The 57,671-nt window shown below is 46.6% G+C and carries 54 protein-coding genes and 1 pseudogene (1 of these 55 only partly in view); 24 read left to right on the top strand and 31 right to left on the bottom strand.

Annotated elements, in window-relative coordinates; translation table 11 throughout:
• Positions 1-14 precede the first annotated feature (14 nt).
• The 6 genes from QFZ78_RS25560 to QFZ78_RS25535 form a co-directional block, all read right to left on the bottom strand.
• Positions 15-1,193, bottom strand: coding sequence for an ABC transporter permease (locus tag QFZ78_RS25560; protein WP_307551725.1), 1,179 nt, complete (start codon positions 1,191-1,193; stop codon positions 15-17).
• On the bottom strand, positions 1,190-1,915 hold the full coding sequence (locus QFZ78_RS25555; protein ID WP_307555891.1) for an ABC transporter ATP-binding protein: 726 nt from the start codon (positions 1,913-1,915) through the stop codon (positions 1,190-1,192). The genes QFZ78_RS25560 and QFZ78_RS25555 overlap by 4 nt, the downstream gene beginning before the upstream one ends.
• A 34-nt stretch (positions 1,916-1,949) precedes the next feature.
• On the bottom strand, positions 1,950-3,635 hold the full coding sequence (locus QFZ78_RS25550; RefSeq protein ID WP_307551724.1) for a permuted SH3 domain-containing protein: 1,686 nt from the start codon (positions 3,633-3,635) through the stop codon (positions 1,950-1,952).
• A gap of 312 nt (positions 3,636-3,947) precedes the next feature.
• On the bottom strand, positions 3,948-5,027 hold the full coding sequence (locus QFZ78_RS25545) for a hypothetical protein (protein WP_307551722.1): 1,080 nt from the start codon (positions 5,025-5,027) through the stop codon (positions 3,948-3,950).
• 715 nt (positions 5,028-5,742) lie between these two features.
• Positions 5,743-7,245, bottom strand: coding sequence for a sensor histidine kinase (locus tag QFZ78_RS25540; protein ID WP_307551720.1), 1,503 nt, complete (start codon positions 7,243-7,245; stop codon positions 5,743-5,745).
• Entirely contained in the window at positions 7,242-7,925 is a 684-nt protein-coding gene (locus QFZ78_RS25535; protein ID WP_307551719.1) for a response regulator transcription factor, read from the bottom strand. The genes QFZ78_RS25540 and QFZ78_RS25535 overlap by 4 nt, the downstream gene beginning before the upstream one ends.
• A gap of 345 nt (positions 7,926-8,270) precedes the next feature.
• Between QFZ78_RS25535 and QFZ78_RS25530 the strand changes: the two genes are divergently transcribed.
• Positions 8,271-9,167, top strand: coding sequence for an FAD:protein FMN transferase (locus QFZ78_RS25530; RefSeq protein WP_307551718.1), 897 nt, complete (start codon positions 8,271-8,273; stop codon positions 9,165-9,167).
• Between the two features lie 277 nt (positions 9,168-9,444).
• On the opposite strand, the gene mnmH is transcribed toward QFZ78_RS25530, so the two are convergent.
• A complete protein-coding gene (gene mnmH, locus QFZ78_RS25525) occupies positions 9,445-10,494 on the bottom strand; it encodes a tRNA 2-selenouridine(34) synthase MnmH (protein WP_307551716.1) in 1,050 nt (349 codons plus the stop codon).
• A gap of 127 nt (positions 10,495-10,621) precedes the next feature.
• Between mnmH and QFZ78_RS25520 the strand changes: the two genes are divergently transcribed.
• Positions 10,622-11,698: a permease gene (locus QFZ78_RS25520; RefSeq protein WP_307551714.1), complete on the top strand. Its 1,077-nt coding sequence runs from the start codon at positions 10,622-10,624 to the stop codon at positions 11,696-11,698.
• 55 nt (positions 11,699-11,753) lie between these two features.
• Positions 11,754-13,013, top strand: coding sequence for a BaiN/RdsA family NAD(P)/FAD-dependent oxidoreductase (locus QFZ78_RS25515; RefSeq protein WP_307551713.1), 1,260 nt, complete (start codon positions 11,754-11,756; stop codon positions 13,011-13,013).
• Between the two features lie 322 nt (positions 13,014-13,335).
• On the opposite strand, the gene QFZ78_RS25510 is transcribed toward QFZ78_RS25515, so the two are convergent.
• From QFZ78_RS25510 to QFZ78_RS25495, 4 genes are all read right to left on the bottom strand, one after another.
• Entirely contained in the window at positions 13,336-14,691 is a 1,356-nt protein-coding gene (locus QFZ78_RS25510) for a dicarboxylate/amino acid:cation symporter (protein ID WP_307551711.1), read from the bottom strand.
• A gap of 173 nt (positions 14,692-14,864) precedes the next feature.
• Positions 14,865-15,641: a hypothetical protein gene (locus QFZ78_RS25505; protein ID WP_307551710.1), complete on the bottom strand. Its 777-nt coding sequence runs from the start codon at positions 15,639-15,641 to the stop codon at positions 14,865-14,867.
• A 513-nt stretch (positions 15,642-16,154) separates the two neighbouring features.
• On the bottom strand, positions 16,155-16,571 hold the full coding sequence (locus tag QFZ78_RS25500) for a hypothetical protein (RefSeq protein ID WP_307551709.1): 417 nt from the start codon (positions 16,569-16,571) through the stop codon (positions 16,155-16,157).
• 65 nt (positions 16,572-16,636) lie between these two features.
• Positions 16,637-17,509: an inositol monophosphatase family protein gene (locus QFZ78_RS25495; protein WP_307551707.1), complete on the bottom strand. Its 873-nt coding sequence runs from the start codon at positions 17,507-17,509 to the stop codon at positions 16,637-16,639.
• Between the two features lie 175 nt (positions 17,510-17,684).
• On the opposite strand from QFZ78_RS25495, the gene QFZ78_RS25490 reads away from it, so the two are divergent.
• Positions 17,685-18,650: an aldolase catalytic domain-containing protein gene (locus tag QFZ78_RS25490; RefSeq protein ID WP_307551705.1), complete on the top strand. Its 966-nt coding sequence runs from the start codon at positions 17,685-17,687 to the stop codon at positions 18,648-18,650.
• Positions 18,651-18,747: 97 nt separating this feature from the next.
• Here the strand turns inward: QFZ78_RS25490 and QFZ78_RS25485 are convergent, their stop codons facing one another.
• The gene (locus tag QFZ78_RS25485) at positions 18,748-19,071 is read right to left on the bottom strand and encodes a hypothetical protein (protein WP_307551703.1); all 324 of its coding nucleotides are present in this window, start codon (positions 19,069-19,071) and stop codon (positions 18,748-18,750) included.
• 203 nt (positions 19,072-19,274) lie between these two features.
• On the opposite strand from QFZ78_RS25485, the gene QFZ78_RS25480 reads away from it, so the two are divergent.
• The 3 genes from QFZ78_RS25480 (at position 19,275) to QFZ78_RS25470 (ending at position 22,162) form a co-directional block, all read left to right on the top strand.
• Positions 19,275-20,039, top strand: coding sequence for a response regulator transcription factor (locus QFZ78_RS25480; protein WP_307551702.1), 765 nt, complete (start codon positions 19,275-19,277; stop codon positions 20,037-20,039).
• Positions 20,036-21,403, top strand: a complete 1,368-nt coding sequence (locus QFZ78_RS25475; RefSeq protein WP_307551701.1) for a sensor histidine kinase — start codon at positions 20,036-20,038, stop codon at positions 21,401-21,403. Before QFZ78_RS25480 ends, QFZ78_RS25475 begins: the two co-directional genes overlap by 4 nt.
• A 240-nt stretch (positions 21,404-21,643) precedes the next feature.
• A complete protein-coding gene (locus tag QFZ78_RS25470; RefSeq protein ID WP_373460213.1) occupies positions 21,644-22,162 on the top strand; it encodes a C40 family peptidase in 519 nt (172 codons plus the stop codon).
• A 93-nt stretch (positions 22,163-22,255) separates the two neighbouring features.
• Here the strand turns inward: QFZ78_RS25470 and QFZ78_RS25465 are convergent, their stop codons facing one another.
• Positions 22,256-22,714: an Hsp20/alpha crystallin family protein gene (locus QFZ78_RS25465; RefSeq protein ID WP_307551700.1), complete on the bottom strand. Its 459-nt coding sequence runs from the start codon at positions 22,712-22,714 to the stop codon at positions 22,256-22,258.
• A 129-nt stretch (positions 22,715-22,843) separates the two neighbouring features.
• Here QFZ78_RS25465 and QFZ78_RS25460 point away from each other — a divergent pair, with 129 nt between their 5' ends.
• The 5 genes from QFZ78_RS25460 (at position 22,844) to QFZ78_RS25440 (ending at position 24,766) form a co-directional block, all read left to right on the top strand.
• The gene (locus QFZ78_RS25460) at positions 22,844-23,068 is read left to right on the top strand and encodes a spore germination protein (RefSeq protein WP_307551699.1); all 225 of its coding nucleotides are present in this window, start codon (positions 22,844-22,846) and stop codon (positions 23,066-23,068) included.
• Positions 23,069-23,107: 39 nt separating this feature from the next.
• A complete protein-coding gene (locus QFZ78_RS25455; protein ID WP_307551697.1) occupies positions 23,108-23,317 on the top strand; it encodes a spore germination protein GerPB in 210 nt (69 codons plus the stop codon).
• Between the two features lie 68 nt (positions 23,318-23,385).
• Positions 23,386-24,162 carry a spore germination protein GerPC gene (gene gerPC, locus QFZ78_RS25450; RefSeq protein ID WP_307551695.1) on the top strand — a complete coding sequence of 259 codons (777 nt, stop codon included), beginning with the start codon at positions 23,386-23,388 and terminating at the stop codon, positions 24,160-24,162.
• A 4-nt stretch (positions 24,163-24,166) separates the two neighbouring features.
• Positions 24,167-24,346, top strand: a complete 180-nt coding sequence (locus tag QFZ78_RS25445; protein ID WP_307551693.1) for a spore gernimation protein GerPD — start codon at positions 24,167-24,169, stop codon at positions 24,344-24,346.
• A gap of 3 nt (positions 24,347-24,349) precedes the next feature.
• On the top strand, positions 24,350-24,766 hold the full coding sequence (locus QFZ78_RS25440) for a spore germination protein GerPE (protein ID WP_307551691.1): 417 nt from the start codon (positions 24,350-24,352) through the stop codon (positions 24,764-24,766).
• 513 nt (positions 24,767-25,279) lie between these two features.
• Here QFZ78_RS25440 and QFZ78_RS25435 read toward each other — a convergent pair.
• Together QFZ78_RS25435 and QFZ78_RS25430 are read right to left on the bottom strand one after the other, a co-directional pair.
• On the bottom strand, positions 25,280-26,923 hold the full coding sequence (locus QFZ78_RS25435; RefSeq protein WP_307551690.1) for an S-layer homology domain-containing protein: 1,644 nt from the start codon (positions 26,921-26,923) through the stop codon (positions 25,280-25,282).
• Between the two features lie 128 nt (positions 26,924-27,051).
• Positions 27,052-27,966, bottom strand: coding sequence for a sensor domain-containing diguanylate cyclase (locus tag QFZ78_RS25430; protein WP_307551687.1), 915 nt, complete (start codon positions 27,964-27,966; stop codon positions 27,052-27,054).
• A 320-nt stretch (positions 27,967-28,286) separates the two neighbouring features.
• On the opposite strand from QFZ78_RS25430, the gene QFZ78_RS25425 reads away from it, so the two are divergent.
• On the top strand, positions 28,287-28,988 hold the full coding sequence (locus tag QFZ78_RS25425) for a response regulator transcription factor (protein WP_056833708.1): 702 nt from the start codon (positions 28,287-28,289) through the stop codon (positions 28,986-28,988).
• On the opposite strand, the gene QFZ78_RS25420 is transcribed toward QFZ78_RS25425, so the two are convergent.
• A complete protein-coding gene (locus tag QFZ78_RS25420) occupies positions 28,985-29,722 on the bottom strand; it encodes a DUF554 domain-containing protein (protein WP_307551685.1) in 738 nt (245 codons plus the stop codon). The two genes, QFZ78_RS25425 and QFZ78_RS25420, sit on opposite strands and share 4 nt — an antisense overlap.
• A gap of 123 nt (positions 29,723-29,845) precedes the next feature.
• On the opposite strand from QFZ78_RS25420, the gene QFZ78_RS25415 reads away from it, so the two are divergent.
• The 5 genes from QFZ78_RS25415 to QFZ78_RS25395 all read left to right on the top strand — a co-directional run bounded on the left by QFZ78_RS25415 (position 29,846) and on the right by QFZ78_RS25395 (position 32,950).
• On the top strand, positions 29,846-30,079 hold the full coding sequence (locus tag QFZ78_RS25415) for a hypothetical protein (RefSeq protein WP_307551683.1): 234 nt from the start codon (positions 29,846-29,848) through the stop codon (positions 30,077-30,079).
• Between the two features lie 91 nt (positions 30,080-30,170).
• Positions 30,171-30,812, top strand: a complete 642-nt coding sequence (locus QFZ78_RS25410; RefSeq protein ID WP_307551681.1) for a thiamine diphosphokinase — start codon at positions 30,171-30,173, stop codon at positions 30,810-30,812.
• Between the two features lie 107 nt (positions 30,813-30,919).
• Positions 30,920-31,192 carry a response regulator transcription factor gene (locus QFZ78_RS25405; RefSeq protein WP_307551679.1) on the top strand — a complete coding sequence of 91 codons (273 nt, stop codon included), beginning with the start codon at positions 30,920-30,922 and terminating at the stop codon, positions 31,190-31,192.
• A gap of 159 nt (positions 31,193-31,351) precedes the next feature.
• Positions 31,352-32,407: a polysaccharide deacetylase family protein gene (locus QFZ78_RS25400; protein WP_307551677.1), complete on the top strand. Its 1,056-nt coding sequence runs from the start codon at positions 31,352-31,354 to the stop codon at positions 32,405-32,407.
• Positions 32,408-32,500: 93 nt separating this feature from the next.
• Positions 32,501-32,950, top strand: coding sequence for a PilZ domain-containing protein (locus QFZ78_RS25395; RefSeq protein ID WP_307551675.1), 450 nt, complete (start codon positions 32,501-32,503; stop codon positions 32,948-32,950).
• On the opposite strand, the gene QFZ78_RS25390 is transcribed toward QFZ78_RS25395, so the two are convergent.
• The 4 genes and pseudogenes from QFZ78_RS25390 to QFZ78_RS25375 all read right to left on the bottom strand — a co-directional run bounded on the left by QFZ78_RS25390 (position 32,943) and on the right by QFZ78_RS25375 (position 35,620).
• Positions 32,943-33,434: a GAF domain-containing protein gene (locus tag QFZ78_RS25390; RefSeq protein WP_307551673.1), complete on the bottom strand. Its 492-nt coding sequence runs from the start codon at positions 33,432-33,434 to the stop codon at positions 32,943-32,945. The two genes, QFZ78_RS25395 and QFZ78_RS25390, sit on opposite strands and share 8 nt — an antisense overlap.
• Positions 33,435-33,566: 132 nt before the next feature.
• Positions 33,567-33,677: pseudogene (araD, locus tag QFZ78_RS25385) on the bottom strand (L-ribulose-5-phosphate 4-epimerase); the annotation flags it as partial.
• A gap of 41 nt (positions 33,678-33,718) precedes the next feature.
• Positions 33,719-34,984, bottom strand: a complete 1,266-nt coding sequence (locus QFZ78_RS25380; RefSeq protein WP_307551671.1) for an S-layer homology domain-containing protein — start codon at positions 34,982-34,984, stop codon at positions 33,719-33,721.
• A 186-nt stretch (positions 34,985-35,170) separates the two neighbouring features.
• The gene (locus QFZ78_RS25375) at positions 35,171-35,620 is read right to left on the bottom strand and encodes a hypothetical protein (protein ID WP_307551669.1); all 450 of its coding nucleotides are present in this window, start codon (positions 35,618-35,620) and stop codon (positions 35,171-35,173) included.
• 305 nt (positions 35,621-35,925) lie between these two features.
• On the opposite strand from QFZ78_RS25375, the gene QFZ78_RS25370 reads away from it, so the two are divergent.
• Positions 35,926-37,080 carry a hypothetical protein gene (locus QFZ78_RS25370; protein WP_307551667.1) on the top strand — a complete coding sequence of 385 codons (1,155 nt, stop codon included), beginning with the start codon at positions 35,926-35,928 and terminating at the stop codon, positions 37,078-37,080.
• Here the strand turns inward: QFZ78_RS25370 and QFZ78_RS25365 are convergent.
• A complete protein-coding gene (locus QFZ78_RS25365; RefSeq protein WP_307551665.1) occupies positions 37,048-38,667 on the bottom strand; it encodes a methyl-accepting chemotaxis protein in 1,620 nt (539 codons plus the stop codon). The two genes, QFZ78_RS25370 and QFZ78_RS25365, sit on opposite strands and share 33 nt — an antisense overlap.
• 331 nt (positions 38,668-38,998) lie before the next feature.
• On the opposite strand from QFZ78_RS25365, the gene QFZ78_RS25360 reads away from it, so the two are divergent.
• Together QFZ78_RS25360 and QFZ78_RS25355 are read left to right on the top strand one after the other, a co-directional pair.
• On the top strand, positions 38,999-39,565 hold the full coding sequence (locus QFZ78_RS25360; RefSeq protein WP_029196193.1) for an RNA polymerase sigma factor: 567 nt from the start codon (positions 38,999-39,001) through the stop codon (positions 39,563-39,565).
• The gene (locus QFZ78_RS25355; RefSeq protein ID WP_307551663.1) at positions 39,552-40,868 is read left to right on the top strand and encodes a hypothetical protein; all 1,317 of its coding nucleotides are present in this window, start codon (positions 39,552-39,554) and stop codon (positions 40,866-40,868) included. The genes QFZ78_RS25360 and QFZ78_RS25355 overlap by 14 nt, the downstream gene beginning before the upstream one ends.
• Positions 40,869-40,896: 28 nt before the next feature.
• Here the strand turns inward: QFZ78_RS25355 and QFZ78_RS25350 are convergent, their stop codons facing one another.
• The 10 genes from QFZ78_RS25350 to QFZ78_RS25305 all read right to left on the bottom strand — a co-directional run bounded on the left by QFZ78_RS25350 (position 40,897) and on the right by QFZ78_RS25305 (position 54,436).
• A complete protein-coding gene (locus QFZ78_RS25350) occupies positions 40,897-41,424 on the bottom strand; it encodes a YfiT family bacillithiol transferase (protein WP_307551661.1) in 528 nt (175 codons plus the stop codon).
• A 107-nt stretch (positions 41,425-41,531) separates the two neighbouring features.
• The gene (nasC, locus tag QFZ78_RS25345; RefSeq protein WP_307551659.1) at positions 41,532-43,667 is read right to left on the bottom strand and encodes an assimilatory nitrate reductase catalytic subunit NasC; all 2,136 of its coding nucleotides are present in this window, start codon (positions 43,665-43,667) and stop codon (positions 41,532-41,534) included.
• Positions 43,668-43,676: 9 nt separating this feature from the next.
• Positions 43,677-46,061, bottom strand: a complete 2,385-nt coding sequence (gene nirB, locus QFZ78_RS25340) for a nitrite reductase large subunit NirB (protein ID WP_307551657.1) — start codon at positions 46,059-46,061, stop codon at positions 43,677-43,679.
• A gap of 59 nt (positions 46,062-46,120) precedes the next feature.
• Positions 46,121-47,299, bottom strand: coding sequence for an MFS transporter (locus tag QFZ78_RS25335; RefSeq protein ID WP_307551655.1), 1,179 nt, complete (start codon positions 47,297-47,299; stop codon positions 46,121-46,123).
• 20 nt (positions 47,300-47,319) lie between these two features.
• Complete coding sequence (gene nirD, locus QFZ78_RS25330) at positions 47,320-47,652, bottom strand: nitrite reductase small subunit NirD (protein ID WP_307551654.1); 333 nt, start codon at positions 47,650-47,652, stop codon at positions 47,320-47,322.
• Positions 47,653-47,666: 14 nt separating this feature from the next.
• A complete protein-coding gene (gene nirB / locus QFZ78_RS25325) occupies positions 47,667-50,099 on the bottom strand; it encodes a nitrite reductase large subunit NirB (RefSeq protein WP_307551652.1) in 2,433 nt (810 codons plus the stop codon).
• A 688-nt stretch (positions 50,100-50,787) separates the two neighbouring features.
• A complete protein-coding gene (locus QFZ78_RS25320; RefSeq protein WP_307551651.1) occupies positions 50,788-51,384 on the bottom strand; it encodes an HD-GYP domain-containing protein in 597 nt (198 codons plus the stop codon).
• A gap of 112 nt (positions 51,385-51,496) precedes the next feature.
• The gene (locus tag QFZ78_RS25315; protein ID WP_307551649.1) at positions 51,497-52,264 is read right to left on the bottom strand and encodes a hypothetical protein; all 768 of its coding nucleotides are present in this window, start codon (positions 52,262-52,264) and stop codon (positions 51,497-51,499) included.
• Positions 52,265-52,434: 170 nt separating this feature from the next.
• Positions 52,435-53,880: a flotillin family protein gene (locus QFZ78_RS25310; RefSeq protein ID WP_307551648.1), complete on the bottom strand. Its 1,446-nt coding sequence runs from the start codon at positions 53,878-53,880 to the stop codon at positions 52,435-52,437.
• Positions 53,881-53,917: 37 nt separating this feature from the next.
• On the bottom strand, positions 53,918-54,436 hold the full coding sequence (locus QFZ78_RS25305; protein WP_307551646.1) for an NfeD family protein: 519 nt from the start codon (positions 54,434-54,436) through the stop codon (positions 53,918-53,920).
• A gap of 198 nt (positions 54,437-54,634) precedes the next feature.
• Between QFZ78_RS25305 and QFZ78_RS25300 the strand changes: the two genes are divergently transcribed.
• The 3 genes from QFZ78_RS25300 to QFZ78_RS25290 form a co-directional block, all read left to right on the top strand.
• Positions 54,635-56,188: a copper amine oxidase N-terminal domain-containing protein gene (locus tag QFZ78_RS25300; protein WP_307551644.1), complete on the top strand. Its 1,554-nt coding sequence runs from the start codon at positions 54,635-54,637 to the stop codon at positions 56,186-56,188.
• Positions 56,189-56,310: 122 nt separating this feature from the next.
• On the top strand, positions 56,311-56,649 hold the full coding sequence (locus tag QFZ78_RS25295; protein WP_307551642.1) for a hypothetical protein: 339 nt from the start codon (positions 56,311-56,313) through the stop codon (positions 56,647-56,649).
• Between the two features lie 176 nt (positions 56,650-56,825).
• Positions 56,826-57,671, top strand: partial view of a copper amine oxidase N-terminal domain-containing protein gene (locus QFZ78_RS25290; protein ID WP_307551640.1) — the 5' portion only. The gene runs 756 nt beyond the window's last position; only the first 846 of its 1,602 coding nucleotides appear in the window; it begins with the start codon at positions 56,826-56,828; its stop codon lies beyond the right edge, outside the window.

Below are 57,671 nucleotides of genomic sequence, written 5' to 3'. Positions count from 1 at the left end.
TACCTCCTGTTGACCTAATCAAAACGCAGTGCGTCGATAGGTTTTAATTTCGATGCTTTATTCGCTGGATATAATCCGAAAATAACACCAACCAAGGCCGAGAATAAGAATGCGTATAGTCCTATATTTATGGATAAACTCGTTTGTTGACTAGGGTTGATATAAGGCCACGCTAGCGATAAGCCGATCCCCAAGATCAATCCGATCAACCCGCCCATACCGCTAATCAGCGTAGCTTCAACCAGGAACTGCAGCAAAATATTTCTCCGCTTCGCGCCAATCGATTTACGAATCCCAATTTCCCGGGTGCGCTCACTCACGGTTACGAGCATGATGTTCATGATCCCAATCCCGCCTACCAGGAGGGATATCGCCGCTACCGCGACTAATTGATTGGTCAATGTGCTGGAAGCCGTCTGTCTGGCGCTAATTAATTCGGATGAATTCAAAATGGTATATCCCGTTGTACTTTTAAATTTATTAAATAAATACATCTCTAACGTTGTTTGTACTCGGGTCACCTGATCGCCAGAAGCTGCTTCAACATAAGCCGTCCGAATGTTACCCAATTTGAAATCCCTGCTCATGGTAGGGAGAGGTACGAAAACCGAGCTATCGAGCGACGTTCCGTTCGTATTGGAGCCTTTTGTTTGGAGCACACCGATAATCGTGTACATATATCCGTTCACATTAATTTCTTCGTCAATCGGGTCATCCGTACCGAAAAACTGCTTGGCCACATCACTGCCTATGACCGCAACGTGATTGCGGAAGTCCAGATCGGCTTGAGCCAAGAAGCGGCCGCTGGCGACCGTCCCCTTTTGCAAACTGAGATATCGGTCATTAGTTCCAATGACATTGAAAGTCTCTGTTGTCCGGTCGTATTTGATACTGGTACTATTTCTAGTCATCGTTGGCGCAATTGCACTGATTCCCGATGTATTCTCAAGCTGCATAACCTCATCATAATTCAGCTGTGTGGCGCGTCCGTTGCCCCCCAGATTAACTGTCAACAGGTTCGTTCCCAGCCCTTCATACTGCTTTTCAATCGCCTTGGACGTACCTTGACCTATCGAAACTAGCGTAATAACTGAGCTAACGCCAATGATAACGCCAAGCATGGTCAACACCGTACGAAGCGGATTCGAACGCACTGTGGCCAGCGCCATTTGGAAAAGCTCCCAGATTCTCATGAAAGCGCCCCCTCTAACTTACGTTCAGTTGTTGGCAGCATTTCGTTTCTCTGATCGCTAATGATTTCTCCGTCACGCAGCGTCACGACGCGTTTGGCATTGTCTGCAATGTGATGATCATGGGTGATCAAAACAATGGTGTTGCCTTGCCGATTCAGCTCCTTAATCAATTCCAGCACCTCAATGCCCGTCTTCGAATCCAGCGCGCCAGTCGGCTCATCTGCTAGAATTAATGACGGTGATATGGCCAAAGCTCTGGCGATGGCTACCCGCTGCTGCTGCCCGCCAGACAGTTCACTTGGCTTGTGATGTCCTCGCTCACCCATCCCAAGCTTCTCCAGCATCCGCTGCGCCTGTTCTCTTCGCTGTTTGGTAGAAATGCCTGCATATATCATCGGCAGCTCTACATTTTCCGTCGCAGTAAGTCTGGGCAGCAGGTTGAACTGTTGAAAAATAAAGCCGATTTTCCGATTGCGCAACTCAGCAAGTCCATTGTCTGACATCTTCTCTGTTGCTACACCGTCTAACGTATAGGAGCCAGATGTAGGACTATCCAGAAGCCCGATTGTATTCATTAACGTTGACTTTCCCGATCCACTGGGACCAATGATGGCAACAAAATCTCCTTCCGCAATATGCAGGGTAATGCCGCGCAAAATTTGCAATTCTTCTGCACCTCGAGCATAACTCTTCGTTACCTCATTCAGTTCAATGATATTCATCGAATCGCTCCTCTCCGTAGGGGCTGGCTCACGGCTAGCGGGCCCCGCCTCCACCATTTTGCGTGCCGCCTGTGCCGCCTGCGCCGCCAGCTCCACCAGGGAAGTTGCCTCCTGCGCCACCCGGAAAACCACCTGCACCCCCAGGGAAACCTTGCTGCTGTTGATTCGTCGTTGTCGCTCTGCGTACCGGCATTACGACCTCGTCGCCTTCGTTCAAACCGCTTAACACCTCAACCTGCGTCTTGCTGCGAATACCCACTTTGATTTCGTGCTGCTCTACGACGGTTCCGTCCGCTTTCTTTAGCGAAACGGTTGACTTCCCTCTGGTTGTGGTCACCACTTGGATCGGAAGCACGAGAATATCTTTCTTATCTTGTATAAAAATTTCAGCAGTCGCCGTCATCGCATATTTCAAATCATTCTGATCGGTATTCGGAATCGCTACCACTGCATCATACGTTGTGACCCCATTTGTCGTTGTTCCAACATTGGATACGGAAGTCACTTCACCTTGGAACGTCTTGCCGGAGATAGCATCAACCTTCACGGTCACCTTCTGCCCCACCTTGATGCTTGTTAAATCGAGCTCATCTACGGCAATAGCCAGCTGCATCGTGCTTAGACTCGCTACGGCTCCTAGCGTTGTATTCGCATTAATTTGCGCGCCTACAGGATAATTTCGAAGCACATTGCTTTTACTATTGGCAAAATCAGCCGAGAACACGCCATCGAACGGCGCTTTGATCGTCAATTGATTAACCTTCTGTTCCGCATCGTTCACACGGATTTTCTGACTTTCGATGGCTGATTGCTTGCTAATGATATTGTTTGGAAGATCGTCATTGAACAAGGTGGCGATCAATTCGCCCTGTTTCACCGCTTCGCCCTCTTTAAATTTCATGCTTTTTATCGTTCCGCTTGCCTCGGCGAAAATAGGAGATGTGCGCACATACTCAAGCGCCACCTGCTCGGAGGAGTCGATTTTACCATCACTGCTGCCGATGCTGCCCTTTACCTTAAGACCTGCCGAAAGCGTTCCATCATTGCTAACCAGAACCTCCACCGTAACTACTTTATTCCCGTTAGCATCCGCTTTAATTTCACGGCCTATCGTATCCACGGCTCCGACTTTGGAAAGTAAATAACCGTCGACACTAAGCTCTACAGGGTCGCCTTTTTTCAGCTGCACAGCTTCTTGCAAAGAGAATGGCAGCTTCACTTTAAACTGCGATGTATCTGAAATCGTGCCGATCTTCGTTGCTTTATTGACTTGACTGCCTACATCCAGATTGGCAGCTAAGGTAATCTTGCCAGACATTAAAGCTGTAACACTCATATGATTTTGTTGGTCCTGCAGCTCTGCAAGCTCCTTCTCGAGCTGCTGCAAGCTGACTTGAGCTTCCTTGAGAGTTGTTTCCGTTGAAGGCACCGACAGCTCGACTAGCACATCGCCTTTCTTGACCGCCTGATTTTGCGTCAAATTCATTGTTTTGATGATACCTTCAATCGGAATCACAATATTTTGCTTGTCCTTGGCATCCAGCTGAGAAGTTCCTGATACCGTCGAGGATATCGCTCCTTTAGTCGCTTTCATCGTTGTTTGCTGTGTTGCTGCAGACGCTGGCTTCGCCTTGTTATGTACATAATAGTAAGTTCCCGCTCCACATAAAATGGCAGCTAGGGCCACAATGACCCATCTCTTCTTCCGACCTAATTTCATCCTTTATGCCCCTCTCCCAGTTACCCAGACTATCCACTGCCCAGGCCATAACAACCCCTACTGGACTTAGTGTAATTGGGATGGCTGAAACCTGTCTGAGCGTAGGCTGAATATAAGTTGAACACAAGCTGAGCGTTTGCTGAAAAAGATTGGGTCGCGCGTGGGATGAGTGACGGCTGGGCGACTTGGTGGTCGGTGACTCGACAAGGGCGGTGTGAGTCCATTACGGGGCTGAATTCATACTCATTTAGCTATCTCACTGTGACGTCAAAAAAGCCGCCCGCATAGCGAGCAGCTTCCTCCAATTCAATTTTAGCTCGTTGCAGCAGGAGCTGGTGCTGGTGTTGTAGTATTTGTTGACGGTGTGCCTACTGGGCGCTTACGATCAGCGCCTTTTTGCTGAACATGCTTCTTAATGGAATCCGTCATTCCGTCTTTGATTTTGCTAACGAGATCATCTTCACTGATACCTTTAGCTGTAGCAACATCCAAGATCGATTTGCCCGCTTCTAGTTCCGTTCTAAGCTCATCTTGCGTGATGCCCAGAATTTGTGTTAAAACCTCAGGGTTCCCGAAAAGCCCACCACCAGGCCCACCATGACCGCCTCTTCTACCTTCCCGACCACCTTCAGGACGCGTGCTTTGCACTTGTTTCGTCAATCGGTCAGATAAGCCCGACAACATTTGGTCTGCTTGCGCTTGCGTAAGTTTTCCAGCTGTAACTTCAGCATTAATGGAAGTGGTTTCTGCTGCAACAAGCTTAACTACATAGTCGGCTTCTGTTAAACCTTTTTCCACTGCAAAAGCCGATAATGTTTTGCCAGCTTTCAAAGCATCCTGCACAACACTTTGCTCCACGCTTAGAATTGTTGCTGTTTGCGCTACCAGATTGCTGCCGTGACCTTTGCCCATGCCACCCCGACCGTCTTTGAACCCGTTCGCTTCAATACGCTTCGTCAATTGATCAGTTAGACCTTTGAGAACATTATCTGCTTGTGCTTGTGTCATTTTGCCCGCTGTTACATCAGCTGTAATCGAAGCGGTCTCTGCTGCGGCTAGCTTTTGCAAGAAGTCTGCTTTCGACAGCCCTTTTTCCTCTGCTAAAGCTGCCAGTGTTTTGCCCGCTTTCAATGCGTCTTGTACGACGCTTTCCTCAACGCCCAAGATTGTTGCTGTTTCCTTTACTACGTTTGCACTCTTGAAGCCACCGCGATCTCCGAAATCACCACGACCTTTGCCGCCCGGTCCTGCATTTTGAGTGGATGTGCTCGTTGTCGCGCCTGTCATCGTATCTGCAAATGCTTGATTATGTAAGGCTCCAACAAAACCAACTCCGAGTACAAACGAAGCTACCAATGAACCTGTAAGAATTTTTCTGCCGATGTTTTTCATAATTTGTTTCCACCTTTTTCTTTATTTTTTTGTTTCTTCCTTACAAAACCAAGTATAGACGTCTAAACTGAATCTCATCTGAGTGTAAACTGAAGATTGGTTGAGAGGTTTCTGAGGATTGGCTGAAGAGGAAAACGCAAGCCTATAAGGTGGCTCGCAGATGTAGTCTGGCTTGTAACATCGACCAACTACCCTCGCTTACCCCGAAGCCAAATAAGAGTCTCTGGAGACTCTTATTTCCCACCATTAGCCACCTTTTGGTGAAATAGAAGCTTCTAGGGACTCTTATTTGAGCGGAATAATCCAAACACGCCGTGTTCAGCACCAAATAAGAGTCTCTGGAGACTCTTATTCCCCACCATTAGCCACCTTTTGGCGAAATAGAAGCTTCTAGGGGCTCTTATTTTCGCGGAATAACCCGCACACGCCGTGTTCAGCACCAAATAAGAGTCTCTAGGGACTCTTATTTCCCACCATTAGCCACCTTTTGTCGAAATAGAAGCTTCTAGGGACTCTTATTTGAGCGGAATAATCCAAACATGCCATGTTTAGTCTAACTTCATTCAGCACCAAATAAGAGTCTATGAAGACTCTTATTCCTCACCATTAGCCACCTTTTGGCGAAATAGAAGCTTCTGGGAGCTCTTATTTTACATTCTTATAAATTAAAAAAAGCCCTACCCCGACATCACGTCAAGATAAGGCCCCTCTCATTCTATGGAAGCAGCAGCACTTTAAATGTACTACCTTCACCTACCGTACTATAAACAACTATCGTTCCCCCATGCAGCTCCACAATGGAACGGGTAATGGATAATCCCAATCCTGCACCGCCGCTCCTGCGCGCCCTGGAGGAGTCGATTCGGTAGAACCGATCAAACAAATGCGGGAGATGTTCAGGTGCAATACCTGGCCCATTGTCATGAACAGCAATTTCGACACCTGCGTCTGTCTTTGCTAACGAAAGCCCTAGTTCACCGGTCAACGGATGCGTATGCTGGACGGCGTTGTGAAACAAGTTGAGAACGACCTGCTTGATTTTATCTGGATCATACAGACATCGGATCCTGGGCTCCAGCGTAAATGTAACCGTTCTGTCTCCTGCCAGTAGACGAAGCTGGGGCTCCATCTCATGCAGCATCTCATCGAGCAGACCTTCCGACTTCTGAAAAGATGGCGTACGATCTAGCCGAGCAAGCAGCAGAAGGTCTTCAACTAGCTTATTAATGCGCACGGATTCGCCGTGCATACTCTTCAGCGCTTTCAGCAATGGTTCCGGTTGTTGATACGCTCCGCGAAGCAGCACTTCCAGAAAGCCATGAATCGAAGTCAGCGGTGTACGAAGCTCGTGCGAGGCATCCGCAGCGAAGCGGCGCATTTGTTCTTTTGCCTCTTTTTCCGACTCAAAAGAAAACTCTAGTCTCTCTAACATACTATTGAAAGAAGTCGATAACCGGTCAATCTCCACCTGCCCCTGATGAGCAGGAAACCGCTCGCCCAGATTACCTGAATCGATTTGTTTCACTGTATCTACCATATTAGAAAGTGGCACTAACGTCCGCCTTAGCACGGGCAGAAACCCAAGCAGCCCTACAACCAATGCTGTCATGGACAATAGTAGAAAGGTGAACAACTGACGGAGCAGCAAATCTTTAATCGGTCCTGTATTCGTATTCGCTTGAACAAGTCCTTGTACGCCTTGGGATCTCTCTCGAATTTGATGAAAGACAATCAACTGCTCATTGCCATCCTTATCCTTCACGATTCGGTAATCCAGCTTCTCTTTCATTTTCAATAATTCCTGATATTCCTCCTTCGAAAGCTGCAAAGGCGAGGATCCACTTTCTGAAGACAACTGCTTGTAAGTCCCTTCACTATCGATCAAAGCAATGGATAAATCAGGAACGAAAATTCGGGGAAACTCTCCTCCTGTATTGTCCGAACGGTTACCACCGTTAGTGTCTCGTCTGGGCATAAAAGGATTCTGGCCTCGATCCGGAAAATCCCCTGCCCGCAGCCACGTATTGAGAGGTAACGTCGCAAGCTGGTTGCGAATCGTTTCCGCCTTGTTCTTATATAGAAATTGCTGCATGAAAATATATTGAAAAACACCAATTAGCAGCAGTAACACAGACATCACCAATAGAGATCGCGAAAGTAACTGGAATTTTAGCGAACCGGTAACAAAATGCTCGGCAAACCGGCCCCGCCTTTTCATGTTAAATCCATCCGATAGCCGGCGCCGCGAATCGTACGGATCAGCTTATGTTCTTTATCGCCTAGCTTATCGCGCAAGGAGCGAATGTACACCTCGACGATGTTCTCTTCGCCACCGAAGTCATAGCCCCACACCTTATCGAGAATCATCGATTTGCTTAAAACAAGTCCGTGGTTAATCGACATAAATTTGAGCAATTCGTATTCCGTTGGGGAAAGCTCCAGAACCTTATCATATAAGCTAATCTCTTTACGTCGATCATCCATGCGAAGCGGTCCAATGATCACTTCACCGAACAAGTTCGGAAAATGATTGCGAATTCGCGCATAGATGCGGGCAAGCAGCTCCTCAAAGCTGAAAGGCTTAATCATATAATCATCGGCCCCAAGTGTGAGTCCCTTGACCCTGTCATCGACTTCATCCCTAGCCGTCAGCATGATAACGGCGACATTTTCTGTTTTCTTAATCATTCGACAAACTTCGAATCCATCCATCCCCGGCATCATCACATCCAGAATAGCAATATGCGGCTGAAATTTATTGCATGCAGTTATCGCACTAATCCCATCTTGAGCCGTCATGACCTCAAACCCTTCATTCGTCAAACCTAACTCCAGAAATTCCAAAATATGAGGCTCGTCATCGACAAGCAGAATTTTGATACCTTTTAATTGGCGCATAGTTTTAGTCCCCCCGAAGTTCATTGTACACGTTTTCTACAGTCAGTATCCCATATCCTCCCTAAAAGCAATCTGAGCAGTTGCTGAAAGGTTGCTGAATGTTCGACTTCCAAACGAATAAGCCGGACCCTGAGCGGACCCGACTTTATTCATGCCAATTCGTTATACAACTCGCTTCTTCAGCTTCTCCTTCCCCAATTCTTTCTGCAAAAGAATATTCAGATACGCCAGCAGCTCCTGACTTGATTTTTCAGCAATCTTTCAGCCAATTATCAATTGAATCTCAGTTAACACTTCTATAATAGGGTTTATATACTTAAGGACATATAGAAGAGAGGAAAACCTATGGAGCAAATCAAACAATCCTTGCATCCGTTTCACTTCCAAACTAGGGAATTTGATGTCGAACTGCTGCTCCTCTGTGAAGAGAACGATAGTGCTCTCATTAAGAAGCTGGCCATAGATTGGTTTCGAAGTGTGGAAAAGCGTTTCAACCCTTATCTCGTCGACAGTGAAATCAGTCTTCTGAATACATTAGCCGGTGAAAATTGCAGGATTTCTACTACGATGTTAGAGGTGCTTTTTCTAGCTGAGGCTTATCAAGCAATAACAGATGGGAACTATATGCCTCTCCAGCAAAAAGGTGCACCAACGGGCCTTAAGAAAGCTCCTGCCACATTAGAATGGGAAGTAGATCCAGCTATGAAATCAATTAAGCTTCCTAATCATACAAACATCGATTTACGAGGGATAGAACAAAGCTGGTCAATAAAACGCCTAGCTGAATATATGCAAAAGAACATGTCGCTTGATCAAGGCCTAATCATCGCTGGTGGGGATATAACGGTTTGGGGCCGCAATTCTCAGAAACTTGATCCTTGGGTCATTGGCATTCAAAACCCTTGGAACACGAACACCAAACTGGGCGCCATCGCCATGCCGGAGGGCTCCCTGTCCACTTACAGTCCATTTGAGGATAAAACGTCCACCCCCAGCAGCAATATCGTGCAGTGCACCGTTGCTGGCCAAGATATGGTTGAGTGCCAAGTGTGGGCAAGAATACTGTGTACACTCGGCGTCGAAGAAGGGCTGGCACTGCTTGCCAAGCACACCTCCGTTTGCGAAGCAATTGTGCTCTCCACGAATCAGGAGCTGCACTACTTTGGGAAAGAGGCATCTCTTAATAGAAGATGGCTGGACATGCACATTGACCATTACCACTTTCAGGACATGGTGTCTTGAAGAGTTACGATTAAACACAGGTCTTAGCCATTACTTTTTTCGAATTTCGACCTTTGTCCACATTCGACTACACTTTATCCACAGAACTCTTACAATTTATTCACAAAAAAGTGCATTTTATCAACATGTTATCCACAGCCTGTGTGCATCTTTTCTGTATTCCCTTGTTAAAACCTATATTTGATGGTGAGAAATATGCGATGTAGTGGTAATCAATGTTCGAGCATGTCCGTTCGTAATATCCGCAATCAACGCATCAATTGAAAATACGTTTCATTTAAACCTTTAAACACTCTGCTTCTACCGATATTAAATATTCCTTTACAGCCTTAACGGCTTCTTCGATCGTATTTGCTTTAATATTAATTATTTCTTGTTCGTATTTATTCATAGCATGTTCATAGCGTGGATCATAGTAGTGCTCTAACAAGAGGCTAACAGCATGCTCAAATTGTTCTTCCTTAAGAGCTATTTCGATACTTTTGGCGATCGGGGTGTGGATTCGATCCTTGATATGACTATAAGCTTGAAGCAATTCTTGCTTGTTTTCCCAAGGTCGGTAATCCTCAATAATATGACGAGAACGTTCATCAATGGGCATTTCAATAAAAAGTTGTGTACCGGAATCCTTTTTGCTAACAATGAACTCAGGAATGACTGCTTTTCCAATTCGTTTGCTTTCTCCCTCTATCAGAATATAGGGTGAATCCTCCAACTTCAGAAGGTTAGTGACAAGAAGGGCTTCGAATGTTTTCTGATTGTTTGCTTGAAGCCCGACATGTCCGAAAATAGATCCCCGATGCCCAGCCATTGCTTCTAAGTCCAATACCGGGTATCCATCTTTATGGAGGCGCCTTAGAATAGCTGTTTTCCCAGCTCCGGTATTACCAGAAATTACACATACCCGAGGTTTGAAATCCATCTTCTCAAGTGTAGCGACTACCCATTTACGATAGGCACGAAAGCCTCCTGTTAAGCGGTAAGTCCGGATGCCCATTAACGATAGAACTGTCGCAGTCGTTTTACTACGCATTCCACCGCGCCAACAGAAAAGTGCCTTTTTCTCCTTAATCTGCTCAAAAGTCTTCACAAAAGCCGGCAATTTTGCCGACACGATTTCAAGCCCTCTATCCTTGGCGACCTGAACACTAACTTGCTTATAGTTGGTACCAATTTCTGCACGTTCGACATCATCAAATAATGGGATATTAAGGCTTCCTGGAATTGTAGAGTCCTGATACTCCGAGGGTGAACGAACATCTATCATCACAATCTCTTTCTTGTCTCTAAGGGATAACAACTCTTCTATGGTGATATCTTGAAACAATGGGGTTTCGCTCCTTTAAATTACGCCAGCGACTCGTATACAAAAAAATATGTGTCATTCTCATTTTTTGGATATGTTATAATGATAACCTATTTAACTTGTCAAAATCTAATGCCTGGAGAATAAAATGACACATACCAGTAATTCATCACCTCATGTAGAACCGATCAACAAAAGGGTTGTACTATATGTTATCGTTTTTTTAATAATTGCTATTGTTGGCTTAACGTACGTGAAATGGTGGCCTTACTATCATAAAGCATTCGATGCTGCGACTAAACATTCTATAGGGTCGTCCATAATTTCCGGTAAAAATCCTACAGCCCCCGCCCCTTCTTGGCAAGCTGCATGGGATTATGCGCTGACTTACTACAAATCAGTTTGGAAGGCCGCGCTACTAGGCATTGTCCTTGGTTCATTGTTACAGGTACTTCTACCGTCTACATGGCTTCTAAGGGTGCTTGGTAAAACTTCTTTCAGAAGTACTTTAATCGGAGGGTTTTCCTCGATACCAGGTATGATGTGCACCTGCTGCGCAGCGCCTCTCGCAGTAGGATTACGTAAAAAGAATGTATCCGTAGGCGCAAGCCTAGCTTTTTGGCTTGGAAACCCGACCATTAACCCGGCAACCTTAGTGTTTATGACCTTTGTTTTGTCTTGGAAGTTCACCTTAATCCGACTCGTATTTGGTTTAATATTAACCTTTGGTGTAAGCTATTATGCCAACCTTTTTGCGGGAAAAACGAAACTTCCAGAGAATCTAACTGTTAAACCTGAGGAAATAAAAGAAGAACAATCTGGCTCATTCCTACAAAGATGGCTGAAAAGTATTTGGTCGATGATTCTTCATATTGTTCCAGCCTACATCATCGCGGTACTTTTATTAGGAGCAAGCAGAGCGTGGTTATTTCCTGCAGTCGGAGAAACTGCCGGAAATAGCATTCTTCTTATTATTGCTTTTGCTATTGCAGGTATGCTATTCGTAATCCCTACAGCGGCAGAGATACCGATTATCCAATCTTTAATGACCTTTGGCCTTGGGACAGGTCCCGCAGCTGCATTACTGCTTACGCTGCCTTCCGTCAGTTTACCTTCTTTGCTAATGATTTCGAAATCATTTCCTAAGAAAGTCATTCTGTTTGTTACCGTTTCAGTAGTAGCGCTTGGTATATTAAGCGGCATAGCAGGTGTTATTTTTCTTTAAGACGCCTTGCATGCTATGATGGTGTCAAAATATGCGATGTAGGGGCTTTATTCGAATGACATATGATGTAATTGTAATTGGCGGCGGTTCAGCTGGTCTCATGGCCAGTATTGCCGCGAGTATGGATGGCCCGAAGGTACTTTTGGTGGATAAAGGGGACAAACTGGGGCGCAAGCTCGGCATATCCGGCGGCGGCAGATGCAACGTTACGAACAACAAAGACATGGATGAATTAATCAAGCATATTCCGGGTAACGGGCGCTTCTTATATAGCGCTTTAACCCAATTCAGCAACAAGGACATCATTGATTTCTTTGAAAATCTCGGCATCCGCCTGAAAGAAGAAGACAACGGTCGAATGTTTCCCATCAGCGACAAGGCCAAAACCGTCGTAGACGCGTTGATCGGCCAAGTTCGCAGACAGGGTGTCGAGATCCGGACGAATAGTCCGGTCAAGCAGGTCTTGTATAAGGACGGCAGCGTCCAAGGCGTTCGTCTGCATTCCGGCGAAACGATGAACAGCAAAGCTGTCATCATTGCCTCCGGCGGATGCTCTGTGCCGCATACCGGCTCGACAGGAGACGGTTATGCTTGGGCTGAAGCTGGTGGGCACACCATCACGCAGCTCTTCCCGACCGAGGTTCCGTTAACCTCGAAGGAGTCTTTTATCCGCAGCCGTGAGCTGCAAGGACTTTCCTTGCGGGACGTGACACTCAGCGTGTGGAACGCCAAAGGGAAGTCGATCATTTCACATCGCGGCGATATGTTATTTACTCATTTTGGCTTGTCAGGGCCGATTGCGCTGCGCTGCAGTCAATTCGTCGTAAAAGAACTCGCCAAATCAGAGCGCAAAGAAGTACTCGTAACCGTAGATCTCTTCCCGGATCAAAGCACAGATGAAGTTTACAACCAAAGCATGGCTCTCGCCAGAGATGACGCCAAGAAAGCGATCAAAAACGTGCTTAAGACTCTTTTGTCCGATCGATTAATCCCGATCATGCTCGAAAAGTCTGGCTTAGATGATCAGCTAACGTACGACAACATCCCGAAGCAAAAATGGCTCGAGCTCTGCAAACTGATGAAAGCCTTCCCTGTTATCGTCAAAGGAACACTCTCTATAGAGGAAGCTTTCGTCACAGGCGGCGGCGTTCAGCTTAAGGAAATCGATCCGAGCACGATGCAGTCTAAGCTGGTTAACGGGCTTTATTTCTGCGGTGAGATTCTCGATATTCACGGCTATACAGGCGGTTATAACATTACCGCGGCATTTTCTACAGGCTATATGGCTGGTAAAAATGCTGCTCAGCAGGCATGAAAAGGGGCTTTGTCACAAGGTTTCGTCACAATTAAATGGAAAAAATCCTGCTGATTTCAGCATTTCATTATTTCCTTCCATATAACGGTATTTCCTCCAGTTAAATCCCTCTCTTTTCCTTAAACAAAGGGACTGGAGGAATTCCAGTTAAGTAGACTAGCCCTACTCATCTGAGTAAAGTTAGCAGGAGGATTTCCATCTAATTAGCTAGCTAGAATGATGCTACATTAAGTAATCTTTTGAAGATTACGGCTTAGTACAATAAAGAACCTCCAAAACCACGATCATTGTGGTTTTGGAGGTTCTTTATTTTTACATTCGATTAAGCAGTAGCCACATCGAGGTCATCTTCTTCGTCACGATCAAACGCTGCACGATCAAATTCTCCCTCAGACTCAGCTACGAGCAATGCCGTAACTGTTGTTCCTGTAGCATTTACCGCTGTACGACCCATGTCAATTAGTGCTTCAACACCAAGTACAAGACCCATACCTTCCAATGGTAAGCCTAAAGCTGTTAGTACAACTGTTGTCGAAATTGCAGCTGGACCTGGAACGCCAGCCACACCAATGGAGGAAACCACACTTACCAAGATAAGAATAAAGTATTCAGGAATGCCAAGCGGAAGATTGTAAACCTTCGCTACGAAAATAGCCACAACCGCCGGCCAAACCCCGCCGCAGCCGTTGAAGTTCATTGTTGCCCCAAGCGGTGCCACGAAGCTTGCAATACGCGGTGATACGCGAAGGCGCTTCGTGATTACTTCCAAATTCACAGGCAGCGTTGCATAGCTGCTTCGTGTTGTGAATGCGACAGCAATGGTCGGATAAGCTTTTTTGAAGAATTTGATTGGGTTTACTTTTGCCACGAAAAGAACCAAACCACCGAAGATCAACACGAAGTGAATGATCAATGCTACATAAGAAGTAACGATAATTTTAGCCAAAGGAGCAAGTGTTTCCAAACCATATCTGGCAGCCATACCTGCGATTAGCGCGTACACCCCATAAGGTGTCAAACGAATAACATACTTAACGACTTGGTGGATCACAGCTGTCGCTGATGTAATAAAAGATTTAACGGCTGCTACACTTTCCGGCTTTTTAGAGCCTACGTGTACAATCGCTACGGCAACAAAAATCGCGAAGATCAGAACCGGTACTACTTTCCCAGTTGCCATATCGTTAATTGGATTGGAAGGTACCAAGTCCAAAATAACCTGTGAAAACGTAGGAATTTCTCTTACTTTAAAATCTTTCGGTACAGCCTGTGCAATTCCGTTACCCGGATCAATCACCAAGGCGACAACCAAACCGATCAGTGCCGCGATTCCTGTTGTTAGCAAGAACCAACCGATCGTTTTCAAACCCAGTTTACGCAGCTGGCCTAGACTGGATAACGATGAAATACTGTTTATGACTAGAATAAGTACTAAAGGCATAACGAGCATTTTGATCAAATTGACATAGATCGTTCCGATCGTACTAACACTTTTAAATTGGAGCCCCAATTGATTAAAAGCTATCCCTGCTACTAAACCAAGTCCTAAACCAATGAAAACACGGTTACCAAAGCTTACTCTTTTTTTCGCCAATAAGACGAGGACCCCGATAATGATAATTGATACGACTAGGCTGACCCAGTTGGATTGAAATGCAGTCACTAGGTTGTTATTCACTAGAATCATCTCCTTAATTCCTACGATGTTACTCGGTTTTATGGGATAAGAATATGACATTAGACGGAACCTGTCAATGATTTATTTAAAAAAAAATGAAAAAACCGAACTATTCCACGAAAAAATCGAGGTTTAATACGGCTTTTAGACGTTTACTAAATTGAAAAACCGAACTACATCGTATGCTGGTCATGCACAATTGCAACTAAATACCACTGAGTACCTGAATTCTCGTAAACAAGCCGCAGACTGGTCCAATCCATCCCCTGAAATTGCGGATCTAGACCGGGATAATGATACTCCACTGTAATCGCTGAAGTCGTCGGATATACACTAAATACATTATTAATCATATTCCCTTTGCCAAGAATAATGTTATAGCTGATTTGTGGTGCGGCTGCAAAATCTTCGTTATATACGAATTTATCCCAGTAGTCAGGAAAAGTGAGATCAATGGGGTCACCTGAACCGTCGTAATCGCCCCAATGTGTCGTGCTGGTATTTGCCCAAAGGGCTGCAAGCCCGCTGCCTAGAACCTGGACATCACTCGACACATGAATATAGGAGTACGGCGAGAATTGTACACCTTTCTTCGGATGGATCAGCTCCGCGAGCTTTTTCAGATCCTGCTTCTTCAGCGCTTGTATCGTTTCTTTGGCTCGGCTTTCGATTGCTTTTTTCGCGTCGGCTTCTTTGGCGTACGAAGTTGGACTTGGTTTGATACTAGGCGTAGCAGTAGGGCGAGGCACCTGTATAGTTGGAGCTGGCGTTAGTGCCGGTGTTGGGGAGATTGGCGTCGATTGTGTTGGGGATGCTGTAGGAGGGACAATTGATGTCGGTTGTGGGCTGCTGCTGCTTGTGCCCGTGGCACCTTTTGTTTGCTCATCTATGCATCCGGTCATCACACTTATTGTTGCTACCATCAAAACGATCCCCATCATGCGTCTCATCCGAATCACTCCTCCACAAATTTACTTCCTTATTTCACCAGACGCAGTAATGATGGTAAAGGTTACGAATTCTGAGGTATCTACAATAAAAAGGCGTATGCCTAGAAAGAAGTGAAAGATGGAAATAAACAGACTAAAAAAAAACGGCTTACTCAGTCCTTGGGCGAGAGTGTTTGCAAGGTTGATGCAAAGCAAATTGCACCCAAGACGAATAGGAGTAAACATTCGCTTGCTTATCCATGTAATGTTGTACGTTGTACAAAATTAGACAAGTAATCCACGTTTTCCCACTCGCCTTCCTAATTCTCCATTTCTATTTTCCACCAAAAAAGCACTAACCCGCTTCGGGCTAGTGCTCGGGAACGTCCACGGATGAGTGGACACGTAGGATTTTGAGGGTAGGTGAAGCTGGTCCACCAAATTTTTATCCTTATGAGGGGTTTCTCGGCCGCGGGCGCTCATTCGCGCGAAGTTCGTTCACTTTCACTTCCGCGCAGCCTCCCCCGCTCCATTTCACAACCGGATACCGGCGCTGAAATGGTTGTAGTCGTCAGTGGACGGGTCAAAGGCCGCTTCTTCCTCGCTCGGTACTGCGTCGGCTACAGGTGATGCGTTCGCCTCGGCGTAGCTCTCGGACCAATCCTCATTCACGGTGTGGGCCGGTATACGGATGGAACCCTCCAGATCGTACGCCATGCTGTAGATCGCTGGCTCAGACTCAGCCTGCGGGCGGTCCACTAAGCGCCCACCGTGTGACTGCGCGATTTCAAGCGCGGACGTTATCTCCTGTGCATCAAGATGGATGTGCACTGTGGACCTCTCTCCGCCCAGTAATTCTGGCTTATAGCCGAGCTCGTCCAGCGTATCAAGCGCAAGGAGCGCATCCCGCTCCTTATCAAATTCAAAAAATATAGGAACAAAGCTCTTCATCGCATAGCATCCTTTCTTCCTCAACATGCAAAGTATGCCATTATCATTTGCATATTGTTCCTACATTATTCTACTTTGATGGCTTCCTGCACAAATGCCAGCAGCTCTGCATGATATTCCGGCACAGCAGCCACCAAGTAAACCGCATGTGCCATCTCTGTCCCCCCTACTGAGTTTGTACTTACACCTGCATTTGTACCTGTACCCGAGCCCCCAAGCATAGCTACCGGATTACCGGCGAAATCCGTCACCTTCACGCCAGCCTCCTGCGCGAGCAGCAAGCCCGCGTACAAATCCTCACCTTCGGAGTTGTACAGCACGACACCATGCAGGTCGCCTCTGGCGAGCATCGCCCAGGTCAAGGACGGTGCCCACAAGCGCAGCACTCTTTTAACCGAATGCTCTAGATGATGCCTTAGTTCCAAGGCTCTGTGCTCGTTTTTGCCAACCCCATGGCCTTGAATCCATGAAATGGTGGACTTGATCAACGGACCTTTCGGCTTCGCCTCAAGCTTCACATCCTCCTGCCAAGCACCTTCATCCTTAACAGCCACGTAATTTAGCCCCAAAGCCGAATCACGGATTACCCCCAGGACAATTTGTCCTTGATAGCTCAAAGAGATACAAACGCCATAAAGCGGTATGCCCAAGGCGAAATTATTCGTTCCATCCAACGGATCGACATGCCATACCCAATCGCTGGCTGCCCCTCCTTCACCCGCTTCTTCACTATATATACGATGACTCGGAAATACCGCCAGGATGTCTTCCACAATCAAACGATCCGCCTGCACATCCACTTCGGTGACCAAATCGCCACGATCATCCTTATGCTGAATGGCCAGCTTACCTCCGAAACGCTCTCTTGCCAGTTCTCCTGCTTTCGTTGCCGCTTCAACAGCAACCTCTTTTGCTAATGACCACTCGTTACGATTCATCCACTTAAGTCCCTTCAAGTAATCTTAATCTAGTTACTCCTCCTCATATTTTACCATATGTTCCCTGCAAAAGTTGTCACAAACGCACACTGCTACATTGACAAGCAGCCTCTACATAAGTGATAATATAGCAAAATCAGAAGCGATATAAGCAGTCGAAAGGGGCAATACGAGTATGGTTAAGCAGCATCAACACAAGATTTTGGATTGTACGATTCGGGACGGCGGTTTGGTGAACGATTGGGATTTTAGCGTGGAATTTGTCAAAGACATGTATCGCGGCTTAAGCGCAGCCGGTGTAGAATATATGGAAATTGGTTATAAAAACTCGGAAAAACTGCTTAAAGGCGGAGCATCCGGTCCTTGGAGATTCTTGAATGAATCCTTCCTTCGTGACGTTATTACCAAAAAGACCGATACGAAGCTATCTGCTCTCGTAGATATCGGCCGTGTCGATGAGAACGACATTTTACCTCGTGAAGACAGCTTACTTGACCTGATCCGCGTTGCTTGTTACATCAAAGACGTTGATAAAGGTCTTGAGCTTGTTCAAAAATTCAATAACATGGGCTACGAAACGTCACTTAACATTATGGCGCTTTCCCACGTAATGGAAAATGAACTGGTTGAAGCTTTCGAAGAAATCAATAAAAGCCCTGTTGACGTTGTCTACATCGTAGACTCCTACGGCAGCATGGATCATAAAGACATTGACTACCTCGTAACGAAGTTCCAACGCCTGCTTCCTGAGAAAGAACTTGGTTTACATATGCACAACAACCTGCAGCTTGCTTTCGCAAACACAATTGCCGGTGCTTCCAAAGGCGTGACTTTCCTTGATTCCTCCGTTTATGGAATGGGCCGCGCGGCAGGGAACTGTACGACGGAACTACTTCTTAGCTATTTAAAAGGAGCACGTTACGACGTTCGTCCCGTACTGGAAATTATCGAGAAACACATGATTACTATGCGTCAAAAATGGGATTGGGGCTATCTCATTCCGTACATGATCGTAGGAGCGCTTGATGAGCATCCTCGTACGGCTATGGCTCAGCTTAGCTCAGATGAAAGAAATAACTTTGTAGATTTCTATGACCGTTTGACTTCCGTAGAGACAGCTCCAATTGTTAATAAAAACTAATATTCGCAATTGAAAAAGACCCCTTATTGACAGTTCTCGAAGGCTTTGGCCTTCAGATCTATCGATAAGGGGTTTTTCATATGCCTTAACCTTCACATTATTTGATGATTTTGGCGGATACGACGTACTCTTCTGCATATGCACGGTCAATGAGGAAGATGAAATCCTCTTCTTCTCGGCGATACGGGTTTTTTTTACGAAAAACCTCAATATACTCACTCTCGATTAACTCGGTACAATTCTCGTCTGCGTAGATCAATCCGTCTTCTAAACGTTTTAGCGCCTCAACCATAACCTCACGCGATTTGAGCTCCCCTTGAATCTCCACATAGACTCTTGCGGTAGCATCATGGTCTTGCAGTAAAATCGCTACTTTCTGGTTAGATTTGATTCGCACCTTCTTTTTTGGAGATATACTCATTTGTCCTACTCCTTCATCAGTCTTCTATGCGTTATTTTATGTCACAAAGGGTAAACGTGGACTAGGCTAATGAACGCTAACGAGATACTCCCCCAAAGACTGGGCTTTTCACATATGTATGTAAATGTAGCGAATAGAGAAAATAAAGAACGAATCGACACCGCTGACCATCAGCGAGCCGTTAGGAGTGAAATCTATCCGCCATGAGCCGCATATTGCTAATTGAGGACGAAGAACGCATCGCCAGGGTGCTTCAGCTGGAGCTGGAGCATGAAGGCTATGAGGTACATACAAGAGCAGATGGACGCTCTGGACTGAATGCAGCCTTAGACGAGTCAGAGGACTGGGAACTTATCCTGCTTGACGTCATGCTGCCAGAGTTGAGCGGTCTAGAGGTGCTTCGCCGCATACGGCAGGTAAACGCTACCCTTCCCATTATCCTGCTGACAGCACGCGATGCTGTCCCGGACCGAGTCAGCGGACTTGACCAAGGCGCTAACGACTATGTGACGAAGCCATTCGCCACGATCGAGCTGCTCGCCCGTATTCGCAGTCTACTTCGTCAAAGAAGCTTGCAGGACCAGTCAGCAGAGCGGCCTCATTTGCTAAAAGTCGATGATCTGAGCATGGATTTAAAGAGTAGAGCCGTTACCCGAGAAGGCACACCGATCGAATTAACGCTTACGGAGTTTGATTTACTGCGCTTCCTGATTCAACACCAGGACGAAGTGATGTCGCGGGAGCAGATCATTTCTGAGGTTTGGGGATATGATTTCGTAGGCGATACGAACGTGGTCGACGTGTATATCCGATATTTGCGGCAAAAGGTGGATAAGCCCTTCTCCTCCAAGCTCATTCAGACGATACGCGGTATCGGCTACCTGCTGAAAGTTGAACCTTCCTCAAGCAAAGAGGCGGACGATTCAGCAGGTGAAGCTGTCCCCAAAGATGGGCAGACACCCTCATGAGCCTTAAGCTGAAAATCACACTATGGGTTTCTGCAGGGCTGATGTTAATTCTTTTTTTCAGCTTCACTTTTGTCTACTACATGTTCATTCGAGTTACAACCAAGGGCGAAGTCGATCTACTGAAAGAAAAAGCACGCACGCTGATTCTGAAGGATTTACCTAATCATCCTGAGTATTGGCAGAATAACTCGCAGATGGAAGAGCTCCTCATTCCGCAAGAAATGGTGCGGTATATTGCTCCCGATTCAAAGGTTGTTTACCAAATATATTCCGACCCCAAGCTGCTCAGCTTTTCTGCCAATTATGTAGACAAAGAAACGGTTATCTTAGAAACAGCGCCTGACGGAATTTTTATATTCGTGAAAATGCCTGTGTTCAAAGAAGGCCATCAGGTTGCTATTTTAGAAATTGGACGCAATTTGCGGAGGTTGGGCGAATACTCACGCATGCTCATCTCTATTCTTTTATTAACTTCCACAGGTGCGCTGATATTAGCTCTCCTTGGGGGTTATTTCTATACGAATGTGCTCTTTCGTCCGCTTCAGCAGTTAGTTGCCATCATGCAAAACATTGAGAAAAGCGGCTCATTTAGGCATATCCCCATGCCTGACAAGCTCACGAATGATGAGTTAACGATGCTTGGCGCAACATTTAATCGAATGATTGATAGGCTGCAGGAAATGTTTCAAAAGCAGGAGCAATTCCTTGCGGATGCCTCACACGAGCTGCGTACGCCGCTCACGATCATTGAGAGCTACGCTAGCTTATTGCGAAGATGGGCTTTCCGGGATGATAAGCTGCGTGAGGAAGCGCTCGAAACCATCATCTCCGAATCAGCTCAGCTGAAGATTCTCACACAAAATCTGCTTTCCCTAACAGATAAAGAGCGAGAAGATTGTGAACAAAAGAGCACCTTTGACCTCCTTCCGATTGCCCAGCAAACCGCCTCCTCGCTTAGGGTCACCTCTTGCAGAGAGATTGACGTGCAGATTGCGCAAGACCTGAAAGAGCTTCAAATGAACGGAGATCCTTATAAGATCAGGCAGCTTCTCATTATTTTATTAGATAATGCACTCAAATACAGCCAACAAATAGTCGTGTTGAAAATTGGCGCCACAGAGAATAAATGGGTCAACATCGAAGTCATTGATCAAGGTATTGGCATCGCGGAAAGTGACTTACCGCACCTATTTGACCGCTTCTATCGGACGGATAAAGCAAGGAATCGCAAGCAAGGCGGAGTGGGTCTGGGACTGGCTATTGCCCAAAATATCGTTCAGAAGCATGAGGGGACCATTCAGCTCAAAAGCCGCTTAGGTCAAGGTACTACCGCATTGATTACGCTGCCAAAAACGTGTCAATAAAAACATTATAATGGGATTCTCATCATATTCTCAGAATTCGCCTGAACACCTTTGATACCACAGGTCACAAGGTTGCAAGGTAAATATTAGGTGGAATTTCATCTGGTATACTTGGGCTTAGGTAGGACGAACACCCAAGTTAGCTCAATAGAAGAGTCATGCAAATCAAGTTTTCTATGAAAACTCAGCATAGGCTTACGACGTAAGTTTACTTACGAAAAATCTAAGGAGGCAAACCAGATGAAAAACCAACAACAAACGTGGTACAAGAAACTAGTCGTAGCGGCATTGACCGTTTCCATAGGACTTTCTGCAGGAATGGTGAGTGCGCCTCATCAAGCCGGGGCAGCGGAAGCCATTGATGCTTCAATCACAGCAACTTCTCGTGCCAGTCAAGTGATTTCGATCGGTAAAAACTATTTGGGAAGACCTTATCAATTCGGTGCTAAAGCGGGGCAAACGCGAACATTTGACTGCTCTTCCTTCACACAATACGTGTTCAAGCGGGTTGGCGTAAACCTGCCTAGGACCTCCAAACAGCAATCCCATGTCGGAAGATACGTATCCAGAAGCAACCTCCGCACAGGCGATCTCGTGTTCTTCTCTATTCCGGGCAAACCCGGCGTCATTAACCATGTAGCCATTTATATGGGTAACGGCAACCTGCTGCAAACATACGGTGCAGGCGGAGTCCGTATTACTAACATTCACAGCGGAACTTGGTCTTCCCGTTACATGACCGCTCGCCGCGTCCTATAGTCCAACAAGGATAACCCTCAGCCATATGGCTTGAGGGTTTTTGCTTTTCACTAGGAGTGTGCAGGCCAAAATGTATTCCGCCCTCCTGACTCACTAGTAACGGATATACGCCTCAACATAGTTCTCCCTTAAGCCTCGCTTGCGCACCTTGATCTGCAGCAGACGTTGTTTATAGCTCACTTTAGCCGTCCTTGGCTGCACAAGGGTCGGTAGCTTAATGATTCGGTTCTTGCCGCTGAGAAAGCCGGTCAGCTTAATCTGATTGGATTTCACAAACACCTGAAGCGCTCTTGGATCTTCATCTTTGGCAATCTTCACCTTAATAATGACGTGTTCGTGCGTCTCAAAGATTTCCGAGCCAGCAAAACCCGGGGATGAAATACTGGCATCCAGACCTGGCATCGCTTTTTTCAGCATGTCCTGTACATATCCCTCGGCCCACGTCATATTATCTAGAAAGGTCTGCCCTTTTTCACCGAAAGGCAGCTTTTGCCCAAGGAACTTCTCAACTTGCTCCCACTTTAGCCAAGGATGGCGATTAAACCCGCTCAAGCCCATCACCTCATTTTCAATAGCAGTATATGTGCCTACTCCCTGATGTGACACCCCAATGAAAAACAGGGCACCTCTAGGCGAATACCCTCATATACTATAGTTGTGGTAAGCGCAAGGGGGTCGAGTATGCCATCTATCGTAGGGAATGTCAAAATCATCAGCGTGGGGTCGAGTTCCGTCGTCCACTTCGGCGATTCCTTTATCATCGCACCTAACAGCACCGCCAAAACTTTTGCCGGAGCAGGCTCATTTAATACCGGGGATTTCCCTCGCATCTATAATGCCTACAGCACCACCGTAACCAACGATTCCGACCTTATCGAAAACAATGCCAACAAAGTAATCATTTAATCCATTCATTTATTAACCTGAGCGAGGTGTTCCTCCAAAATGAACTGGACCATCCATCAAACCATTATGATTCAGCATTTAAAAGTGGACTCCGTAGCTAACTCCTCCGTTCTGCAAATTGGCACCGCCGGATCTATCCGATCATTATCTAATCTTTACAATACAGGCGGCTTCGTTGAATCCGCTCCAGAGATGGGAACAACCGCAACGAACCCAATCTCTCTGGTTCCTTTACCGCCACCAACTTGATATAGACTTTGTTATTAGGAAACACGAAGTTACAACGGATTGAAGCCGGAAGGAGGTGCCTTTCCTAGATGCAGAATTGTATTACTTGGCAGCAATGGGCCCAGCAGGTCTCCGCCTATATTGAAATGCAGAAACAGCGAATCGATACGCTCGAACAAACCGTAACCAAACTGCAAATGGAACTTAACGCCTTGAAAGATCAAAAACGCGTCCATATTGATAAAATTGAATATAATTTCGATCAACTCAAAGTCGAAAAGCTAGACGGGACACTAACAATCGGTATTAGCCCCAGCTCGCTTGATAATATCGATGACTTATCAGTGAATGGTGCCTCGATGGGCAAATATGCTGGTGCTGATGCGAATGCATTTTTTCAGGGGCAAGGGCAAATGAAAGGGCAAATGCAAGGTCAAGGACTAAGCCAATGGCACGGAATAGGACAGAGACCACAAGGGCAAGAAGAGAGGCAAGGGCAAGGGCAAGGGCAAGGGACGGGGCATCAAGGACAAGATCAGGGGCAAGGGAGTACTTCTGCTTTTGGCATTCAGCAGGAGATCTCTAGCGGGATCGAACAATATTTGCAATATGGTGTTCATGCCGATATGCAAAATCTGGAGAACAAATATCAATATCCACTGGACGAGGATTACAAAGCCCTCATTATCGATGATATCCGTAAACAGTTAGACACACGCATTCAGCATTATGTCAATCAGTACCGCGGTGTTGGTTTCAAAGAACCGATGGAGGCCGTTACAACCAGCATCTTTGAGAAAACAAAAAAAGATATAATCAGTGCAATTGATAGTTACATATCCAGTTTACCAAGGAAGGAAGGTTAAAATAATGAACTTACATGTGGAAAACAAGCAGCTTTTCGTAGGTGACGTGCGAATCATCGGGGTAGCCATTTCTTCTATATTTCTCATTGGCGATACAGAAGTCATTTCATTGTCCTCCATGTTCGACACGCCTCCCGAATCAATCATCATTTCACCATTCGTACCTCTTCCATCGGAGGAATGACCCATGTTTCGCTTATCCATCGTCGGCAATGTCGATATCAATGACATAAGCTCGAGCAGTGTCGTGCATGTTGGCGATAACATCAACACTGCCCTAAAAACAAAAGTTTTCGCTGTCCAGCGAGAAGTTCCCTTCTATTACGGGAATGAGGGAAGCTTCAAGGCTTATCCCTTTTATCAAAGACCCTTTCCCATCCCCCAGCCTCCGGAACCCTTCACAATGTGTGTGGATAACTTAGGCTCATTTATTCGTGTGCAGAATATCCGTATTCTAGGCGTTTCCTCATCCGCTGTGCTGCAGATCGGCAGTAATCGTATCACCAGTGCCGAAGCCCACATCAAAAACACCCGCCAATTCGTCACAGATAAACCCGGCCCCAAAGAAAAGACTACCTACGTCCAACTTGGCGAAGAAGAATGATGATGTAGAAAGTACAACAATTTCTGACTAGATCCCGCCTCACTCTCTTCAATTTTGTATTATGTACAACAATTGAGCCCTGAAAAGGCGATTTTGCCACAAATGGGTTCAAAATGTTGTACGAACTGCAACTTCAAGTTGCCAAAGAGCCTTTTGGCGTGCAAATTGTTGTAGAAGTTACAACATTGATAAACACTTTAGCCCATATTTTTTCACAAAGATGCTGAACGATTCTAAATCAAATTTGTTCTGAGCTGAAGGGAGCGAGTATTACTGGGAACGCTGGATACTTGGCGTTGGAGGCAGTATCTGCTTCATAGCTAGTAATCAGGCGTTGGAGGCATTATTCGGCTTAAATTATCTAGCATAATGATCGATAACACGATGGCGGTATTAGTGGCGTAGCAAGACAAGGTAAGGCAACCTATGCGCTAGCAGCTACGGATAAGCAAAACAAAGAACCGCACCCCACTCGGCAAGCCGGAGTAGGTGCGGTTCTCTGCTAGAGCCGGCTCACTTCGTGAGCAGCGGCTGTGCGCGGCTGAGCAGCGCCGCCATCTCCCCGCGCGTCAGTGACGCGCCCGGGCGGAACGTGCCGTCCGCAAAGCCGTCGACAAGGCCATTGCTGCTCATCGCAGCGATGGCCCCCGCCGACCAGCTTCCTGCCGGCACGTCGGTGAAGCCCTTCGCAGCGGCTACGCCGCCAACCTGCGAAGTCAAGTGCAAGGCGCGGGACAGCAGCACACTCATCTGCTCCCGCGTCATGGTCTGATCCGGCGCGAAGCGATCGCTGCTGATCCCTTGGATCAGCCCGCTCTGCTTCGCGAGCCGGATATCCTGCCACGCCCAGTGGGTGGCAGGGACATCACTGAACGAGGCGCTGAGCACTGATGACGCCTCGCCCTTCAAGCCCAGCACGCGCACGATAATCGTCGCGGCTTCAGCTCGCGTGAGCGCCGCGTCCGGTGCGAACCGGTCAGAGGCTATGCCGAGCATCCAGCCTCGGTTCGCCGCGGCAAGCACGTCAGCTTGCGCCCAATGCTTCTGCATATCGGCGAAATAAAACCCATCCGACCATAAGCTATAGTAGTTCCAAGTATCAGTCGTTTCCTGATTCAAGCTCCAGCTTCCAGTCCCTTTCAAGTTATACTTACCTACCAATTTCAGCTTTTCTTTGAGTGACTGTTCGTTCTCAAACCACACGGTGTAATCGCCGGGGCCGAGCTTATTGCCATATACGCTAGACGCTGCATCGGTTGGACTTATCGTGAATGTAGCTACCGGTGATTGGCTAGCAGCATCATACCGTACAGTCCCTTTATAGGTGTCAATCAGCTTAATTAGCATCTGAGCGGATACACCTGAGCCATTAGCGGCAGCATTTTGATTCCAGTACCGCCCGTAGAACGGAACACCTAGAACTATTTTATCAGCTGGTGCCTGGGCTACTGCGTATTGAATCGATTTCTCGACAAAGGGTAAACTTGCCACAGGTCCTGGGGTCGGATCTCCAGGATAGCTTTCATCATAAGCCATAACCATTAAGTAATCACTTACTGCGGCTAATGCCTTGTAATCATACAAAGCAATCCAGCTTTTAGTAGCCCCTGTAGGATTCGCTGCTACAGCCACTGATACTTCCTTCCCGCTCGGGAGTTTATCGCGCAGCATTTTAACCATATCCGTATATTTATCCCGGTAAGCTGCATCCACATTCTCGATATCCATATTGATGCCGTCCAACTTATGGTCATTGATAGCTTCAACAATTTGATTCACAAGCGCTTCTCGATTATCAATCGCTTTCTCACCTAGGGTTCTATCGAAATCGTTACTAAGAAAAGGGACAACTTTCTTCCCGCGCTTATGCATGTCGATAATGAACGAAGCCTGAAGAGAATCGGATAATTGCAAACTACCATCTGCATTTATATGAAAATAGCTAGGCGAGACGACATCGAGTGTTTGACCGCTTTTATCCACTTGCGAGGTATAGGAATTTGAATTGCCAAAGAAGAGATAAGACATCGTAAATTTCCCTTGAGACGAGCTAGCTTCAGCCTTAACACTAGGTTCTGAGTTTGTTGCTATGGTCAAAATCCCAGCCGCGGCTAGTAATATCACGAACTTGTACCATCGATTTTTGGTTTTATTCATCGGCCACCTCCCAATTCTAGCATCTAGCTGCTTCCTCTATTTTGCTAGAAAGAATTCGAATGTGCTAGGAGTAAATATTGGGGATACGAAAAAACCGTTACTTTAGAGCGTTCAGCTCCAAGTAACGGTTAGTAATAAAACTGGTAGTGGTTACGGCCTTTGCCCTTTACTTTGTATAGAGCAATATCTACTTCTTTCATCATACTAGTCGCATCGCTTTCATCCGAGCTGTACATCGTAATCCCCATACTCACTGTTGCGCGAAACTGCTGCCCCTGTATGTCCCACGGCTGTTCAAAACACTGAATGATGCGCTGGGCGACGTTTTCCACGTGTTCCTTACAATTCACCGCGGGTAATAAAATGGTGAACTCGTCGCCTCCCATGCGGGCGAACATATCAACCTCACGGAGACACCCTTTGATGCGGTGAGTGAAAGCCTGCAAGAAGGCATCTCCTACATCATGGCCCATCGTATCATTTATCACTTTGAAATCATCTATGTCTAAGTATAAAAGTCCAAACGGTCTCTTCGTTCGATTGGCTTGCAAAAGCATTTGCTGCAGATGCTCCTTAAACATTCGCCGATTAGGCAATCCTGTTAGAGGATCATGAAAAGCCATGGCAATAAGACGGCTCTCTTGATTTTTGCGCAGCGTGATATCCGTTAGAACGAAAGAAATCTCAGCTAGAACACCCTCGTCGTTACGAATTGGAATCGCGGTGCACTCAAACCAGATGATATTCTTACTTGCACCTTTCGCTCGGAATTCCAGCTTACTGCTGCTGCAAGTTTGCAAGGTTTTGATAAACATTTTATGTAAATCCATACCATATTCCGAATCGATAAAGCCCACTATTTGCTGAAAGTCAGTAGGTATAAATCCTATCACTTCACTAAAGTTCTTAGAGGCGTAGGTCAAATTTCCATAAACATCAAATGTGCTAAACAGATCCCAAGCTTGCTCGATGAATTGGCGTACGAATGTATCCTTCTGTAACGATGAATGTTTGGCAATATCCGAATCAGCCTTATGACTCATTACTTCGCAGCCCCTCTCGTGCTTTTTACATAGAGACTTAGGTAGCTTAGCACGGGAACATAAAGATTCAATTAAGTTCAGCCAAAATTTTCGTCAATTGAAGTCGAAATATGACTTTTTTTGTACACTTTTTACATTTGCCGGGATAGAGAAGCAGATCAAATTACCTACTTTGGAGTAAGAACCGTACCAAATCTCTTTATCTGTCAATAAAAGGATAGAAATGTCTAGGAGAATCGTTCTATAATGAAGGTAACAGGTTAGAGCGGGAATACCGTTCTCTCTACCAAGCTGTTCCGTTACTGAGGAGGATTTCTAGTATGGCAGGAGAAACTATTTTAGTCGTAGATGACGAGCAAGAAATTGTCCAATTGATTCAACTCTACCTAGCGCGGGAAGGCTACAAAGTCATCAGCGCCAATAACGGTCACGATGTATTTGAGATCGTGAAGGAACATAAGCCCGATCTTATTATTCTGGACATTCTATTGCCAGGACTTGATGGTATAGAAGTTTGCCGACAGCTTCGCAAAACGAGCAATACGCCGATCCTGTTCATCTCCTGTAAGAGTGAGGATATTGATATTATTCTCGGATTAAGCATGGGTGGCGATGATTATATGACGAAGCCTTTCAGCCCTAGTCAGCTCGTCGCTAGAGTCAAAGCTCATTTGCGTCGAAATTCCATTCGAGAGCAGCATCAGGATGATCCTCAGTTGGTGAAATTCCCTGGCCTCGAAATCGATCTGGTCAGCCACATCGTTCGCGTGAATGGACAAACCATATCGTTATCGGCCAAAGAATTCGATTTGCTTTCCTTAATGGCTAAGACCCCTAATCGAGTGTACAAAATCGAGCACCTGTTTGAACTTATATGGAGCCTGGACAGCATGGGCGATCCAAGAACACTCATTGTACATATTAGTAATCTGCGTAAGAAAATTGAATCTAACCCAGCAGAGCCTCGCTACATTATTACGGTTCGTGGTGTCGGATACAAATTTAACGGTTCAGCTGTTTAGAACAGTCGGCTGAACCATACAGTGAAATAATGCTGCAGAGGAACTGCTGCTGCCGCTATGACAAGTGCCGGAAGCATGTTGGCAACATTCATTTTTTTAATTTGAAGAATGTTGAGGCCTACGCCGATAACCAGGACGCCACCCACGGCTGTAATTTGGACAATCATTGCATCTAGGGAAGCTTGGCTAAATGCCATAGCAATAAACGTCGCTGCCAGAGCGATGACCCCTTGCATCACGAACACGGATACAGCCGAGAAGATCACACCTATCCCAAGGGTAGACGCGAAGATAATGGATAAGAACCCGTCCAGCAATGATTTGGTATATAAAATATCATGATTATGCCTAAGGCCGCCATCCAGTGGACCCAGAATAGCCATAGCTCCAATGCAATATACCAAGGTACATGTCACGAAGCCTTCCGAGATACTGCTTGTTCGATGAGCAGTATCACCTTTATGCAGTGCAGCCTGCAACCAGTCACCTAACTGTCCAAGTCTGTACTCGATTCGAAGTAACTCTCCAATGATCCCTCCAATAACCACACTCATAATGACCAGTACGATTTGATTCGACTTTAATGCCATAGTAATGCCCAGCACAGTAATGGCAAGCCCAAGGCCTTGCATGACTGTGCTTTTTATGCCTTCTGAGATGCGGGGCAGCATCATTCCTAATAATCCCCCAATAATAATGGCGATTGCATTCACAATCGTCCCCCATAAAGCCATGCTAATTCATTCCCTTTCTGCCTTCTGATCTGTGACAACCTTCTCATTCTACATGATTCTGCTCATAATTTCCTCCATCGTTGGAAATGGTATGAATAAGCAACAGGAAAGGAGGAATACAGCATGTCTAATGACAAATCGATGGATCCTATGACTGGCGACACGGTGGAGACGGATGGTATTTATGCCAATGAAGCAGGACGAGAGGTTACGCTCAAGCGCGGCGACGAGTTTCCCGCCGATCTTATTTTGGGACGAACGACTTGGGAATTGAAGGGCTTCGCCGATGAAGCCGTGATTGATCACGACCAGTCTGAGCTTAACCCTATGCGCAAGCGTGTGGACGCGAGAACCTAATCATAGAACCGAGCTGCGATGAAATGCAGCTCGGTTTTTGCCTGCGTATGATATACTAAGGGGATGATATATCAAGCGTTGGGGGAAAAGCATGAACGGAAAACGAATTATTATTGTAACCGGAGGGACACTCGGAGATTGGGCCCTTGGAGACATTCATGAAGATGACGTTCTCGTAGGGTCGGACCGTGGTGCCCTTTATCTGATTCAACATGGCTTTACGCCGCATATTTCACTCGGTGATTTCGATTCTGTCACTCCCGAAGAGTTGAGCCGTATTCGCTCTTCCAGTCTCACTTTCATCGATTGCGATCCGGTCTTCAAGGATTTAACCGACACCGAAATGGCCTTTAACTGGGCACTGGCTCAGCTGCCAGATCATATCGTCCTACTTGGCGCGCTCGGCACACGCTTTGATCACTCGTTAGCCAACGTACATCTGCTTCGCAAAGGCACTGAGCATGGCGTCTCCTGTTCCATTGTGGATGCCAACAACCAAATCATTGTCATTAATCAGTCCACTCGTATCTTACGGGGAAGCTATACACATATATCGCTGCTGCCGCTTAGTTTGGAAGTAACCGGCATTACGCTGCACGGTTTCCAATATCCGCTTCAGCAAGCGACTCTTCAGATTGGACAGTCCCTTGGAATTAGTAATGTACTTAAGGAATCGGAAGGTCTCATCGAACTCCAAACAGGCTTATTACTTGTTATCCAAAGTAAAGATTAAGCAAAAAATTTTAAAATTAGACAATCTTCTATGAATCATACAGAGGTTTACTCTGTTACAATAAGCTGTACGCCATATATTAATTAAGATATTGAGGTCGTTCAAGCATGCAGCATGTGCAAGAGAATCCGGTAAAGAACCTTCATCATAAGAGTGTGCAATCCGTCATAACCCAATTTGCAGCCGTACATTTACTTACGAACCGAGAAGCCGAAATAATAGGTCTTATCGCGCTCCACGGCTACAGTAACAAAGAAATAGCTGATCACTGCAACATTAGCGAAAAAACAGTTAAAGTCCATATTGATAAAATTATGGATAAAGTTGGAACTCGATCGATGCGCAAGCTTCTAGCTGCCATCATCAGCAAGGCGGTTTAACCCACGCGCCAAAAACGGCTATTCGAACTGGAAACAGTTTGGATAGCCGTTTTTTATATGAGAGAATCTCTCTAACCGGTTAAATTTAGGTATATTTCTCCCAACCTCTGCTTACAAATAGAGTAATAGATTATTCCTCTAGAAATGGTTGGTGTGCCTATGAACTACCAAAGAAAGAGAATCCTTCTTTATTCGGTGCTAGCAGGTCTATTTACTATACTTCTCCTACTCGTATCCATCGGTCTGAATTCCTCGGGGTATCCATTACAGGGATCCTCACCAACTCCGGCATTGATCCCTCATCAGGTCGATGCTCAGATCGTCGAATCTCCATCCCAAGCTCTGGTCGAAGTCTATCCTTTGGTCGAGGACAAGCCCGCTCTAAGCGTAGAATTGACTCCAGCTCCGCCTCTTCTAGAGGAACCCAAATTGCCTGAGCCATCATCTGTTACCTTGAATACTTACGTCCCCCTTCCCGCTCCTCCGACTGCTTCCGCAGTTAAAGGGGCAGTTCAATCTACAACAAGACCAACACCTCTGCCGTCCAAAATTAGCATACCCGTCCTCAACTACCACAGTGTCACGATTGATCCCGGGAATGTCGTCGTTATTTCCCCAGCCAAGCTGGCGGAGCAGCTGACGTATCTTCACGATCATGGATACACCCCAGTCTCTCTCGCTACATTTATTAGCCTTATTGAAGGAGAAGACGTCGAGGCGGCTCCTGAGAAACCCGTACTGCTGACTTTTGACGACGGATACATCGATAATTATGAGCAAGCGATGCCTCTTCTTGCCAAATATGCCTTCCCGGCTACCCTCTTTATATCGCCAGGTATGAACAATCAGGAAGGTTACCTGAACTGGGAACAGATCAAGAAGCTGCAAGAAGCCGGCTGGGACATTCAACCTCATGGGATGACACATCCCCATCTCCCGCGGCTTTCAGCGGATCAACAAGCCTTCGAAATCATAGAAGCCAGAAAGCAAATAGAGGAAAAGCTCGGAACCAAAGCCGATGTATATTGCTACCCTTATGGCGAATATAACAAAACAACATTGAAGCTTCTTAAAGATCATGGATTTCGTTATGCTTTTACAATTGAACAAGGCAATGCAACAAACCAGCAGTCCCCTTATCTGCTCAAAAGACATTTTATTAACGGAGAAGAAGGCTTGAAATCATTCATTCGCAAGCTTTCCACACGCGATTAGTGAGCAATATTTTCAAATTCATCAAATGAAAGATAGTTCAAATTAATCATCGATATAGTATAATAGGCCTATCAACCAGGAGGAGCAATTCGTATGTCACAAGCAAATAAGCGCTCCAGCTTCCGACTCAATCTTCAAATTCCTTTATCAGCCATGTTCAAAATCATTGGGATCAAAAACAAGGCAGCTGACACCAAACATTCTAAGATTATGATAAGAGATATTAGCTCAGGCGGTATACGCATTCACACCCCATTGAATCTTCCTATCGATATGAGCTTGCTGCTGGAATTCACTTTTCATCTTTTTTATCAAGAGATCAAAGTATTAGGTGTCCTCACACGAAAAACGATGCTGAAGCCATCCCTTTATGAATACGGGATTGAATTCAGCATCGCAGATCCAATCATGGAACAGCAGCTTACCAGTCATCTGATCTTATTAGGTGCTCGTTTAAAACATAACAGCATGCTGGCCAGCTGCAGCTTCTGTTCCGATGAAGATATAGCAGATATTTTCTCTACCACCTATGAGATTACATAGCAGCTGCAAGCTTCTGTACAAATTGTTCTAAGTACTGCTGATCGATGTCATCAAATCGGCTCTTGATAGGACTGTCAATATCCAGCACCCCGATGAGCTCATTGCTTACAAGGATCGGTACCACAATCTCCGATTGTGATGCCGCATCGCAGGCGATGTGTCCTGGAAATGCATGCACATCTGGAACAAGTACCGTTTCACGGCGTTCTGCTGATGTACCGCAAACACCTTTACCCAGTGGAATCCGTACACAAGCCGGAAGTCCTTGAAACGGCCCCAGTACGAGCTCCTTCTTATCTCTTGTCTCATCTAATAAATAAAAACCCACCCAATTCACATCACTCAGAAACTGTCCGAGCAGCGCAGCGGCGTTAGCCAAATTCGCTATGCGATTTGGTTCATCATGTATCAAAGCTTCAACTTGCTGAATCAGCAAGGCATAATTATGTTCTCTTGTTCCCTCATAACTTGATTTCGCAAACATCTCTCATCATCCCTTTTCCCAAATCATTCCTACCTGCTTATCATACCAAAAGATAACCTTCCTACCCAAATGCAAAAAAAAGGGCGAGTTCGTCTCAACCGTATAGGCTCGGAGAATAGGCTCAGAAACCGCGTAATAAGCGTTTGCTCCGTGCTTTCTTAGGAATTGGCGATCCAGCAGCGTTTGGTCCATTGGCTCTACCGCGGGGTTCAAGTTGTAAGTCCGGCAGGCAATCTTCGCGACGATTAACTTGTATGTACAGCTTGTACTGATTGTATGTATATCTAGGAATGAATAATTGAAAAAATGATCGTTTTCCCATCCGCTTCTAACCGTGTTTCAACAGAGTAGCTGCCGATTTGTTTCGTTGTGGTTTCGAGAACACCTTTAGCCGCTGCGCGTTCACAAGCGTCAGTAAAATGGCGATAGAAGATGTCTGCGTCATAGCCAAAAAGGAAATCCGTGAACTTCCGGATGCTCTCCATATTACGGGCTAGTGTCCCGTCTTCTAGGTGCACAGTCACGCCATAGGTTATAAACTGCGGATCTAACCATAAGGACACTTCATTGCTGTTGCGCACCTCGGTGGTCGCACCGCTCATCGCCAGCCCTTTAGCCTCGGCATCTCGGAATAAACGCAGCGTTGTTTCTTCAAGATCATAATTTGTACCTCGCAGCTTACCCGCTTCTTCCATAACATCGTAAGCTTGCAGCATTCGCTGATCGGGGAATACCAGCTTCTTATAGCTGCCATCCTTCGTAGGCACGACTTTGATGAACGCTTCACTTCCGCTGTTCACACTGATACGCTTCGACTTCGTCTGCAAACGAGCAATGATTTGCAGCGCTTCTGCTCGGGTAACCGTTCGTCCAACGCCGAAGTAACCGTTCGGGTAGCCTTCCATGATTCCCTTCGTCATGGCCTCGCCGATAAATTTCTGCTGTCTGGCCGTCGCACTTTGAAGATCACCGAATTGGGAAGCTGCTTTGAGACTGTACACTTCATCTTCCAAATACTCGGTTTCCTTAAGTAAATAGTACAGAATTTCTGCCACATCTTCGCGTTTTAGCATTTCCTTGTAGTCACTGAACTGACCTTTGCTTATAAAATGAAGATCACTGGCCAAATCCAAATAAGGCTTTGCCCAATATCCGACTGTGTTCGGTTTGAACGTGAAATCCCGATAATCCTGCTGCAAAATACTTTGGTTGCTCGCGCTAAGCGTTTGTAGAAAGTTTGATTTCCATTTGCGCTCACCATTCGGATATTTATCTGTAAAAGCGAGCAAGACAATTTTCACAAATTGATCAGCCGTCACAGAATTATCTGGTCGAAAAGTTCCATCAGGAAAGCCGTCTAGCAGCCCTTGCTGCACCATCTGACTAATCGTCTGCTCCGCCCAATGGCCCCGAACGTCCGTCATACCGGCTGCTTCACTCTTCCCTTGTTCGACACCTATTGTCATTACGCAACATACCGTTGCAATCGTAATCCATTTCTTGAGCTGTACCATCTTATTACTCTCCGCTTCTCCATGAGTTTTTGGCATCGTTTACACCAGTCTTTAGGATAAGCCTTCTACAATGCTTTGAGAACAGGCTTAAAGCCTAGTGATCCAAGGTGCCAAGAACTATCCATCATGGGACTATAGCCATAGGGATGGGTATGAAAAAGGACCATGCTTCTACATATGTAGAAAACACAGTCCTTACTTTCCATCGAAAAAATGGTTCATTTAGCCGATCTTTTTCCCAGCACCCACTGTTATAACTGAATTATAATAGCGCAGCCAATCTGTTATGTACAACATTTTGGTCAGGAAGTCTGGCGCATTCCCCTGCAAACTCGCATACTTTTCCTGCTGCAGCAGTTGATGCATCTCCCAGCTTTTCTGAAATATAGTTTTAATGAAAGCTTCCTCCGTTTGCGGCTTATGCAGATCCGTTCCGCGCGAGAGTTCGATTTCCTCAATAATAACGCCTCGATAGTAGGGATGTACATTCACTTGTTGCCCCATATCAATGTAAGCGAGACCTGTAAATTCGAAAGGCAGCCAAATTAAATTCGTCTTCCTGTCTTCCAGTTTAACTGTATAAGCTAAGCCCAAGTTCAGAGCAATCGGCTGAGGAAAGTTTTTGATTTGTCCAGACCGCAAATGATCCACTATATACTCAACGAAATTCATGGTGTTCTCCCTCTCCGAAGGACCTGATCTTTCATCCAATGTCCTTTCTTCATATTGCGTGTTAAGGCCTTCTATTGTCAAGACACATCATGACGAATTCCTACCCCTATCGCATACAAATAACCAATTACTGCCATACTATGAAAAAAATATCACCAAGAGAAAGGGTTTATTTGAATATGAATTCCACTCCCCGATGGTCGTTGGCATCTGTTAGAAGGTTTGATATTATCTATGCACAGCGACGAAACCCTTATCTAGTCGCATGGTGGTCAGCTTCGTTCCCATGATTCGGTCATCTGCTCATGTACAAAAATACGATGGGTGTCTTATTAACTCTTTCCGAGGTTATGATTAATTCACTAGCTTCCATCAATTTGGCCATGGTGTATTCTTTCTGCGGTAAGTTTGAAATGGCTAAGCAAGTTTTACAGCCTTTATGGGTGTACGGCTATATGATTATTTATTTTTTTGCTATATGGGATAGTTATCGCTGCGCTCTTGAGACCAATAAGCACTATGAACTAGCCATTCTCGAGAACGCACGCTTTCCTAATCAATTGATGCGCGCAACCGGTATCCAATTTATTGAAAAGAAAAGCCCCCTCACTGCCGCTATTTGTTCATTCTTTTTCCCAGGTCTTGGACAGCTTTATAATAAACATATTTGGCTTGGCTTTTACGGCATATTCTGGTGGTGGGTCTATGTAACGTTCTCGCACTTTTACGAAGCTGTTCTCGCTCTTATTTTGGGACATAATCGGTTAGTTACCAATATTCTACATCCCCAGTGGTTGCTGTTCATGCCTTCTGTGCTCGGAGGTGCCATCTATCACTCTTATACGAGTGCAATTGAGCAGAACCGATTATTCCGCATCTCACAGCGCCAATATTTAACCGACTATTACAGATTAGCGAGGAGCAGCGTATATGACGTCACTTCCGGAGGTAATCATCCCTTGTGGATTGTAGGTACTTTTGAACATTCAACCGAACTGGAGCAAGCGTTAAGCATTATTGAGCATAGTGGAATTCATTCCAGTCGGATCATCTCTATCCTCATGGACATTGATGCGGATAAGTCTCTCTCCATTGTAGACCAGCGGTTCGATAAAACCGCCAAAGCCGTCGAAATTGGATTAGCCAGTGCTACAGCATGCGGTGTTTTTGGCATTAGTGTAGGCTTCATCCTCGCATGGGGTCCCATTATTTGGGGTATTATCTCAGGAATAGGTGGATTTTTATTAGGCTTTAGTATTGGATTAGTCTTAAAAAACAAACATCGCTTCTACAATAAACCGAATATATTGCCTGAAGTGACTGTTCTTGTCCAATATGAGCTTGCAGAAGATGAGGCCTTGATCAAGCAAACTTTTTGGAAGTACAAAGCCTTAACTGTAGGTAAAATAGAAAAACTCATACATCCTTTACACTTTAAACCGTCCAACAACGCTTTGTAAGGCTTCCGCCGTTTCGCTAAGACTTATTACCGATTTATCAATGGCTTCCATCGCGTACAATTGCTCCTTCGTATGTGACACAATGGTTTGAGATTGCTGCGACGATTGCTTGGCTAGATGAGCCATCTCCGCAATGGAAGCAGACACTTCCTGGGTTCCAGCAGACATTTCTTCCGTGGCAGAGGAAAGATCCTGCACCTGTTCTGAGATGTTGGCGATGGCTTGAAGGATCCCTCCAAACATGTCACCCGATTGTATAATCAGCTGCACACCGTGCTTCACCTCATCCTTCACCTCCTGCATAGAAGTCATGGAAGCCAAGGCGTCTTCTTTTATCCCTTTAATGATATCGTTGATTTGCGACGTAGACTGGATCGCTTGCTCAGCCAATTTCCTTACCTCCGCAGCCACGACAGCAAAGCCTCTGCCATTCTCCCCTGCTCTTGCAGCTTCAATCGATGCATTAAGCGCTAGTAGATTCGTCTGTGAAGCAATGCCTGTAATGACATCCACAATATGATGAATTTCCTGCGATCTTTCCCCTACACGATCAATAATTTGCGTAGATGTTTCCACGGATTGCTCAATCCGATTCATTTGCTGAATGGAATCTGCAATGGTCGCATGACCTCGCTTCGCATCTTCCCTAGCATCTAAGGAGGCTGCCGCTACTGTAGATGAGGATTCTGCCATACGCTGAATCCCTACTGCCATCTCTTCCATGGCTCTTGCGCTCTCGGATGCACCTTGATCCTGTGCCGCATTTCCCGCAGCAACCACATCAATCGCATGGGCGATTTCACTCGTTGCTTGTATGGTAAGCCTCGCGTGGTTCCCCAGCTGACCCCCAGATTGTTGAACCGAGTCCGCATTCACTGTGGCTTCATGCAGAAGGGAGCGAAGCTGACCCACCATATTATTGCAAGCATCGATTAATTGCCCCGTTTCATCCTTACTCATCTTCCCATCCAGACGCGTGGTAAGGTCGCCAATTGCTACGCGACGCAAGAAACCTACTGCTCTCGTAATAGGCCTTGTGATCATCCGCTCTAATGTAAAAGCTAGAAATAATCCAATCACAACAACAGCTACGCTAGATATAATCGAAGTCTTCACCAATTGCGACATATGATTATCTAAATTGCTTTGCGCTTCTGCATACTTCTTGTCATAAGCAAGCACAAGCTTATCTGTTAACTCGTAAATTTGATTCTTGGCTTCATCGGTTTCATCGTCTACTTTCTTGTATTCCGCTTTCAACTGTTGAGCTGTGTATTTATCTTGATTGTTATAGACTGCAACCACCTTATCGAACATCGCGATGTACAGCTGGCTTTGCTTAACAACGCTCCCAGCCCACTGGCGCTCTTCATCCGTTCTAGCCGATGCACTTATACTCTCTACCATTTCAAGAAATATCTTCGTGTTCTCTTGGTATTCCTGAATAATCTCTTTATTGTTGTTGATGATCAAATCAGCTTGATTACTGTATAGAATGCCTACCATACTTTTTAAAGATAAGGCAATCTTTTCGTTGGTCACACTAGTCGTTTGTTCATTTACACTGAGCTTAGTTGATTGTACCATTCGATAGGATAGTCCAGCTGAAATCATAAAAAGCAAGATCAGAGAGACAAAACTTATCAGAAACTTAAAGCGTATTGAATGCATAAAAGAAACCATGAGCCACCGCCTTAAGGGTTTTATAGTAGTCTACTGCTGAAAAAAAGATGTCTCTCTTCGATTCTCTCCCTTGAAGCAAATCTCCTCCAGATTTCGAGCTATAGCTATTTTTCAAACTACACGTAGAAGTCCGACTCATCTGCCAGTTCACTTTCGAATCCTATAAGGCATGATTTTTTTTATAAAATGACGAACTTTTTTGTACTTGTAACGTCTAATTCAGAGAGGTGAGAGAATGGAGACGACCGGTGTCCATGTATTTGATTACTTAAAGTACGTATCTGAAACAACGGATCAGAAAGTGATTCTTCGCAATATAATGGAAACTTATGGTAATGATGTATGGAATTATGCGTTTAGCATTTGCCGTAATTCAGATTTAGCTGATGACATTACGCAGGATGCTTTCTTAAAAGTATATCGCAATCTTACTACATTCCGCGGTGAAGCTTCGGTCAAAACCTGGCTGCTTACCATTACACGCAATACCGCGTATGACTACCTACGCAAAGCATTTTGGCGCAAAGTTACACTTGTTGGCTTCATTCAATCTGCAGGCACATCACAATCAGCAGAAACAGAAGCAATGGAGAAATTATATGCTAGTGATATATGGAAAAAAGTAATATCTCTGTCTCCCAAATATAGAGAAATTTTAATTTTACATGCCCATTATCAGCTCTCAACGAAAGAAATGGCTGCCATCCTTAACATCTCGGAGGGAACCGTTAAATCCCGACTTCACCACGCCAGACTCAAGGTGATCAGTTTGAAGGAGCGTGAAGCGCTTGAAAACTCCTGATCCGGATGATTTACATAAGCAATTGGAATCAGGACCTCTTAAGCAATCTGGCTTTACTTCCAAGCTTCAGGGCGACATTGAGGAAGCCATTGAGCGGAAGGAACGAGCGAAGCCGAGGGTAAAGCCCCTACTCTGTTTCGCCGGACTCGGTGCGATAGCTGCTGCATTACTGCTCTTTCCATGGAGTACAATCCATACGCGAAGTGACGCAGCTCCTGCAATGGATGCTTCTGTTACGACTGCAGCGTCCACTAGCTCATCCCCTGCCCCAATAAGCACCGCACTGCTTATTGGGCTGAGGACCGAACGTGAATCTAACAATACGGATGCACAGCATGCTTTAGGCCCCATTCGTTATAGTACCTATCGAACAATGCTTATCGCGCCGGTTCGCGGTCAACTGCAGAAGACGTCCGAGGGCACGGGAATTCTCATGCCTTATAAGCAAAATTTTTGGAAAATCGACTCCTTGGTTCATAAAACGAAAACAGACGAGTTCCACTATTTATCCGCTCATCTAGCTGATCAGCCTGTGAAACCAGAAGTGTTCCCCGATCAAGCTGACGAACAGTTAAATCGCGTAGAGACCCTGTTATTTGCCGGGAATCAATATGTTTCCATCGCTGAATCGGAGGAGGCTTGGCGAGGTAATGCCCCTTATCAAGCGGAACGCATCTGGGTTCGTACCCTCCCACAATTAAAAGAAGGGCATACTGTGCAGTTCTATAACAAACCGGTGGACAAGAACCATATTTCGATCACCGATTTATATGGCAGCAGCAGTAGCAGCATCCTTACAAATATACCGAGCAGCTCTACCAAATTGCTCGGTGAGATTACAGGCCAAAGCTGGACCGTCCAGCGTGAACCAGGCCGCTGGGTCGGCAAAGTCGCTGAGACGCCGCGTATTAGTGCAGCGAAACCTGACAACTACGTTCTACACGACTTCCCGCGCGAGCTGCCTGATAAAGTCATCAATCATGATGATCTTTGCTGCTCATGGAGCTCTATCCAGTCCTCGTGGCCGTTAGCAACCGATGCGTTAACATCGCCGTTGAATGATATGATCGTCATTTTCGAGAACGGCAAGCTCAAGTTCTACCCTTACGGGCAGGCGCCTGGCAATGATCCACAACTAACCTTGGACCTACAGCCCGGCGAGAAGCTCGTTATGGCACAGTGGGCAACCGATCACTACGTACAAGAGTGGATCGATAAAGTCGGCCGCTATTTGAACGATGATCAGGCTGAATCGAGCTTCAGTCATGAAGCGGATAATGATAGATATAGCAAAACCCGCTAAGTCCTGTGACTTAACGGGTTTTCGTTGTTTACCAGCCCCTGCGAGCGCGCAAGCTCGTGATGTGGGCAATATGATGATTACCATGCCATGCGTAATTGCCAACGTTCCAATCCAGTCGAATCGTCTTCCCTGACTCTGGATGTACGAATGCACGTGCAAACTGGTCATGCTGCATAGCATGCAGAACGATCATCCAGCGGCTGTGCAAAGCATCAAGCAAGGTAAGCGACAGTTCCACCGGAGCTGAATTACCATCGCTGAGCTCAGCCCAGCGATCCTCGTAATAGGGTCTGATCGTCGGCTCTTCTTCCGTCAGTGCCAGCTTAAACCTTGTGTAGCTGTTCATATGGCTGTCTGCGACGTGATGCACGACTTGTCGCAGCGTCCACCCTCCTGGGCGATAAGGCGTATCCAGCTGCTCGTCAGACAGCCCAGCAACCGCCTCACGCAACCTGCTTGGCGTCGACTCGAGGTCAGCCATCCACTCTTGCAGCTGCTCCCGTGAAATTTCACCATCGTGTGCAAACAATCCAATAGGGTAGCGTAACTCATCCATATGACATGCCTCCTGCATCTTTTTTTCTATTATATCTGAGTTTTGAACAAGATAAAACCGACCCTTGTGGAGGCTAACTAAGCCCCAACAGGATCGGTTTCATGATATTAAGCATATTCCGAAACTAACGAACTCACATTTACTGCACAAACTTTAAAACCTGGCATTTTACAGGTCGGGTCGAGTGCGTCATGTGTAATTTTATTGACGTTCTGTGTATCGCCCCAATGCATCGGCACGAATACGGTGTCTTCACGAATGTCGCTGCTGAACCTGCTGCGAACATAGATCGTGCCGCGTCTGGATTCCAACTTGACGAGAGTGGCATCATCGATGCGGTACTTCTTGGCCGTCTTCGGATGAATCTCCATGAAAGACTCCACGTCATGCGCCGCCAAAGAATGACTTCTTCTTGTCTGCACGCCAGTCAAATAATGCGTAAGCACACGACCGGTAGTCAGGTATAGCGGAAACTCCTCGCAAACTCGCTCCTTCGGAAGATGATTCTCCACAGAAGTTAGCAGCGCTTTGCCTTCCGGGAGCGGAAACGATGATTCAAATAACCGCTTCGCGCCGGGATGCTCCAGCTCCGGACATGGCCAGTATACCCCCTCTTCCTTCCGTAAGCGGTCATACGTTATGCCGTAGTAATCCGCTGCACCACCGCGACTGGCTAAGCGAAGCTCATCAAAGATATTTTCGACATCTGCATAGTTGAAGTATTGACCCTTGCCCAGCATATCAGCCAAATCACAGAGAATCTGCCAGTCATGCTTCGCTTCACCCGGCGCAGGACGGCCGGCTTCCCTCAGCAGAACGCGTCCTTCGAGGTTGGTCAGTGTTCCTGCGTTCTCCAGATAAGTAGATACCGGTAAAATTAGATCCGCGAGCAGCGCTGTCTCAGACATCAGGAAGTCGGCTACAACAAGAAAATCAAGCTTCTTCAACCCTTCTTCGACGAAGTTAGCGTTCGGATTGGAGACGAGCGGATTGGAGCCCATCACGAACAAGGCGCGAATCTCCTGCTCGTGAACTTTCTCCATCATCTCGTACGCGGAGACACCCTTGCCAGGCAGCTCACTCGGATCAATCCCCCAAACACTCGCGACATAAGCACGATCCTCGGGGTTCTCGATCAGGCGGTAGCCCGGAAGCTGGTCAGCCTTCTGTCCATGCTCCCGTCCGCCCTGACCGTTTCCTTGACCGGTGACTGCGCCGTAGCCACAGCCCGGTTTGCCGATTTTCCCTGTCAGCAGAACAAGGTTTAGGAAGTTGCGAACCGCCATATGCCCGTCGGTTTGCTGCTCCACGCCTCTTGCCGTGAACACCATGCCTGTGGCCGCTTTACCGTAAGCCAGCGCCGCTTTGCGTATCAACTCAGCGGAGACACCAGTTAACTCAACAATCTCAGCGAGATCAAGCGATTCCAAGTGAGATTGCAGTTCTGTAAAGCCTTTGGTACGCTGCTGGATGAAATCTCGATCAATCAACCCTTCTTCTAGAAGGATCTTCAGCATACCGTTAGCCAATGTCGCATCCATACCCGGCTTCACTCTCAAATGTAGATCCGCGATACGGGTCGTACCGGTTTCCCTCGGATCTATCGCTATGATAAAGGCGCCCTTTTCTTTTGCTCTTGTAAAATAAGGCATAAGTGTCGGCTGACACTCCGCAATATTCGTCCCTGCCAGTATCATGCAATCAGCCAATTCAATGTCCGACAGTTGATTCGTCAAACCACGGTCGATGCCAAACACCTTGACACCTGCCGAAGCTGCTGCCGACATACAAAACCTGCCGTTATAATCAATGTATTTGGTTTGAAGCGCAACACGAGCGAATTTCCCCAACAAATAAGCGGATTCATTCGTCAGAGAGCCCCCTCCGTAAAGACCAACCGTATGATTGCCGTACTGACCGCGAAGCTCAGTAAGCTTGCTCACGATCTGTTCATACGCGTCCTCCCACGATATACGGACGAATTGACCATCCTTCTTCATCATCGGATGAAGAATACGCTCTCCTGTAAGTACGTGCTGGTAAGCATTCATGCCTTTTATACAAAGTCGCCCTTCCGAAGCCGCATTCGGTTTCGGAACGACGGAATAAGTCGGACGCCCATCATCGGCGCCCCGTTCTTCTATCACCTGCATTTTACACTGCACGCTGCAGAAAGGGCACTGGGTATCCATTACACGAAGAGAACCAGTACCACCTTGTTCTTGTTCTAATAATTGATTCATACGCTCAGCTCACCTTATCAAAGCAGCCGTCGGCTGCGGATTTATTTGCTTCTGTTTCGTAACCTGGAGCTCCACATTCATTCTCGCGATCAATTCAGCACGGAACAGGAGATTGAACAATCCCTCTCGCAGCTGTGTAATGCCTATGCGCTCGATCCAATGTGCTGTCGTTTCACCGTAATTCGCCTCTTCACGATACCACTGGAAGAAAGCCGCTGACAGCTCTAGCACCGCGTCTTCCGAAGGTTCCATACACAGCAGCTCTCCTTGACGGAGCTTTGCCCCCCCGCTGCCGCCCACGTAGATTTCCCAGCCGCCCGGTACGCCGACGACGCCAAGATCCTTGACAAGCGTCCCCGCGCGGTGCAGAGGGCTTGCAGAGACAGCTGCGCTCACGACAGCCGGCATTTGCAGGCGCTCCAATCTGTATTCGAGGCTGGCGCCTAGCCCGATGGAATCCCGCAGAGCGCTGGGATCGTATCCGATTCCAGTGCATGTTGCAACGGAAGCGATGGTTTTGCCATAGGCCGGAGTCGCTGCATCTGGCTGTCCGAGCTCCGCACCGACGGAGCGTACATGCTCTGCATCAATGCCCAGCAGATCCAGATGCGCACCGCCGGTCAGCTTCACCAGCGGGATGTTAAACTTGTCGACCACATCCGCGATTTGCCTTAGCTGCTCGGCGCTCGTGACGCCGCCGTACATACGGGGCCGTGCGGCGTACGTGCCGCCTTTGAGCAGGCTCGCCGCCAGAGCTGCCTCAGCCGCCGCTCCAGCTCCCGCATCGCCGGTCACAGCGCCTAGCGCTTGGCCGACGTAGTACTGCAAGGCCGGACGACAAGCTGCGCAGCCGTCCGCCTTGCTCCAACCCAGCGCGCTCATCGCTTCGTGCGCCGTGGCAAACCCTGCGCTGCGCACAGCCGCGCGCAGCTCGTCATGGCTGTGCGTTGTGCAGCCGCAAACCGTCTCCTTCGGCGCTGCCGGCGCATCCTTGCTCTGCAGTGCTAGCTGCAGCATCGCGGACACGAGCGGCTTACATCCGCCGCAAGTGCTCGATGCACGCGTACAGGCACGAACGTCTTCGACGCTTTCGCAGCCATTCTCGCGAACTGCATCCATGATCGCGCCCTTCGTTACACCATTACAGGAGCATACGGTCGCGTTGGGAGATAGCGATGCCGCATACGCTTCATCCGCACCGCTTCCTCCTGCCACTTCCTGCTCCAGTACGGACACGTCTGCTTTCTGCTTGATGTAACCTAGCAGCTTGTTGCCCTCACTGCTGTCTCCGAACAATACCGCTCCGACAATTTTGTTGTCGCGAATCGCAATTTTTTTATACGTATTATTGACGCCATCAATCACTTTGAGCGAGGTCGTAATCTCGGCATCGCGGATCTCCCCGGCCGAAAACACTTCAACCCCGGATACCTTCAGCTGCGAATACAAAATGGAGCCTGAATAGCCTTCCGTATCAACACCGCAAATTCTCTTCGCCAGCACTTTGCCCTGATCATATAATGGTGCTACGAGACCGTATACCATTCCACGGTGCTCCGCACACTCCCCAACAGCATAAACGTTAGGCACATTCGTCTCCATGAAATCATTAACGACAATCGCCCGATTCGTCTCAATGCCGCTGTCTGCTGCAAGCTTGATGTTAGGACGCACACCTACCGCAATAACGATAAGATCGGCCTCTACTTTGCTTCCATCCTTGAACTGCAGACCTTCCACCCGTTTTTTACCGATGATTTTTTCTGTCTGCTTTTCAAGCAGAAAACGCATACCCTGCTTTTCCAGCTCCTTACGCAGCATACTCGCTGACGTCGGGGTTAGTTGGCGCTCCATTAAATAATTGAAAATATGCACCACATGGACTTCCATGCCCAGATTGAGCAGACCACGCGCTGCTTCCAATCCTAGAAGACCGCCTCCGATAACGACGGCTTTTTTATATGATTTGGAAGCTTCCAGCATTTTGTTGCAATCGCTAATATCCCGGAAAGCTGTCACACCCGGCTTATCCGCCCCGGGCAGCGGAAGCATGAACGGCAATGAACCAGTGGCCAGGATGAGTTGATCGTACTCGACAGTACGCCCCTTTTCACTGATTACCTGCTGCTTTGCCGTATCGATGCTGACGACCGGATCACCTGCATACAGCGTTATGCCGTTATCTTTATACCACTGCCAATCATTGATGGTAATATCATTTACCGTTGTGTCGCCCTGAAGCACCTTGGACAGCATGATGCGGTTATAGTTCGGGTGCGGCTCGCCGCCGAAAATCGTAATCTCAAAACGATCGGGAGCAAGCCCCAGAATTTCTTCCACGCAGCGTACTCCGGCCATACCGTTACCTATTAAGACTAGTTTTTGTTTCCCCATATATGCTTGACCTCCACGTTCCCATGCTGAAGTTCCATCCCACCAAAAGTTTTTCCCTACTAAACTGCTGTCGCGCCCTGTTTGTTGATCACCATACGTTTAGTCGCATGATTCATATATAGACAAACGCATGCAAAGAGCATAAGCATGACGAACCCAAGTGTGTATGCGCCTGACAAATCTTTAATAATGCCAAGTACGATCGGCGGAAAAAAACCGCCCACACCACCTGCGGCGCCAACGATGCCCGTTACCGCTCCAGTATTGCCCGAGGAAACTTCCGGAACCATTTTAAACACAGCCCCATTCCCTACTCCAAGTAAGGCGGCCGCAGTCAGACAGCTCACACTGAACCCGGTAAATTGATGCAAGGATGCCGCCATCGCGAGCGAAGTGACGATGATTCCTGCAAACACAGCCGCCAGAACTATGCGTGAACCGAATCGGTCCGCCAAATATCCGCCTAAAGGGCGAATGAGCGTGGATATAACGACAAACCCAGCTGTTTTCACGCCCGCTTCCGTTGCCGACAATTGAAATAAATCTTTGAGAAATGTTGGCAAGTAAACGCTGAAAGCAACGAAACCGCCGAATGTCAGAAAATAAAAGACCGATAAATACCAAGTCGACGGTTCCTTAAGTACGACCATTGATTGTTTGAACGTCTTCACCTTGGCAGGTGCAGGTAATTCCTTTGTTCCGATCCAAAAAATAATAGTCACGATCACAATCATGATCGCCAAGCTCCAAAATACCCACGGCAAACCATAACGATTAAACACAAAAGGCAACGTGTAGCTTGCCGCCGCACCACCCAAGTTGCCCAGTCCCGCTAATCCTAATACGAGACCTTGTCTCTCCGGTGGGAACCATCTCGATACATACGTCAGAGAAACGGCAAAAGTCGTCCCAGCCATCCCGATAAACAGCGCGCACAGCAGCAGCAGCCAGTAAGATTTGACCCATCCAGCAAGCAGCAGAGGAATCACAAGAAACAGCATGACTGCCGCAAATATTCGCTTACCGCCGAAGCGATCCGTATAAATCCCCATCGGGATTCGCAGGATCGATCCGAGTAGAACCGGCGTGGCGATCAGCACGCTTTTTTGAATGGTACTGAGATGAAATAGTTCCTGAATTTGTCCGGCAATCGGAGCGAATACACTCCAGATGATGAACGAAGCCATCATAGCCATTGTCGATAACCCTAGTGCAAGGGCGGATCCATTTTGTCGCATCGCTCGTACTCTCCCTCAGGCTAGGATGCCCTGATACTTTCCTCTTCGATGTGCAGATACATATCTCCGCTCTCATCCACTTCCACCTGGAAAGCTGTTACACAGCCTTCGTCCGGCGCTTGAACGACTCCATCGTGCAAATTAATCTTCCAGTCGTGCAGCGGGCAAAATACATGATGATCACACACGATACCTTCGGAAAGCTTACCCGCTTTATGCGGGCAGCGATTCTCAATGGCTCTGACCGTACCGCCTGAAAACTTGAACACGGCGATTTCCAATGCTCCGATTCGGACAACCCTCGATCTTTTTTCCGCAATTTCAGAAATGTTCCCAACGTGAATACGTTTCATATGTTTCATCCCCTCTATTTCAAAATAGACTCTGCCGACTGCTCTTCCATCGGAACGAACGTCTTGCGCAGCTCTTGCTGTTCAATGATTTCTTTCCAAGGATCCTTCATCAGATCCAACGCCTTCTCAATCCGCTCAATTAGAGCGGTGCGGTCTTCTTTACTCTCCAACGCCACTTTGATCGTATCTAAACCGACACGTTCTACCCACTCGGCAGTTCGTTCGTTGTACTTCCCTGTTTCGCGATAATACTGCAAGTAAGCGCCGGACCATTCCAGTACTTCTTCTTCGGTTTTCACTTTGCACAGTAAATCGGTTCCGCGAAGCTTTGTTCCTCCGTTACCACCGACATGCAGCTCCCAGCCTCCGTCAATCGCCACAACGCCAAAATCCTTGATCGTGGCTTCCGCGCAGTTCCGTGGACAGCCCGATACGGCCATTTTAACTTTTGCCGGCGTGCCTAGACGCTCAAACTTCTTCTCTAGCTGAATACCCATGCCGATAGCATCTTGCGTACCGAAGCGGCAGAACGTTGAACCTACACACGTTTTCACTGTACGCAGTGTCTTACCATATGCGTAGCCTGAAGGCATATCGAGATCAGCCCACATGCCTGGCAAGTCTTCCTTCTTCACACCGAGCAAGTCAATACGCTGACCACCTGTTACTTTCACGAGCGGCACTTCGTATTTCTCTGCGATTTCCGCGATTTTTTTCAGATCCTTCGGTGTCGTGACACCCCCATACATTCTCGGAACAACCGAGTACGTGCCATCCTTCTGGATATTCGCGTGATTGCGTTCGTTCACAAAGCGGGACTCTCTTTCGTCCTCATGCTCTTCCGGCCATACCATGGCCAGATAATAGTTGAGCGCCGGGCGACATTTGGAGCAGCCTTCTGTATTCGACCATTCCAGTACATTCATGACTTCCTTCGATGTCGTCAATCTCATACCGCGGATCGCTTCCACCACTTCATCACGTCCAAGTGTCGTACAGCCGCAAATGCCTTCTTTTACGGTTTTCACACCGTCTGCGCCGAGTACGTAAGTGAGCACATCAGCTACAAGAGGCTTACAGCCGCCGCAGGAAGCGGAAGCTTTGGTACAAGCTTTTATCTCATTGATGCTGGAACAGCCTTTCTCTTGAACAGCCTGAACGATCGCGCCTTTGGATACACCGTTACAGCCGCAAACAATTTCGTCATCGCTCATCGACGCAACCAAATCAAGGCCGGATTTCGCTTTACCTCCACCCTCACCGAGCAGAACCGTCTTTTCTTTACCAGTTACATCTTCTCCGTTACGAATCATCGCAAACAGGCGAGAGCCGTCACTGATGTCACCGAACAAAACAGCACCGATGACTTTGCCGTCTCTAATAACGACCTTCTTATAAATACCTTCGAAATCGTCCTGCACGCGTACGGCACGGGTATCAGGTTTATCTGCATATTCACCTGCCGAGAACACGTCCACGCCCGATACTTTCAGCTTGGTCGATACGACGGAGCCTTGATAACCAGCGGTCTCTATGCCTGCGAGCCGTTTGGCAAGCACTCCGCCTTGCTCGTAGAGCGGAGCGACTAAGCCATACGCTACACCGCGATGCTCGGCACATTCGCCGACGGAATAGATGTTAGGCACGTTCGTTTCGAGAAGGTCATTGACAACAATACCTCGATTGATCTCAATTCCGCTGCTTTTGGCAAGCGCAATGTTAGGGCGAATCCCTACGGCCATGACCACGAGGTCCGTTTCAATTTCCGATCCGTCCGTAAAACGAAGTCCCGTAACACGTTTTTTCCCGAGAATCGATTCGCTGTTTTTCTTTAACAAGAACTTCATGCCTTGGCGTTCCAATTCTTGCTGCAGCAATAGAGAAGCTGTTCTATCGAGCTGTAGATTCATCAAGTATTCGTTAATGTGTACAACCGATACTTCCATATTCAGATTTAGCAGGCCACGCGCTGCCTCCAGACCGAGAAGCCCTCCGCCAATCACGACCGCTTTCTTGTATTTCTTAGCGGCTTCAATCATCGTTTCGCAATCTTTGATATCTCGGAAGGCGATGACGCCTTCTTTGTCCGCGCCAGGCAGCGGAAGCATGAACGGCAGCGATCCTGTTGCGATGATCAGTTCATCGTAAGGGACGCTAACACCTCCGTCAGTTCTAACGAGCTTGCGTTCCGTATCAATTTTGTTGACTGTATGTCCCGTGTACAATGTGATGTGATTTTCTTCGTACCAGGACCAGTCGTTGATAACAATGTCCTTCATATCGGCATCGCCTGCCAAAACCGATGAAAGCAGGATGCGATTGTAGTTCGGGTGCGGTTCGCTTCCGAAGATTGTAATTTCGTAGCGGTTCGGCGCAAGCTTTAGCATTTGCTCGATACAACTGACTCCAGCCATTCCGTTTCCTACCATAACAATTTTTTTCTTCATTTTGATTCACGCTCCTGTATCGGTTATATTCTTACATTGAATGTTAGTTAATTAATAAATTCTTTAATATCCGTTACACCGTAAATTTTTACGTCAAATTATCTAACATACGAATAATTACTACTAATGTAACTCAGAAATTCGTATTTTTCAACAAAAATTTGCAGTTTCACTTAGTAAAACCAACAAACGTTTCTTTATTTCACGAACAATTTAACGTAAATTACAATTAATTGTTCGGTTTTACAAATTAATAACAGTTATATTGTGGAAAATACGAACAGTTAGTTTATTACTTCGATAATTGAAAACGCTTTAATGTTATATTAAATAACATAGAAATTAGTTATACTAGTCATTCACCTTTTTCAAATTGCTATCTATACATCCAAAGTACCCCAACATATTATCCTCATGATTTTGTTAACTACATGAGAAGGACGAGTAGGAACCCTCAGCTGCCTTTTCCGCACGATAGGCCGGGGTTTAGATCTGAGAAGGCCGAATCGGGCTTCTCAGTGAGGTTTTGCTGGGGCTAGCGGTGCGAGAGTGCATAGTAAGTGGGAATCCTCAACATCTATTCCAAAACTTATACTTTCTTTCTATTGTGGTAACAAAAAAAGCCTCACAACCCGCAGTTCCGCGGCTGTAAGGCCTTTCCTTCATACGTTTTAAACCTTATAGAACTTCAATGAACCTTTGAGCGAACCAGGGATCCCACTGGGTCCCACTGGGTCCCCTTTCCTTCAGCGAGAATGGCCAGTGCCTTCTCGACCGGCATCCCTTTCCGATAGGGACGATCGGAGGTCATGGCATCGAAGGCATCGGCAACCGCAATGATGCGGCCGAACTCCGGAATATCCAGGCCCTTCAGGCCATCCGGATACCCGCCGCCATCAAAGCGCTCATGATGCGAGCGCACGCCTGGAAGCAGGGGCGCCATAGCCTCAGCCGGCTCGATTTGCTTCAAAATCGATTCGCCGAGCACAGGGTGCAGCTTGATCTGCTCGAACTCCTCGTCGGTGAGCCGACTTTCCTTCAGCAGCACATCGTCGCGCACACCGATTTTGCCGATATCATGCAATAGAGCGGTCTTGTTCAATAGATCGAGCTCCTGTTCGTTCAAATCTACAGCTCGTCCAATCAACAAGGAATACTTGGCGACACGCGTCGAATGACCTGCTGTATAAGCATCCCGAGCATCGAGTGCAGCCGCTAATGTGGAATAGTAGCTCTGCAGCAGTTGGTTGTTCATCTTTTCACGCGTTTCAAGCCCCTTTACCATGTGGTTGAAACCAGACTAGCCGCGAAAATTCATCCGAAAATAAATCTGAGGCTCTTACCTGCAGATCGCCGGATTGAACTTCTTTCATTGCCCTATATAAATCTCCAATTGGCTATTGGATGTCTCTTGCCAGCATGCGTGCCCCTAAGGAGGAAAAGCCGACTCCAAGCAGTAGAATGATACCCGCCCATTTCCAATAATCGACCGTCATATCCGAGGACTGCGAAATCAAACGAATTTGAGTTGCTAAACTAAACAGAAAGAGCGGCATAGTTCCAATGAGGAAAGCACTTAGCTGAAACTTTCGTTGAATCGAAACGATGACTCTTCCATCCAAGGAAACATCTTCACCGTAGATGCGCTGTCCCAATTTCCGAATATGTATGAGCACCGGCCTGATGGCCTGAGCTGTTGTGAAGAACTCTAGTAAAGCATGCATGCTCGCCACAAGCACTGCACCAATACCGGCAAGCCCTATGTAAAAAACCGGAAGAGATAACCAACCTCTCGCAATCCCGATGCTAGCCATCGTCATAGCAGGGATCGATAAGCCAAGAAAGTGCGGCCCCATGATCCGCATCACCGAAAGCGCCGGAAATCGGTGCGTTTGTAAATAGGCTTCTCGGATGGTTGCCAGATCCGGAGTCTCCTGCTCCAGCATCTCGCGAATAGGCTTCATATGCCTACGAAACACCGCGATTTCAGCAAGCATCATCACGCATAGCGAGGTGACCATAATGAAGAATACTCGCACCATTTCCGCATTCGAAATCGTTAGAGTTGTAGAAATGATGACTCCGCCAACCACAACAACAGCGATCCCAGACCCCATTATATAATTTAACAATAAATTCCATAGAAACTTTCTGTATATCTGCACGATGTAGGGTCCTCATTTCTTTGAAGCTATCTACCATTTCACTTAATTCTTGTGTTTTTTCTCATTGTATAGCAATTCAACCATTTTTGCTTTAAATCTAAAACGCTTTTAACAAAAAAATCCCCAGCCTGGAAGCTGAGGACATTGCTCAATAATACTGCGCATTCACGTTATTCCGATTCCTTATTCAAAATAAGTTCGTTATCCTTGCCTAGGAATGCACGCGCAAGATCCGTCACGCTTTTGCCTGTTAGCGTCTGTGTAATTTCCGGTACTTGCGCGATCATTTTGGCAATATCGCCTGTAATCCGATTCACGCCTGACGTCGTTCCATCTTGCGAAATCACCGTAATTTTATCTACATTGCTCAGCGGGGCCGCAATTTTCTCAGCCAATTCCGGCAGTATGCGAAGAATCTCCACTGTAACCGCCGCCTGTGTATACTGCTTGTAAGCCTCCGCTTTCTTCTCCAACGCTTCAGCCTCCGCAAGTCCCGCCAAGCGGACGACTTCCGCATTCGCTTTCCCTTTCGCGAGCTCCGCTTCGGCCGTCGCTTCGCCGCGTTTTCTCGTCGACTCGGCATCCGCCTCGGCTTCGAGAATTTGCCTCTGCTTATTGACTTCGGCGCGCATAATAGCTGCTAGCTTTTCCGCTTCAGCTGGCTTAATGACCGACGCTTCGAGCTCTTTCTCCTTCAGCTCGACTTCAATCTGGCGAACTGTCTTGTTCGCCTCCGCTTCCATCTGCTTGATCTTCACCTGTTCAGTCACGAGTGATTGTTGAATTTGATTCTGCTTCAATTCATAGGCCAAATCCGCTTCAGCCTGCCGGCTCGTCGTTTCCTGCTTGAACTCGGCTTCCTTCATACTGAGCTCTTTGCGGTACTGCGCTTCCTTCGCCGAAGCAGCGCTCTCCGCCTCAATCTTTAACTGATGGGCTTCCGCTCGACGAATCGCGGATTCCTTCTCCGTATCTGCCTGACGAATTTGAATATCCCGCTCCACTTCAGCTCTGGCAATACTAGCACTTTTGCGGATACGCTCCACTTCCGGCACGCCCAGGTTCTCAATGTATCCTTGATCGTCGGCCACTCGTTTGAGTACAAAGGAGATAAGGCTCAGCCCCATTTTATCCAAATCCTCCGAACAAGTTTCCCTCATCTTGCTGTTGAGTTCATCCGGGTTCTTGAGAATAGCTTCAACTGGAAGCTGCCCAACCAACCCACGAAGATGCCCTTCTACAGAATGCAAAATCATCATTTCCCGCTCCAGCAGTGTGTGGTCAAGAAACTGTTCCGAGGCTGTGCCAATCGCGATTGGATCACTTTGAATCTTGATCTGAGCCACCGCCTCAATTTTGAGCCGTATTCCCTGCTGGGAAAACATAGGTTGATCCGGCTTCACATCAAAGCTCATGAGCATCATAGAGATCGTTTTAAAACTTTGAAAACCAGGGATGACGAACGTCCCTCCACCTTGTACGACCCTTTTACCACCTAAACCATACACAATCATGGCTTCATTCGGTGGCACTTTCTTGTACGCTCTCACAATAGAAGCCAGTAAGATAAAAACAACAACAACAATCGCAACAACCGTATACAAAATTCCCAACATAAACGCATAACCTCCCAGTAGTTAATTGCAGCTGCTATTATTGGTTAAACCCCGTTACCGTCGCAATCCCTTTATTCATGTACAAAACGACGACCTTCGTCCCTTTCGGAATGGATTCCCCATTCTCAGAGCGAACACTGATAGAACGCGTAGTGCCATGCATCACAAACATCATTTCGCCCATACCCTTTCCATTAATCGGCACAGACAGCTTTCCTAACTGACCACTCAGGTCAAAATCGCTCTCTTTCATGCTGTGGTCATGCTTATAAATAACTTTGGCGTAGAGAAGGAAGAAGAGCCATCCAATGAAGAGACCGGCACCGATTGCGATAAGCAGAATGAGCAACACACTTGTCATCCCAACTTGATTCAGCATATAACCAATGCCGCCAAACACCGTCAAACTAGCTAAAATGGAGGATAAGTTAAAAAAAGACGGTCCACCATGGGCATGGGCAGCCCCGTTATCCGCATGAAATTCGCCACCAAAAAACGTAATAAGAACCGTAAGTACAAGGCCTACAAAGAAACATATGGCAAACAACGTCATCATAGACAATTACCTCCTAAGAGTTTTGCTTTAGTAAATTTACCTTGTACGCAGTACGCCTCATAAATATAGACGAATTTGGTAATAAAAGGTTTCGTTCAAAAAAATTTACTCTTAACAGCGAATCCTTCGGCTTTATTTCGCGTATAATCATTGGACGTCTTTTACTATTTTTATTAAACCTAAGGAGTAGATTATCACATGTACAAAAAGAAATTGACTTGGTGGATCTCCGCCGCAATGGTTCTAATGATGTTTACTTTATCAGGCTGCCAGGCTGCGCAAGGATTGGACCTTGCTGGGGCCATTCAGAATGACTGGGCCGTGAAGTCCTCAGAATCCAAAGGTACCCTGCAGCTCGAGTTTGTGCCCAGCAACACTTCTAAGCTATCCACTGAGGAACAGAAGGCACTAACCGCTCTGCAAAACGTGAAAATCGAACTCACCAATGTAAAAGCACAAGATGCACAGCACCTATCGGCAGATGGTACGATTACATACAGTAGAGGCACAATTCCTTTCAAACTTGCAACTGAGGGCACTAAGTTCATTTTGAGTGTCGAAGGCGCGAAGAAACCGATTGTTTTCGATGTCTTAGGAGGTTCTAATTTATCGTTTACGAAGCTGTTACCCGCAGCCGTGCAAGAACAGTTCGGCAACAAAATTGCGGATATTAAATCTGCGATTATTGGACTTATTTTAGCTAATACACCTAATCCGTCGAACATATCCGTTACACCTGTTACGGACAAAGTGAATGGCGAGTCCCTCTCTCTGCAAAAAGCGCATATCGAGCTTAGCGGCACGGAACTGGCTTCCCTTATCAAAAAGCTGCTGAGCAATGTTCTCGCTGATGAAGCTGGATTGAAAGAACTGATCAGCCAATTGTACGATGCCCTTTCACCCATAATTGAGGAGCAAATCAAGGGCGGATCTACTGACTTTTCTCTAAAGATTTTAAGTAATAAACAGTTAGCCGTTGGACTTGTCTATCCACCTGTTCAAGATTTCCTGAAGAAAACAGCTGCGTCCTTGGATAAAATGATTGCCGGAGATGCTTCCAACGAACAGGGCATTCTGCCGATTCAGGATTTATTTAACAGCAAATCAACCCTTCAAGCAGATATTTACATTGATGCTGATAAGCAAGTTCGCAAGCAAAGCCTTGCATTGAATGTTCCTCTTACGAATACGAGCTCAGGCGTTGCTGCTCTCAAGCTATCCTACGTAAGTGAGACGTGGAATATTAATAAGCCGGTCACAGCGAATACCATTAACATTTCTGGCGGTGCTCTAAATGTAGGTCTGGAAGCTTCTTCTATCTATAGCTTATTGAATAACCTAGATAAGCAGTCTCTCATTTACAAGCTGCTCAAGGAAGATTTGAAAGTGACGAAAAAAGAAGTCAATCTGAGTACGGCTGGATCCGCCTCCGATGAACTGCAGCCTTTTATTAATTCAGATGGCACAACAATGGTGCCTGTGAGATTCATTTCTGAAAAGCTTGGGGCTGAGGTTAGCTGGAACGGAGATCTTCAGCAAGTAACCATCAAGGATTTATTAACTGGTGCGACGGTTATCCTGAAGCTAGACAGTAAAACCGCAAGTGTGAACGGCGCTTCTGTCGAGTTGGAAAGTGCGGCTACACTCCATCACGAATCCACCTTCGTGCCGATTCGATTCATCGCAGAGCAGCTCGGAGGCAAAGTCTCCTTCAATGACGATACCCGTGTAGTCACGATTAAACGCGACTAACCTGTTTGAATTAGACGCGAGTGGTCTATAGCACCTTTTTTGGGCGGCTGAATAGTCTAGTAGTAAACCTAGGCAAAAAGCCTGCTGCTATGTGCAGCCGCACGAAAAAGGAGCGAAACAATATGTATACGAATCCGAATCCACCGCATCATCATGGTCATCAAGGGCCTCTCGTTCTCTTTCAGGCAGATCCAAATTGGCAGCACATGCTCAAGCAGAAAAGAGATACGATCTTAGGTGAACTCCACCCGCATATCGGTCGCAACATTCGTGTCACGACGTTAGAAGGGCATACACATGAAGGTGTTTTGGTTAATGTGGATGGACATCACGCTTACCTTCAAGTGAATCCGCACGGGCATCCTCATGGTCAGCATAGACCCGTCTATACACCAGCACAATACAACCAAATCATGACGCTTGTCCTCTTCGAACTATTGGTTATCGTACTGCTTTCCTAAGACAAAGCTCGTTCTCATCAGGCCTTTAAGACCTCTGAGAATCGAGCTTTTTTATTCGTGTCTATTAAACCATTGTAAAAATTTTCTAATCAAAGCGCATCTTTCCCTCTTTTCGTGCGTATAATCTATCACTGCTATTTTTTACTAGCTATTATATCTAAGGAGTAGATTTGTAGATGCAAAGAAAGAGATTTACTTGGTGGATTTCCACTGCATTAGTTATTATGCTTTTGGCACTAACCGGGTGTCAGGCTGTTCAAGGGCTAGATTTGGGGCAAGCTATTCAAAATAGTACCACCATTCAATCTGCCGAATCCAAAGGGTCACTTCAAATGGACATTATCACAGGTAACACTGATGGCTTGTCGGCTGACGAGAAACGGATGATTGACGTCTTGAATCATGTAAAATTAGAGCTGAAGAGCGCTAAAATGCAAGATAAGCAACACATCTCTGTAGACGGTGCTCTTACTTACAGCAAAGGGTCTATCCCCTTCCAGCTCAACGTAAATGGGACCAAATTCACTATACATATCGAAGGTGCTAAGAAACCGCTTTTCTTTGATCTGATGGGAGCGCAAGCTGGCTTGGCTGGCTCATCTTCTGCAGGGCTATCATCCGATATGCAGCAGCAGCTTCTCAAGAAAGCAGAAGATTTATGGCCTTCATTGCTCAAATTCTTCTTAACCAATGCTCCTAACCCGGAACATTTCGCCGTATCTTCCGTGTCCGAGCCTGTGAATAGTGAAATACTTTCCATGCAAAAGGCTCACATAGAGATGAAAGGTAATGAACTCGTAGGCCTACTGAAAACATTCCTAACGAACATCCTCGCTGATGAAAAGGGAATGAAGGAATTGATTGGTCAGCTCTATGATGTACTGGTTCCTGTTATCAAAGAAGAAATGAAAGCCTCCTCCTCCGAGAGTGAGTTCAGTTCTGAATTGCCAGACCTTATGATGTCTTATTTTGATAACAAAACGTTAGCTGTTGAGTTTGTTTACACTACCATTCAGCAATTT

Source organism: Paenibacillus sp. V4I5 (genome assembly GCF_030817255.1).
In the GTDB taxonomy this organism is placed as follows: domain Bacteria; phylum Bacillota; class Bacilli; order Paenibacillales; family NBRC-103111; genus Paenibacillus_E.
This window is presented reverse-complemented; position numbering and strand designations above follow the sequence as displayed.

What these genes read in the sequence shown, in the direction of transcription:
- QFZ78_RS25420 (WP_307551685.1), bottom strand. Translation starts at nt 29,722, where the DNA reads ATGGCTTTATGGGGGACGATTGTGAATGCAATCGCCATTATTATTGGG.
- nirB (WP_307551652.1), bottom strand. Translation starts at nt 50,099, where the DNA reads ATGAAGAAAAAAATTGTTATGGTAGGAAACGGAATGGCTGGAGTCAGT.
- QFZ78_RS25295 (WP_307551642.1), top strand. Translation starts at nt 56,311, where the DNA reads ATGTATACGAATCCGAATCCACCGCATCATCATGGTCATCAAGGGCCT.
- QFZ78_RS25435 (WP_307551690.1), bottom strand. Translation starts at nt 26,923, where the DNA reads ATGAATAAAACCAAAAATCGATGGTACAAGTTCGTGATATTACTAGCC.
- QFZ78_RS25485 (WP_307551703.1), bottom strand. Translation starts at nt 19,071, where the DNA reads ATGAGTATATCTCCAAAAAAGAAGGTGCGAATCAAATCTAACCAGAAA.
- QFZ78_RS25375 (WP_307551669.1), bottom strand. Translation starts at nt 35,620, where the DNA reads ATGAATTTCGTTGAGTATATAGTGGATCATTTGCGGTCTGGACAAATC.
- QFZ78_RS25460 (WP_307551699.1), top strand. Translation starts at nt 22,844, where the DNA reads ATGCCATCTATCGTAGGGAATGTCAAAATCATCAGCGTGGGGTCGAGT.
- gerPC (WP_307551695.1), top strand. Translation starts at nt 23,386, where the DNA reads ATGCAGAATTGTATTACTTGGCAGCAATGGGCCCAGCAGGTCTCCGCC.
- QFZ78_RS25500 (WP_307551709.1), bottom strand. Translation starts at nt 16,571, where the DNA reads ATGAAGAGCTTTGTTCCTATATTTTTTGAATTTGATAAGGAGCGGGAT.
- QFZ78_RS25400 (WP_307551677.1), top strand. Translation starts at nt 31,352, where the DNA reads ATGAACTACCAAAGAAAGAGAATCCTTCTTTATTCGGTGCTAGCAGGT.
- QFZ78_RS25455 (WP_307551697.1), top strand. Translation starts at nt 23,108, where the DNA reads ATGAACTGGACCATCCATCAAACCATTATGATTCAGCATTTAAAAGTG.
- QFZ78_RS25480 (WP_307551702.1), top strand. Translation starts at nt 19,275, where the DNA reads ATGAGCCGCATATTGCTAATTGAGGACGAAGAACGCATCGCCAGGGTG.
- QFZ78_RS25360 (WP_029196193.1), top strand. Translation starts at nt 38,999, where the DNA reads ATGGAGACGACCGGTGTCCATGTATTTGATTACTTAAAGTACGTATCT.
- QFZ78_RS25505 (WP_307551710.1), bottom strand. Translation starts at nt 15,641, where the DNA reads ATGAGACGCATGATGGGGATCGTTTTGATGGTAGCAACAATAAGTGTG.
- QFZ78_RS25305 (WP_307551646.1), bottom strand. Translation starts at nt 54,436, where the DNA reads ATGATGACGTTGTTTGCCATATGTTTCTTTGTAGGCCTTGTACTTACG.
- QFZ78_RS25300 (WP_307551644.1), top strand. Translation starts at nt 54,635, where the DNA reads ATGTACAAAAAGAAATTGACTTGGTGGATCTCCGCCGCAATGGTTCTA.
- QFZ78_RS25395 (WP_307551675.1), top strand. Translation starts at nt 32,501, where the DNA reads ATGTCACAAGCAAATAAGCGCTCCAGCTTCCGACTCAATCTTCAAATT.
- QFZ78_RS25560 (WP_307551725.1), bottom strand. Translation starts at nt 1,193, where the DNA reads ATGAGAATCTGGGAGCTTTTCCAAATGGCGCTGGCCACAGTGCGTTCG.
- QFZ78_RS25415 (WP_307551683.1), top strand. Translation starts at nt 29,846, where the DNA reads ATGTCTAATGACAAATCGATGGATCCTATGACTGGCGACACGGTGGAG.
- QFZ78_RS25520 (WP_307551714.1), top strand. Translation starts at nt 10,622, where the DNA reads ATGACACATACCAGTAATTCATCACCTCATGTAGAACCGATCAACAAA.
- QFZ78_RS25310 (WP_307551648.1), bottom strand. Translation starts at nt 53,880, where the DNA reads ATGTTGGGAATTTTGTATACGGTTGTTGCGATTGTTGTTGTTGTTTTT.
- QFZ78_RS25350 (WP_307551661.1), bottom strand. Translation starts at nt 41,424, where the DNA reads ATGGATGAGTTACGCTACCCTATTGGATTGTTTGCACACGATGGTGAA.
- QFZ78_RS25380 (WP_307551671.1), bottom strand. Translation starts at nt 34,984, where the DNA reads ATGCCAAAAACTCATGGAGAAGCGGAGAGTAATAAGATGGTACAGCTC.
- QFZ78_RS25410 (WP_307551681.1), top strand. Translation starts at nt 30,171, where the DNA reads ATGAACGGAAAACGAATTATTATTGTAACCGGAGGGACACTCGGAGAT.
- QFZ78_RS25495 (WP_307551707.1), bottom strand. Translation starts at nt 17,509, where the DNA reads ATGAATCGTAACGAGTGGTCATTAGCAAAAGAGGTTGCTGTTGAAGCG.
- QFZ78_RS25390 (WP_307551673.1), bottom strand. Translation starts at nt 33,434, where the DNA reads ATGTTTGCGAAATCAAGTTATGAGGGAACAAGAGAACATAATTATGCC.
- QFZ78_RS25475 (WP_307551701.1), top strand. Translation starts at nt 20,036, where the DNA reads ATGAGCCTTAAGCTGAAAATCACACTATGGGTTTCTGCAGGGCTGATG.
- QFZ78_RS25530 (WP_307551718.1), top strand. Translation starts at nt 8,271, where the DNA reads ATGGAGCAAATCAAACAATCCTTGCATCCGTTTCACTTCCAAACTAGG.
- QFZ78_RS25490 (WP_307551705.1), top strand. Translation starts at nt 17,685, where the DNA reads ATGGTTAAGCAGCATCAACACAAGATTTTGGATTGTACGATTCGGGAC.
- QFZ78_RS25445 (WP_307551693.1), top strand. Translation starts at nt 24,167, where the DNA reads ATGAACTTACATGTGGAAAACAAGCAGCTTTTCGTAGGTGACGTGCGA.
- QFZ78_RS25425 (WP_056833708.1), top strand. Translation starts at nt 28,287, where the DNA reads ATGGCAGGAGAAACTATTTTAGTCGTAGATGACGAGCAAGAAATTGTC.
- QFZ78_RS25335 (WP_307551655.1), bottom strand. Translation starts at nt 47,299, where the DNA reads ATGCGACAAAATGGATCCGCCCTTGCACTAGGGTTATCGACAATGGCT.
- QFZ78_RS25430 (WP_307551687.1), bottom strand. Translation starts at nt 27,966, where the DNA reads ATGAGTCATAAGGCTGATTCGGATATTGCCAAACATTCATCGTTACAG.
- QFZ78_RS25470 (WP_373460213.1), top strand. Translation starts at nt 21,644, where the DNA reads ATGAAAAACCAACAACAAACGTGGTACAAGAAACTAGTCGTAGCGGCA.
- QFZ78_RS25370 (WP_307551667.1), top strand. Translation starts at nt 35,926, where the DNA reads ATGTACAAAAATACGATGGGTGTCTTATTAACTCTTTCCGAGGTTATG.
- QFZ78_RS25535 (WP_307551719.1), bottom strand. Translation starts at nt 7,925, where the DNA reads ATGCGCCAATTAAAAGGTATCAAAATTCTGCTTGTCGATGACGAGCCT.
- nasC (WP_307551659.1), bottom strand. Translation starts at nt 43,667, where the DNA reads ATGAATCAATTATTAGAACAAGAACAAGGTGGTACTGGTTCTCTTCGT.
- nirB (WP_307551657.1), bottom strand. Translation starts at nt 46,061, where the DNA reads ATGGGGAAACAAAAACTAGTCTTAATAGGTAACGGTATGGCCGGAGTA.
- QFZ78_RS25365 (WP_307551665.1), bottom strand. Translation starts at nt 38,667, where the DNA reads ATGGTACAATCAACTAAGCTCAGTGTAAATGAACAAACGACTAGTGTG.
- nirD (WP_307551654.1), bottom strand. Translation starts at nt 47,652, where the DNA reads ATGAAACGTATTCACGTTGGGAACATTTCTGAAATTGCGGAAAAAAGA.
- QFZ78_RS25320 (WP_307551651.1), bottom strand. Translation starts at nt 51,384, where the DNA reads ATGGTAAAGGGGCTTGAAACGCGTGAAAAGATGAACAACCAACTGCTG.
- QFZ78_RS25540 (WP_307551720.1), bottom strand. Translation starts at nt 7,245, where the DNA reads ATGAAAAGGCGGGGCCGGTTTGCCGAGCATTTTGTTACCGGTTCGCTA.
- QFZ78_RS25550 (WP_307551724.1), bottom strand. Translation starts at nt 3,635, where the DNA reads ATGAAATTAGGTCGGAAGAAGAGATGGGTCATTGTGGCCCTAGCTGCC.
- QFZ78_RS25545 (WP_307551722.1), bottom strand. Translation starts at nt 5,027, where the DNA reads ATGAAAAACATCGGCAGAAAAATTCTTACAGGTTCATTGGTAGCTTCG.
- QFZ78_RS25515 (WP_307551713.1), top strand. Translation starts at nt 11,754, where the DNA reads ATGACATATGATGTAATTGTAATTGGCGGCGGTTCAGCTGGTCTCATG.
- QFZ78_RS25440 (WP_307551691.1), top strand. Translation starts at nt 24,350, where the DNA reads ATGTTTCGCTTATCCATCGTCGGCAATGTCGATATCAATGACATAAGC.
- QFZ78_RS25405 (WP_307551679.1), top strand. Translation starts at nt 30,920, where the DNA reads ATGCAGCATGTGCAAGAGAATCCGGTAAAGAACCTTCATCATAAGAGT.
- QFZ78_RS25555 (WP_307555891.1), bottom strand. Translation starts at nt 1,915, where the DNA reads ATGAATATCATTGAACTGAATGAGGTAACGAAGAGTTATGCTCGAGGT.